Origin of the sequence: uncultured Campylobacter sp. (genome assembly GCF_937980635.1) — a bacterium.
Classification (GTDB): Bacteria; Campylobacterota; Campylobacteria; order Campylobacterales; family Campylobacteraceae; genus Campylobacter_B.
Genome location: NZ_CALJPG010000008.1, coordinates 57,672 through 115,342, shown reverse-complemented (window position 1 = coordinate 115,342; position 57,671 = coordinate 57,672). Strand labels below are relative to the sequence as shown.

Below are 57,671 nucleotides of genomic sequence, written 5' to 3'. Positions count from 1 at the left end.
AATTTTAAAATTTAAAAATTTTTAAAATAAAAGTGTGAGTTTAAAAAGAATTAATCGCGACGATATCACATCGCCGCGACTGAAGAGGGCATCATCGTGCCCGCGAAGGTGCTTATTTCATAGCGCCTTGTTGTTTCATCTGATCCATCATCTGCTTAAATATCTCTTTAGCTTGTTTGCAAGTGGCCTCTTGCTGCTCCTTAGGAAGTGCGCTGATCTGATCCATGGACTGCTTTTTTTGATCCTCGTACATCTTGACCTGCTGCTCTTGACCAGCTTGTTTGTAGGTATCAACCATCTTATCAAGATCTGCGAAATACTCTTTGCAGCTATCTGAAAGATCTGCAGCGCTAAGACTTAGCGCAAAGCCAAAACTAGCCAAAACTAAAATTGATTTTTTCATTTTTCTCTCCTTGTAAAAAATCAGCGAAAGTATATCATTTCGCTTAGTAAATTTGCCTTAAATTTTAATCAAATACGGCCGTTTTTTTAAATTTATAGCGCTTTTGAAATTTTAAAATTTTACTCTCATCGCGATGCTTACATTTTTTAAAATTTAACTCGTCTTTAAATTCTAAATTTCGGCTCGCGGTTTCGCAACTGCCGCTGGTGCTTTTTAAAATTTCGCCCTCGCCGCCTCTTGGGGCTGCAGCGTAAAAATCACTTCTCATCAAATCTAATTTGCACCGACTTTTTGTGCGCGCCGAGCCCCTCTGCGTCCGCTAGCGCCATGCACGCGCCTCCGAGCTCGTCTATGGCGCGCTTATTTAGCGCTATGATCGAGCTTCGTTTGATGAAGTTATAAACCCCCAAAGGCGAGAAAAACCGCGCGCTTCCGCCGGTCGGCAGCGTGTGGTTAGGACCTGCGAGGTAATCGCCCATCGCTTCTGGCGTGTAGTGACCCAAAAATATCGCGCCTGCATGGCGTATGCGCGGAAGCAGCTCGTAGGCGTTCTCGGTCGCGATCTCGAGGTGCTCGACTGCAAGCTCGTTCATTAGCCCCACGCATTCGTTCATATCGCGCGCGATGATGATCGCACCTTTGTTTTGCACGCTGGCGCGAGCGATCGGCTCACGCGCGAGCGTAGGAAGTTCGCGCTCTATGTGCTCTGCGACGGCAAGAGCGAATTTTTCATCGTCGCTTATCAAAAAGCTGCTCGCGATCTCGTCGTGCTCGGCTTGGCTAAGCAGATCCACAGCGATGTTGCGCGGATTTGCCGCGGCGTTTGCGATGATGCCCACTTCGCTAGGGCCCGCGATCATATCGATATTCACGTCGCCAAACACGAGCTTTTTAGCGGTTGCGACGAAGATATTCCCGGGGCCCGTGATGACATCGACCTTGCCGATCGTGCGCGTGCCGTATGCCATCGCCGCGATCGCGCTGGCGCCGCCCACCTTGTAGGCCTTTTTGATCCCCAGCACATGCATCGCTGCGAGCAGCAGCTCATTTACGACGCCGCCCACGGCAGGAGTGCAAACGCTGATATCCTCTACGCCCGCGACGATTGCTGGGATCGCATTCATCAGAAGCGAGCTCGGATACGCCGCCTTGCCGCCCGGGATATACAGCCCCGCGCGATCTACCGGCGTGATCTTTTGCCCGAGCATCGCGCCGCTTGGATCGAAGCTAAACCAGCTTCTCTCAAGCTGTTTTTCATGATAAGCGTAGATGCGCTCGTATGCAACCTGTAGCGCGTTTTTAAGCTCCGTGGTTAAGCTTTCATACGCACGGCTCATCTGCTCTTGCGTGATAGCCAGATCGCCCTGCACGCGCCATCTATCAAATTTCTCTATCTGTTCGGCTAGCGCCTCATCGCCGCGCGCTCTGATCTCCTCGATGATGCCGCTTACGACGGGCATTACAGACCTCATATCCGTCTCGCCGCGGCGCACCAGCCTCGCGAACTCCTCTTTGAAATTTGCGTCCGTGCTTTTTAAAATTTTCATTTTCGCTCCTTGTGATGCTTGGAATTTTAACGCTTTTTGCTAAATTTCGCCTTTAAGCTTGCGGCTGTGCCTAATCTAAGATAATGAAATTTGAAAGTCTTTTTTCTAAAAATCCAATATTTCTTAATAAAACATATTTAAAAAATGAATGATTTTTTAATAAATTAAGCAAAAAAGGAATAAAATGCTCAAAATTTTAGATGGAGCAACTTATGAAAAAGATATTTTTAGTGCTAGCCGCCATGACGGCTTTATTGTCGGCAGAACAGAACAATTTTGATATTAAAGAACTTCAAAATAGATGCAATAACAATGATGCCACAGGATGTGTAAGGCTGGGCATAGCATATAATTTTGGCAAAGGCATAAAACAAGACTATAAAAAAGCAAGTGAATTATATTCTAAAGCTTGTGGATTAGGAGATGGTCTTGGGTACTTTGGTCTTGGGGCTTTATACGAATTTAGCAAAGGCGTAAGGCAAGATTATAAAAAAGCAAGTGAATTATATTCTAAAGCTTGCGATTTAAGAAATAGCTCAGGATGCTATAATCTTGGAGGATTATACACAAATGGACAAGGCGTAAGGCAAGATTATAAAAAAGCAAGCGAATTGTTTTCTAAAGCTTGTGGTTTAGGACATAGCAGAGGATGCTATAATCTAGGAGTTTTATATACAAATGGACAAGGCGTAAGGCAAGATTATAAAAAAGCAAACGAATTGTTTTCTAAGAGCTGTGATTTAGAATTTAGCAGCGGATGCTATAATCTCGGGATTTTATATACAAACGGGCAAGGCGTAAAGCAAGATAAGAGTATGGCGAAGGAATACTTCGGCAAGGCTTGCGATTTGGGTGATCAAATTGGTTGCGACGAATATAAAAAGCTGAACGAGCAAGGATTTTAATCCGTTTAAATTTAAAACCGCCCGTTAAGCCTGCTTAAATTTGCGACTTAAAATTTAAAGGTCAAAATTTGAATTATATCGTCGCGGTCGCGCGCAGCAGTACTAAAGGCGCGGCAAAATGCACAGGCTTTAAATTTAAGCCCATTCCGCCGCAGCAGGCATTACATAAACGCCACGTAAGGGCTACGGTAAAATTTAGCGAGCCGCCCGTTCATAGTATTCGCGCCAAAAAAAATGGCGCGTTCTGCCGCCGTTTAAATTTCAGATGAGCCGTTAATTCCTTAAGAATTTTAAAATTTTAAGCCTTCTTTTTTGCAGGTTAAAATTTCGAGCGAGCTACTAATTCGTAGCGTTCGCGTCGAACTGCAAAAATTTCCTGATCTCCTCCATCGCCTCTTTGTTTGAGAGAGTAAATTTGATCTCGATGCGGCGGCTAGCGTCCTTGTCCTCGACGCCTCTGCGCATCACGGGCTGCGTGTAGCTGCGACCGCTGGCGATGAGGTATTTTTGCAGCCGCTCATCTTTATTCCACGAGTTGATGAAATCCATCACCGCAAACGCTCTGTTTTGCGACAGCTCGAGGTTGTATAAATACCCGCCGTCGCTGTCCGTGTGCCCCTCGATGATGATCTGATCTAAATTTTCGCGAATTTCATCGTTATTCAAAAGCGCGGCGAAATAACTCTGTAGCGTCGAGCGGAGCGTCTCTTTGGCGCTCTCTTTCAGCTCGCTTGAGCCTTTGTCGAAAAGGATCGACGAGCTTAGCGTCATCGCGCCGCTTTCGTTGTCGATGCGGATCTTGCCGCCCAGCTTCTCCTTCAGATCGGCGATGATCTTGACCTTCATTCCGGTGAGGTTGCGGATGCGGTTTTTCGTGACGTTGAGGTCTTGTAAAATTTTATTAAAATCGCTCTCCTTCTTCGTGAGCTGATTGAGCAAAAAGGCGATTTTAAGCTCATTTTGGCTGATCGTAGCGTTGGCGTCGTCGCGTGCTTTTTGCAGAAGCGAGTTGATGTCTAAATTCTCTTTTTTCAGCTTCTCAGCCATCTCAGTCAGATCTTCGATCTGTATGAAATAGATGGAATTTTGCTTGCGAAGATCGGTGTTTTCGATATTTAGCTTCTCGAGCTGATCGCTAAAAATTTTATTCAGCGCTTCAAGCTCGGCGCTTTTTTTCTCCTGGCTTTGCAGGCTTGCTAGCGCGCTTGAAATTTGGCTTTCTTTCTCCTGCAGGTTGCTTTGCGTGAGGAAGTATTTGACGATGATGCCGCCTACTAAAAGCACGAAAACAAAAAGCAGTCCCGCCATCAAGTCGGCGTACGCGATCCAAAAGGTCTCTTTTTCTTCGTTATTCGTTTTCATCTAAAAGTGCTTTTTCATCGATGCTCGCAAGCGTTTTGCGAAGCTCTTCGATGATGCTTTCGTTGCTCGTCCGCGCAGCGCCCTCTCCAGCTAAAAGTGCCTTCAAATCCGCGCTTAACCCCTTAAAGCTAGCGTCAATTTTAGCGGCGTAAGCATTCTGCGAACTTGAAATTTCGCCCGCAAACCCACCTAAGGAGGCATTTAGGCTCTTGATTTGAGCGCTTAATGCATTCGTAACGTTAGCCAGCTCGCCTTGCCCATCCGTTAAAGTCTTAGACTGGCTTAGATACTGCGCGGAAATTCCGTTTTGAATTTCGATTAGGCTTGCAGACACGGACTTAAGCGCAGATAAAATTTGAGCGAAGCTCTTATCTAACTCACCGTGAGCGAGATTTGTCCTTTGGATCATCTCTCCTGCCTTTTCAAGCTCTTCTTGTGTAATTGCCATACTTCGCTTCTCGGCTTCCATCACGCTTTCAAACGCGCCGATTTTTTCATCGATTAGGCGGTTTAGCCTTTCGGTAAAATTCGTAGAGCTCATCATCGCAAATGAGCGCGAAATTTCAGAATTAGCGTTTAAAATTTCACTCAGATAGCCCTGTGTTATTTCGTCTTTGTTCCAGAAAAAATTTTTAGTGGAATTTTTGTATTTGATGAGCAGACGCTCATATTTGCTAATGCCTTTTTTCTCAAAATATATCCACCAAAGCGCTAAGAAAATTCCATAGATCGAGACGTAAAACGCCGTGCCTACGCCGCCTAGAAGCTGCGCGATCTCGGTTTCGAGCCCATCGATATTGCTTGAGGAAAAGTGCGGCATCGAAATCGCAATCGAGATGAAAGTTCCTAAAATTCCAAGCATCGGAAAGACTGCCGATGCGACGGAAGCGTAGTTTTGATTACGCAGCGAGTAGCCGTATTCGTCCACAAAAAGATCAAAGCTAGCATCGGATTTTTTCTTACCGCCGATACTTAAAAGATTGGCGACGATGTAATTTTTCAGCTCGCGCTTGAAATCATCGATATTATTTTGAAAATTTAAGCAGCCATATTCTGCATTATGACGAGCTAAAATTAGTGCAATAATAAGCAAAACTGCAAGCATCAGGATCGAGTGCGTCTCTACTTTTAGTCCGATAAGCCCCAAATAGCCCAGCAAAAACACCACAAAAACCGCGATCGGCAGAGCTGCGATCTTAAAAAAAACGCCCGCTAACGAGCGCTCCTTCGCCTCAGGTAGCGTGATATCGAGCACTTCGTTATTTGGGCGATCCATATTAGTTCCTATTTAGGCAATTTAGATTTTCAAATGCGACCTGCAAGCGCGCCACCATACTCTGCTCGCCCGCTCTCAGCCATTTGCGAGGATCGTAGAATTTTTTATTCGGTTTATCCTCACCTTCTGGATTGCCGATTTGAGCTTGCAAATAGCCGCGATTTTTGGCCTCATAAGCGCGCACGCCGTCCCAGAACGCCCACTGCGTGTCGGTGTCGATATTCATCTTAACGACGCCGTAGCTGACGGCTGCCTTGATGTCGGAGGTCTCGCTGCCGCTGCCGCCATGAAAGACGAAATTTACGGGCTTCTCGGATTGCAGATTAAATTTTTCTCGGACGAATTTTTGCGAATTTTTCAAAATTTCAGGTCTCAGCACGACATTGCCCGGCTTATACACGCCGTGGACGTTGCCGAAGCTTGCCGCAATGCTGAATCTATCGCTGATTTTGCTTAGCCGTTCGTAAGCAAGAGCGACATCTGCGGGCTGGGTGTAAAGCCGCGCATTATCAACGCCGGTATTATCGACGCCGTCCTCTTCGCCGCCTGTGACGCCAAGCTCGATCTCAAGCGAAATTCCAAGATCGCTTAAAATTTCCAAATACTTTTCGCAGGTCGCTAAATTTAACTCCAAATCATCCTCGCTAAGATCGAGCATATGCGAGCTAAACAGCGGCACGCCGTGAGCTTTTTTATGAGCGGTATTAGCTTCGATGAGCTCGTCGATCCACGGAAGCAGCTTCCTCGCGGCATGATCAGTATGCAAAATCACCGCAACACCATAATGAGCTGCCAGAGCATGCACTTGACGTGCGCCTGCGATAGCGCCTAAAACTGCGGCATTAGGGCAAGTAGCGCCTGCATAAAATGCTGCGCCGCCGTTGCTAAACTGAATTATTACGGGCGAATTTGCGATTTTAGCGCTTTCCAAGACGGCGTTTATGGAGTTGCTCCCCACTACGTTTACCGCAGGGATCGCAAAGCCTTGCTGCTTCGCATACGCATAGACCTTACTTACGTCATCGCCGCTTAAAACGCCCGGTTTTACTATATCTAAAACGCCCATTTTTAGCTCCTATATTATTTATACTCGATTTTAGCGTTTTTGTGAAGATCTGCCGCTTTTTGCTCGACTACTTTCGCCGCTTTTTGCTGTCTAAGCACGCGCTCAATAAAAGGCTTTGCCTCGCTTTGACTTAACTGCTTTTTAGCTTGAGACTCCTCTTTTAACACGACGTGATATCCGACTCTGCTTCTAATAGCTTTAGTAGTGATTTGACCATCTTTTATCTTAGAGATCGCATCGGCAAAAGGCTTGACCTGATCACTAGGCATCCAGCCTAGCTCGCCGCCAGTTTGTTTAGCCTGCGGATCGATAGATTTAGCTTTGGCAAGCTCTGCAAATTTAGTAAATAGCGCACTGTCGCTAAGCCCTTTTAACTGCTTAATAATATCGTTTGCCTCAGCTTCGGTTTTAACGACGATCTGAGCCGCTTTGATTCTCGCAGGCTCGGTAAAGCGCGCTTTGTTTTTGTTGTAAAAATCGGCTATTTCTTTATCGTCGATATTTATTTTGCTGGCTTCTTTAGCCTGCCATACGCGAAGCGCTAAGTTATCTTTTACGATTTCAAGCTCTTTTTTATAAACGTCTTCGTCCATAACGCCCGATTTTTTGGCTTCATCCGTTAGCAGCATCAGATCGATGCCTTTATCGATAAGCTCCTTTTTTTGATCCGCGTTAAGAGCAGCGATATCTACGTTACCTATGCCTTGAAGTAGCGGAGCAAGCTCTTTTTCGGTTACGTCTTTGCCATTTACGGTAGCGTAAACGGTAGCGTTAAGGCTGATAGCAGCAGCCAAACTAAGTGCTGTAAATAAAACTTTTTTCATCATAATTCCTTAAAAAAATTTTAACGGCGATTATAACTCAAAGTTGTTAACAATCAAACTGTGCTTTAGAATTTTAGGGTAGAATTCCGCCTTGAGGAAATGCAAATGAGAAGTAAAAAAGATATTTTAGAGATAAAAAAGAGAATTCTGCAAAACTTCGCGGAAGAGCGCAGCGAGCTGAAATTTAAAGACACCTATCAGCTTTTGGTCTGCGTGATGCTTAGCGCGCAGTGTACCGACAAGCGGGTAAATTTGATCACGCCGCGCTTTTTTGCGGAATTCCCTAACGCCCGGGCACTCGCAAAGGCCAATCTGGCAAGCGTTAAACTGCTAATTAGCTCGTGCAATTTCTACAACAACAAAGCGGTAAATTTAATCAAAATGGCGCAGGCGGTGGTTCGCGACTTTGACGGCGTCGTGCCGCTTGATGAAGCGGGGCTAAAATCTCTTGCGGGCGTGGGGCAAAAGACCGCTCACGTCGTGCTTTTAGAGGGTGCGGGCGCAAACGTGATGGCGGTGGATACGCACGTCTTTCGCGTCGCGCATCGCCTAGGGCTGAGCCGTGCAAAGACGCCCGAGCTTACGGAGCGCGATCTTAGCGAGGCTTTTAAAACGGATCTTGGCAAGCTGCACCAAGGCATGGTGCTTTTCGGCCGCTACACCTGTAAGGCAATCAAGCCAAACTGCAAGGAGTGCTTTTTAAACGAGCTGTGCAGTAGCAAGGATAAGAATTTTCCGTAAAATTTCAGCCTGCAGATGCGAGCTTAAATTTACGCACTTAAATTTGACGGAATTTTAAAATTTTGACGCCTTGTCTAAACCCGCTCTACGGCAGACATTCGGCTTTATGGCGCGAAAAATTTAGATTGAAATTTTATAAACGCTTCTTTTGATTTTTATCTTTTAGCAAATTAGCGTTTTACTTTCGGAGCCTACTGCTTTTCTAGCCAAGCCCGGTATCCTTCGCTTTTAATCACGTCCGCGATGCTTTTTGCCATCTCCTGCGGCAGAAATTCGGACTTTTTATCGATGACGGACACTAATGCGTAAGCGTTATCGTAGTCTTGCAGCTCTAAGCCCGCGCGCACCAGCGTTTCGTATAAAAACGGCTCGTCTTTTTCGATGCTTACCGCATCATCGTTTAAAAACTCATAGATGAACGCAAGCTGTTTTTTATCGCCGATTTTTAAAAAATAATCGGCTAAATTCGTCGCGCTCTTAATGATGATTTTGCGTAGCTCGTCTATCTGCTGCGCAGAGTAACGCTGGGTAATCAGCTGCCAATTTTCCGCCATCCTTGCCGCAATGATAGATAGCTCGAAGGCCCTGCCGCCATAAGCATATTTTTCGCTTTCATCGTCTATTTTTTCTATGGCTCCGAATTCACCCGCCATATACTCGTATAGCTCCTCGTCGCTGCCGCTGAAATTTTCTAAATTTAATATCTCGGCGACGGTTTCGGAATTTTTGGGCAGATCGCTTGAATATCCAGGCTCCTGCTCTTCGTCCTCTTCATCTAGGGCAGCTTTTCTAGCTTCAAAAGTTTTAAAATCCACCAGCGGATTAACGCTTTTTTTTTACGAATTCAAAAAAGGCGGAAATATTGATCTGATGCTCATCTTCGCAAATTCCATCTTTAAACATCAACTCGCTATTTTCAAAAAATTCCCAACCCTCAAGCGCGCCCAGGTAGCTTCGACCGATCCGTCCGTCTAGGACATAGACGCATTCTCTAGCGCTATGATCAGGCATTGCGTGGTCGTTTGAGACGATATACGGCGCTTGCGTTTTTCCAAAAACCTGCAACATTCCGTCGTTGTATTCGCCGCTTATGCCCCAAATCGCCGTTAGATTGCCGCCGATTGCGATAACGCCGTCCTGCGAATGCAGATAATTACACGCCGTATCTTTGGCGACCTGTAAAAACAGATAATCATCATCGACGATATCGCCGCCGATAGATAAATTTCCGTTAACAAACATCGCTCGTGCGCTATTTTTACCGCCTGCCCCGCTAAATTTATCCTTAAGCCAAGCGGAATTTATCGTGCCTCCCGAAAGACTAAGATCGCCGTCAAACACCAGCACGTCAAAACTGCTATCCAAATGTAAATTTGAGCCGAATTTTTGCTCAAATTCATCATAAGGCAGTATAAAAACGGGTGGAATTTTGGTTGCGAAAGGGCTGCGGTTTTCGTATTGCTTTACTTGCGATTTAACGATCTGCTCGCAATTTTGCAGAAAATTTTTGATCTGGTTTTCCATTTTTATCTCCTTTTAAATTGCTATTTTGGCAAGTAGTTCCGCCGAGCAAATTTTAGCGTCCGCTCTGCTTCATTCTTTGCATTCGTAACTTTTCAAGAAGCAGTTGCGAGTGCAAAGAAGCAAAAATCTAGAAAAAGCACTCGCGAGACGAACCGCTAAATTTATTGCAATCTAGCGATTATATTTCTTACGACTTCCGCCATCATCTCCACCGACGCTATCTCGCAGTGCTCGTTCACGGAGTGCGGCGAGTGGATGTTCGGGCCTATGGAGCAGGCTTGCAGCTCAGGCTGTTTTGCGACCAGTACGCCGCACTCAAGACCTGCGTGCACGGCGGCAAATTTAGCCTGCGGCTTTTGTTTTTGCAGTTCTTCGAGTACCAGATGCGCGAAGTTGCTGATGCACGGCGCCCAGTTCGCCGAGCGGTCGGCTACTTTGACCTCAAAGCCCAGCGCGCTAGCTAGTGTAGCGGTTTCAAAGCCCAGATTCTCGAGCCCCTCTCGCTTCATCGCGCGTCCGAAAAAGTCAAACTCGATCACGCCCTCTTTTTGCTTAACGGTCGAGAGATTTATGCTTTCGTTTACCATGCCAAGCTGCGTGTCGTAGCTGCGCACGCCCTGGGCAAATGAGTTAATTAGCGCTAAAATTTTGCCGCTGTTTACCAGCACGTCCGCTTCGCCCTCGCCTAGGCTCTTTACCCACGCCAGTCCGCGCTGCTTTAGCTCATGCGCGCACAGCGCCTTGCACACTGCATTTGCGGGGATCGAGTTGCTCCTCTCGCCAAAATCAAGGCTGATTAGCTCACAGCCCTCCTCGGCGAGAAATTTTGCCAGTAGCTTCGTCGCGTTTGGGATATTTTTATGTATCTCGTTGCCCGAGTGCCCGCCGCTAAGCCCAGTGACGCCGATCTCGTAAATTTTACCGCTCTTTTTGACGCTCGCAGCGCCGATTTTTGCGCTCACGTTTATACCGCCGGCACATCCCAGCGTCACGCGGTCGTCCTCCTCGCTGTCTAAATTTAGCAGATTTGGCGATAAAATTTTACCTTTAAAGGCGTTTGCGCCCACGAGCCCGACCTCTTCGTCGTTGGTAAACAGGCACTCTAAATTCGCAAACTCCCTCATTGCGCCCATCATCATCGCCACGCCGATGCCGTCGTCAGCGCCCAAGCTCGAGTTTTTCGCCCTTAGGATGCCGTCCTCTTCGATAAGCTCTAAATTCGGCGCCGCACCCACGCAGACCATGTCGTAGTGGCTTTGCAGACAGATTTTAGGCTCGCCCTTTACGGCGTGGATGTTGCCCGCCTCATCGACGCTCACGCTAAAGCCCAGGCAGCGCGCAAAATCCGCCAAAAACTCCCTCATCTGCTCCGTTTCGCAGCTACAGTGCGGTATCTCGCACAGCTTTTTAAAATCGTTTATAACCTCGTTTTTTTGCATGTTTGCTCCTTTTGAATTTATTATATCCGCGCGTTATTGCGACACGCCCGTTAAATTTAAGCGCGCCCGCGCCCGCTTAAGCGCTTACGAAATTCTGCTAAATTTAAACGCGATCACGCCGACATAGCGCTTCCGCAAAATACGCGCAGAATTTCAATCGCGCTAGCTTGCGCTGCAGGCAAGCTGCGCAAAATGAAATTTTACGCAAATCGCAGGAATTTTACCGAAATTTAGCAAGAATTTTATTTAAAATTTAGTCCGAATTTTGCCGGGGATTTTTATTTTACGATTACGCCCTCATAGCCCGTTTTTGCGATCGCCTCAAGCATCGCGGTCTCGTTTGCGTCATCTTTTGCCGCGACGGTTGCTGTTTTGCTCTGCTGCGAAACCTTCGCGCTTATCACGCCTGGTGTTTGCAAAAGCGCCTTTCGCACGATCGTAGTGCAGAGCGGGCAGTGGATTTTTTCCACGTAAATTTTAACCTCTTTGTCGGCAAAAAGCGCCGTAAATCCAAGCATCAAAAACAAAATTTTACGCATAAAGCCCTCCTAAAATTTCAGGATATGTAAGCATAAAGGCAAGCAAGGCTCCTAAAAGCGCGTAGATTAAAATCCATTTTTTACGCCCGCTTTGCAGCGAGCATGCGCGCGGCTTCTTGAAAAAGAAAAATGCAGAAAGCGCGAAGCAAAAAAGTGCTAACGCAGAAAGCGGCGCGCGGTAGCTCTCCAGCGCCTCAGCGCCCGAAAAAATGGAAAAACTCGCGCCGAAAATCAAAAATAAAAGCGCGGGCAGGCAGCAAAACGTCGCCGCAACCGCGCTAAAAATCGCGGCAAATATCAGCCAAAGACTGCGCGCGCTGAAGCGATTTTTGCCAGGATTTTCCCGTTTTTGCGTCAAGGTTTCTTGCGCGGGATTTTCTAGTTCGGTTTTCAAATTTTGCCTTTCAGTATAATCTTGATAATCTTGTCGCACTCCAGCCGGTTTTTAGCACGGAATTTTATCTGCAAATTTTAAATTTAAATTTTACCTTTTTTAGCGTCGTATGCTAGTCATTTATCGCTTGATGCGGCTATAAATTGGTCGTAGCGCGCCATGCGGTATCACATAAAAAAATCTGCCAGTCCACGGTGAGCCATGAAATCAAAGGCATAAGTGCTCGCGCGCTCGTCCTTGATCTGCGCGAAATAAAGCCACCGAAGCGCCACCAAAGTTTTAGTTGCTAAAAAATCCTGCACCGTCATCTCGCAATGGAATTAAATTTAGCAAATTCTATCACGACATAAACGCGACGTTGCTGCTCGTAATCTCGTAGCGAAATTAAATTTAGCTGCAGCCTCTGACTTTATGACCTTTGGCTGCGCTTTAAATTTTACTTTCAAAGCCCGTTTTCTCCGCGTCGCGGTAGAAATTGATCTGATCTTTTTTGATGATGCGGATATAGTCGGTGCTGCCCGGATGGCCGCTTTGAAAGCCCGCCGTCATCACGTAGGTGCCGCCTTCTTCGATGAGCCCGCGCTGCAGAGCCTCGCTTATGATACGTGCGAGCAGCGAGTTGATGCTAGTTTTTTCCTTAACCATCGCTGGATTTACGCCCCACACGAGACTTAGCGCGTGCGCGGTCTGCTCGTCGTGCGCGATTGCGATGATGTCGATTTTAGCGCGGTTACGTGCGAGTTTGATCGCCGAGCGTCCCGAGCCCGTGATCGAAAGTATCGCGCCCGCGCCCAGCCTTGCGGCAAGTGCTGCGGTGCTTGAAGTGATCATATCGGTCTCGTCGTAGAAGTCGTAATCGTTAAATTTATCGTAAGGATAGATCTTTTCGGTCTCGCGGATCGTCTCGCTCATCGCGGCGACCACGGCTGCGGGGTTTTTGCCGATGGCGCTCTCCTCGCTTAGCATCACGGCGTCGGTGCCGTCGAGCACGGCGTTTGCGACGTCGCTGATCTCGGCTCTGGTGGCGCGCTCGTGCTCGGTCATGCTAAGCATCATCTGCGTGGCGGTTATGACAGGCTTTGAGCGGGCGTTGGCTAACGCTATGATGCGCTTTTGGATGCGCGGGATCTCATAAAACGGCATCTCGATGCCCAGATCTCCGCGCGCGACCATTATGCCGTCGCTTGCCTCGATGATTTGCTCTATATTTTCGACCGCGTCGAATTTCTCGATCTTGGCGTAAATTTTAGCTTTTGAGCCCAGCGAGTTTAAAATTTCGCGCACGCGCAGGATGTCGTTTTGCGACTGCACGAAGGAGATGCCTACGAAATTTACGCCGTGCGCTGCGCCCCAGCGCAGATCTTCCAGATCTTTTTGCGTGATGACGTCGATATTTAGGCGGGTGTTTGGGAAGTTCACCCCCTTATTCGAGCTTAAAAAGCCGTCGTTTTCGAGCACCGCTCGCACGCCTTGCTCGCTTACTGCGACTACCTTGGCGCGGATCGAGCCGTCGTAGAGATAGATAAACTCGCCCACTTTCATTAACGGCAAAATTTCTGGGTGGTTGATACACAGCTCGTATTCGCCCGGGGCGGTCTTTTTACCGATGATTTCGCGAGGAAGGAAGGTGATTTTATCGCCCGTTTTTAATTTAAAATTTTCCTCGAGTTTGCCGACGCGGATCTTTGGACCGCTGATGTCCTGAAAGACGCCTACGCGTACGCCCAGGCTCTTTTCTACGGCGCGGATTTTGTTTAAATTTGCCTCGTGATACTCGTGCGTGCCGTGGCTGAAGTTCATCCTAAAGGCATTGCAGCCCGCCTTTACCATCGCGCTCATCATCTCCTCGCTGTCGCTTGCGGGTCCGATGGTCGCTAGGATTTTGGTTTTTTTAAGCATCTTTTCTCCTTTAAATTTAAAATTTATCGCCGTATTAGGCGAAATTTTGCGCGAAATTTTGAAATTTCTAAATTTTAAAATTCGCTAGGCGAAGGAATTTCAAAATTTTATAGCGCGAGAGAATTTCAGAATTCTACGGCACGACGAAATTTTAAAATTTCATAGTTTGCAGTGCAGGTTAAATTCTAAAAATCTGCGTTTGAATGAAATTCCTAAAATCCCCTATATACGTAAAGCACGAGCAAAATTCTAAAATCCTCGCCGAAGTAAAATTTCAAAATTCTTGCCCGAGCGAAATTTTAAAAATTCCTCTTTATTGCATCATTTCCGCGTCAAATTTTGCATCATCAAAGCTCGCTCCCAAATATTCGCAGGCACTTTTTGCGTCGCGAAGCGCGTTGCCTAAGCAGCTCGTAGCGCCGGGGCTTGGGGTCATATTAAAGATAATCCCCGGATTTTCACCTATTCTAGCTTCGCCTAAAAGCAGCTTTTTTTGCGAGTGTGAAATTACTTGCGGGCGCACGCCGCCAAAGCCCTTGGCATAATAAATATCCTCCTCGCGGATGCTAGGTATGATCTTGCGCGCATTTTTGACGAAAAGCTTTTTGCCTAAAATCGGTATCTCAAAGCCTATATTGCGGATTAAGAAGTCCCTTACCTCGCTATCGCCAAAATTTTGCCAAATGACCTTGGCTACGTCCATGTCAAAATTTAATGACTGAAAAAATTCCGGCACCGAACGACAGCCCTTGTAGCGCTCGAGCTTCGGCATCGTAAGTGCGGTAGGACCAAATCTCGTGCAGCCGTCCGCCAAAAGATCGGGGTCGCCGTGAAGCGCGGCAAATGGAAGCTTTGGGTTTTGCATCATGTAAACCTTGCCATTTAGAAGCTTTTGCTTGGTTAGATAGAAGCTGCCCGCGATGCAAATCGTGCTAAGATCCTGCCCAAGCCCCATTTTGTGCGCCAGCCACAGCGAGTGAGCGCCCGCATCTACGACTACGAAATCGGCGCTTAGAGAGAGTCTATTTGCTGTGCGGATATAGAGCTTATCGCCTACTTTAGTGATGTTTTGCACCTCGGTGTTGAGATACAGATCGCAGGTTTTGCCCTCTACGTTTTTAGCGTTTTGTACGAAGGAATTCGCCATCGCTCCGTAATCGATCGTCGTGTAAACTCCCGATTGCACGCCCATCGCTACGATATCCTCCGCTCGCTCCTCGCCACGCCCGTCAAAAACTAGCTTGGGCTCGATTTTCTTAAGTGCTTCCTTGTCGAAAAGCTGCAGATACGGATAAAGCTCTTTAAATTTCTCAAAGCGCTCTTTAATTAGCTCTACCTCGCTTTCGCCCACGCCAAGAGCCATTTTCTGCCCCTGAAATAAAAATTTATTCTCATATCCGTGCTTTTGGCAATATTTCACGATCATATCCGCCTTGCGCTTGACTTCGGTCGCTTTTTGCAGGTCGTAGTTGGTCTCGATGTCGCCGCAATGAATCGTCTGGGAGTTTGCGCTGGCTTTAGAATTTAGCGTCGCAAGCCCTTCGTATTTTTCAAGTAGAGCGATATTTTCGATCCCGCTAAATTCCGCCAGTACGTACGCTAGCGCGCTGCCCGTGATACCGCCGCCTATGATTATTACTTCGTAATGTTTTTCTTGCATGCCCTTTCCTTATCGAATTTGGCTGCAATTGTGCGAAAATTTCGCTTAAAAGCTAGTTATAAAAGCGTGAATTTAGATGATTTTATATAAAATTCGCACCATTTCACTTTGGGAGTAGTATATGAAAAAATCGATTCTTGTCGGATTAAGTTTGATTATAGCCACGTCGCTGTGGGGCGCGGATAAGAAAATTTATCGCCTTAAGCTAGCTCAGACTTACGAGCTTAGTATGCCTATCGTAGGCGATGTCGCTAAGCGTATGGCAGATCTTGCAGATAGTATGTCTGATGGCAGGCTGAAAATCAGCATCGACGCGCCTAGCAAACATAAAGCGCCTTTTGCGATCTATGATATGGTCAAAAACGGACAATACGATTTAGGCTATACTGCAAGCTACTATTATAAAGGTAAAAATAGCGCGAATATGCTGTTTACGACTGTGCCTTTTGGTATGACGAAAGATGAGCAGCACGCTTGGTATTACTTTGGCGGGGGTAAGGAGCTAGCGGATAAATTCTATGCTAAAAGCAATTTAAAGGTCTTTAATATTCTAAATAGTGGCATGCAGATGGGTGGCTGGTTTAAAAAAGAGATTAATACGCTAGATGATCTAAAAGGGCTTAAATTTAGAATTCCAAGCTTTGGCGGGGAGGTTATGAGCCGCCTTGGCGTCGCAGTCGCTACGATACCGGTAGGTGAGCTATATATGGCGCTAGAGATGGGCACTATCGATGCGGTCGAGTGGGCAAGTCCTAGCTTTGATATACCTCTAGGCTTTCACAAGGTCGCAAATTACTATTATACGGGATGGCAAGAACCCGCTAGCGAGCAGCAGATCGTGATAAATCTACAAACTTGGCAGAAGCTTCCTAAGGATTTGCAAAATATCCTAGAGGCTTCGATCGCAAAGGCGCGCGAATACGCAGAAAACGAGACGTTTTATAAAAACGTAATAATTTGGGACGAGATCAAAAAGAAATATCCGAATGTTCAGATTCGCTCTTTTTCGCCTGAAATTATGCGTGCGCTTCGCAAAGCAACGGATGAAATTTTAGCCGAAGAAAGCGAGAAAAATCCCGATTTCAAAGAGATTTGGGAGAGCCAAAAGGCGTTTTTAGCTAAAGCTAGAACGTGGACGAAGATGGGTGATTTTACATATATCGAAAAAACGGGAGATGTTGAAGCCGAGCAAAATTTCACTGCTTCGGTGAAAAAAATCTCTGTTCCTGAGCCCGTAAATAGCGCAGCCAGTGAGATAAATGCAAGTACTGCCGCTCCAAAAAACGAGGATAATCAGACGAAATAGTGCTTCATTTTTTAGCTGCGTTTTTATGCCGCGCGGCTAAACTAAGCGCCAGATAAAGGTGAATGCGGCTTAAATTTTATCGGCAATTTAGGCGAGGCGCGGGTGATTAAAATGCAGGCGATTTGCTTATTGCAGCTGCGTAGTTTGGCAGTATCTTTAAAATTTTAATTTATGAAAGCGGCGATGAAATTTTATCGCCGCTTTAGCATTTAAGTTAAGGCGCGCAATTTGCATCACTGCGTTTAAAGCCCAATTTAAAAGCCGCTCGGTTGCCGCCGCACAAGGCTAGAATTTTATCAAGCCCTGAGCCTCCTATCTTTTTGCTTTATTCTTTTATCTTTTGCGTTATTTAAGCTTGATGTTCCGCCGTGCTCGCTTGCGAGCGACCATCGCGCTAGGCGAATTAATCTTACTTTTTCATTTCGCGTAGTTAGCGGGGGAGCTTTGGCGAAGCGTGCCAATCTGAAATTTTATTAGTAGCTTTCATAAATTCCACATTTTAAAATTTTGGTGTTTTTGTCTTGCCGATACTGCTTTTGAATGGAATTTGCTTCGGGTTTTCTTTCTATATAAAAGCGGCAAACTTCAAATAAAATGCAAAATTTAAAATTTACACGCTTAAACATCATAAGCAATGAGAATTTAAAATTTTGTCCTTCGGAGATTAAGTACAAAGCGCGTTAGGAAAAATTTTGTAGGTCAAATTTCATTTTAAGCGATTGCAGATTTAAAGCTTGTATGCAAATACTTTTAAAGCCTGCTATAGTTAGAATTTATCACTAAACTAGACGGGCTCAGCCTTGGAATTTCACCGCGCCAATTTTAAAATTTTGCGCGAGTTAGGCTTAAAATTTTAAAATTCAATTCTACCTGCGAAAACTCTTAAATTTCACGGCTTAGAATTTTGTCGCAACGCTATTTTTTGGGATGCGATAAAACTACACGGCATGCAAAGCCGCGTAGAATATTGAGCTAGGCTCGCTGCTGCAAGCCTAGCGAATGTCATAAGCTAAAAAGAGCGCTGCCACAAAGCGCAAAATTTTATTTCAAAGCCTTAAAAAGCTCTGCGCTATCAAGCTGCTCCCACGGGTACTCGTCGTTTCCGACCTGTCCGCGTGCGGCGACGTCGGCGTAGAGAAAGCTTCCTTTGCCCGGGCGATCAAGACCAAATTTATCGATGATCCAGCGCGGAGTGAGCGGGAATTTTTCAAGCACGAAAGCAGATAGCTCATCGTCGCTAGCTGCGCCTAAATTCGTCCCCATGCAATCAACGCTGACGCTGACGGGCTTTGCGACGCCGATTGCGTAGCTAAGTTGGACGATGCATTTTTTCGCGAGCCCCGCCGCGACGATGTTTTTGGCGATATAGCGCGCCGCATAAAGCCCGCTGCGATCGACCTTAGTGTAGTCTTTGCTACTTTGAGCGCCGCCGCCTATAGGGCTGTAGCCGCCGAAGCTATCTACGATTAGTTTGCGCCCCGTTAGGCCGCTGTCGTGAAGCGAGCTGTGATTTACGTAGCGGCCGGTCGGATTGATGTAGATGATAGTCTTGCTTTTGTCGTAAAGCTCCTTCGGAAGTCCCGCCGAATCGATTAAATTTCCGATTAGATCTCGGACGCGCTCTATGCTCATGCTCTCGACGCAGGGCGCGGAAACCACGATGGTATGGATGCTTTGCGGCTTGCACTCCTCAAAATTGCTTTTCGTGCCGTAATCGACGCTAACCTGCGTCTTAATATCGACGCCAAGCTCGTTGGGATGAGATTTTGCGTAGGCATAGACGTGATCGCAAAGAAGCCTCGCGTAGGTGATCGCCGCCGGCATAAAATTTTTCGTCTCGCAGCTTGCGAAGCCGAACATTATGCCCTGATCCCCCGCGCCGATCTCGCCGCCCTCTTGATCAACGCCTTGGTTGATGTCGGGGCTTTGCTGGTTTAAAAATACATCCACTTGCAGATCCTGCGGATGCAGGCACTGTGCGCGCGTAAAGTAGGGGTTGTCGTTGTAACCAATCTCGCTAAGCGCGCCCTTTACGATGTGGCGGTAATCGTCGTGGGTAAAATCGATCTTGGCGTTTACTTCGCCGCCAATTACTACGTGTTTGCCCGCGATGAAAACCTCCGCTGCGACGCGCCCGTTGGGGTCTTGTTTTAAAATTTCATCCACGATGCTGTCTGCGATGATATCGGCGCATTTATCGGGATGTCCTGGGCTTACTACTTCGCTTGTGAAAAGATACATATCTGCTCCTGATTAAAATTTCGGGGCATTTTATCCAACGAGGTTTTAAGATTAACTAAAAATTACGAAATTTCGCCCAAATTTAAATGTGCTTAAATAAAATTTCGATATATTTCAAACGATGTTTTGATTGAAAGGTAAAAAATGAGTTCCATTCAAAAATTAGTAGCTAGCTACAAAGATAAAAATCTAGTCCTGCGCATAGTTACAGGCTTGATAATAGGCGCCATTTTGGGCTTTGCTGCGCGTTCGACGGCAGGCGATATTGCGGCAGAGCACAATTCGTTTTTAATAAACGTAGTAGCTTTTGCGGAAATTTTAGGAAATTTATTCGTAGGCGCCCTTAAAGCGGTAGCTCCGATTTTAGTTTTTATCTTGATTTTAAGCTCGATCGTAAATAAACAATACGGCAGTGCAAGCGGCTTAAAACGCGTGGTCGTCCTATATATTGTAGGCACCTTTTTAGCCTCGTGCGTGGGGGTGGCGACCAGCTTTTTATTCCCTACGGAGCTTGCTCTAAGCAATGTCGGCGCGGCGGAAAATACGGTTCCTGCAAGCGTTTGGATTGTGCTAAAAGATCTGCTTTTTAAGGTCGTAGATAATCCGCTAAACGCTATCGCACACGGAAACTACGTAGGAATTTTAACCTGGGCGATAGGTCTTGGCGTCGCGCTTAAATTTTGTACTAATGAAACAAAGAAAATTTTTACCGATCTGAGCGAAGCGGTAACCAAAATCGTGCAGTTCGTAATCCAACTCGCGCCGTTTGGAATTTTCGGTCTAGTAGCTTCTACTGTGTATCAAACCGGCGTCGATGCGCTGCTTGGGTACGTGCGAATAGTAGTCGTGCTAGTAGGTGCGATGGCGTTCGTAGCCCTCGTGGTAAATCCGCTCATCGTCTTTGCGGTGATTAAGAAAAATCCATATCCGCTCGTATTTACCTGCTTGCGCGAAAGCGGCCTCACGGCGTTTTTCACCCGCAGCTCGGCGGCGAATATCCCCGTAAATTTAAATTTATGTAAAAAGCTCGGTATCAGCGACGAGCTAAGCTCGATCTCGATCCCTTTGGGAGCTACGATAAATATGGCGGGCGCTGCGGTGGTAATCGCGATCTTGGCGCTTGCTGCAGCTCATACGCTTGGCGTGCGCCCCGATTTTTGGACAGCGCTACTGCTTTGCGTGGTCTCGGCGGTCGGTGCGTGCGGCGCTAGCGGCGTGCCAGGCGGCTCATTGATGCTGATACCGCTTGCGTGTTCGCTCTTTAATATCTCAAACGATATCGCAATGCAGGTAGTCGCGATCGGCTTCATCATCGGCGTGATTCAAGACTCAGTAGAGACCGCGATCAATAGCTCCACGGACGTGATTTTTACGGCGATCGCGTCGCAAAGTATGCAAAAATAACTCACCTTAAAATTTTACCGCGAATCCCGCTGGAGCGGCGGATCTCGCGGTTTTTAAAATTTTACTTATTCTTTTTTGATAAAATTATCCAAAAATTTTAAAAGGAAATCGATGAATTGGAATTTAGGCGAGCTATTTGCAAACGAAGCTGAATTTAGCGGCGCGATAGATAGCGCGGCTACGCAGGCTAGGGATTTTGAAGCTAAATTTAAAGACAAGCTGCACGCTCTTGGCGCGGAGGAATTTTTAGGCGCGCTTGAGCTTTATGAGAGCATCAGCGAGCAGATCGGCAAGATAATGAGCTTTGCGCATCTAAGATTCGCGCGAGATACGAGCCTTGGGGCGCAGCAAGCCAAGACGGAGCAGGCTTGCAACGACATTTCGCAGAGCCTACTTTTTTTCGAGCTCGAGTTTAACGAGCTTGATGCCGCAAAACAGGACGAGTTTATCGCAGGAAGCGGGAGATTTAAATATTATTTGAGCTTGCTTAAGCAGCGCAAGGCCCACCAGCTAAGCTTGCCGCAAGAAAGCGTGCTTTTAAAAACTTCGCCCGTAAGCGGCGAGGCATTTTCGCGGCTTTTTGACGAGAGCATGGCGCGGATGAGCTTTGATTTTCGCGGGCGAAAGCTAGGCGAGGAGGAAATTTTAAGCCTGCTTCATAGCTCCGATCGCGAGGTGCGAAAGGACGCCGCAGCCTCGCTAAGTGCGGTGCTAGAGCAAAATTCCCACCTGCTTGGCTACATCTACAATATGATCAAAACCGATCTTAAAATTCGCTGCGAGCTGCGCGGCTACGATAAAGCCGAGGCGGTGATGCATGAGGAAAATCAGATAAACATCGCAAGTGTCGATGCGCTGATCGCAGAGACGGAGCGAAGCTTTGATCTAGTCGGCAAATTTTACGCTAAAAAGCGCGAAATTTTAGGCTACGACGCGCTGTATGATTACGACAGATACGCGCCGCTCGGTAGCGACGAGAGCGAGTTTAGCTTTGAGCAGGCTAAGCAGATCGTGCTTGCGGCGTTTGAAAAATTTAGCCTGAAATTTAAGCAGATCGCGCTGATCGCGTTTGAGCGAAACTGGATCGACGCGATGCCCGCGCAAAATAAGCAAAGCGGCGCATTTTCGCATTCCGGCTCGCGTGATACGCACCCTTTCGTGCTTTTAAATTTTACCCGTAAGCGCCGCGACGTATTTACCCTCGCGCACGAGCTGGGGCACGCGATACATCAGTATCTAAGCTACGGCGTGGGCTATTTTAACTCCTTTACGCCGCTAACGACGGCAGAGACCGCGTCGGTTTTCTGCGAGATGCTGGTGTTTGATTATATGCGCGAAAATTTTTCAAATTTAAACGGCTCGCTAAATTTAAAAAGTGCCGCCGCCTCCGACAGCTCGCAAAATTTAAAGCGCGGCGCTTCGCAAGAGGCCCTGGTCGGTGAAATTCCAAACGAGCGCGCCGTAAAAAACTCCGCCTCGCAAGACTCTGCGGGTTCGTGCGAGCTTGCTGCGAGCGATACGGATACGCCCTCGCAGACTGCAAACGATAAAGCCGCGCTGCGAGCGATGCTTGCGGCAAAAATCGAAGATATCTTCGCGACGCTTTACCGCCAGATCGGATTTACGACCTTTGAGCGGCGTGTGCATGCGAGCGCGGATGAGCTAAGCGTTGAGCAGGTGGGTGAGCTGTGGATGGAGGAGTCGCGCAAGATGTTTGCGGGCGAGCTAATCTTGCAGGATCATTACAAAAGCTGGTGGAGCTACATCCCGCACTTCATTCACACACCGTTTTACTGCTACTCCTACGCCTATGCGCAGCTTTTGGTGCTCGCGCTTTACGGGCTGTATAAGAGCGGCAGGCTCGAAAATTTCGTTCAAATTTACACGGAGTTTTTAAGCTCGGGCGGCAGCGACGCGCCGCAAAAGCTAGTGGCAAAATTCGGCTTTGACATCAATAAAAGCGAGTTTTGGCGCATCGGCATAGAGCAGGTCGCGGCGCTTGTAGATGAGTTTGTGAGGGGTTAGGATGATAGATAAAATTTTAAAAGACGATAAATTTATCGCTGCGAGTAGTGCAAATATAGGCGCGGTTTTGGATTACGTTTTGGCTCTTGGGTGCGGATTTGGCATCGTTGCGAGGACGGATCAGATAAAATTTGACCCGCCGCTACCGGAGGAAATTTTAAAAAGCTTCAAAATGCCCGCGATCTTTTTGCAGCTGGAGGAATACACGCTTTCTAGCGCGCACCTTAGCAAGGATGAGCTGGTTTTCGAGGCGGGATTTGGACCGCAAGATTTTGCAAGCACGCTTAGCGTGCCGTTTTACGCGGTCTTGCAGATCGTCGTGGACGGCAAGCCTATCGCGGTAAATTTTTCTCGTCCCGAGTCTGAGTGGCTTAAACGCGAAAAATCGCGTAAAATTTTCTCAAAATGAGTAATATTTTAGAAGGGCTTAATTCCGCTCAGCGCGAGGCTGCGAGCCACGTGGACGGAGCGATGTTAATCTTAGCGGGTGCTGGTAGCGGCAAAACTAAAACGATCACCGCGCGCCTTGCTTACTTGCTCTCAAACGGCGTGCCTGCGGAAAATACTCTCACGCTTACGTTTACGAACAAAGCCGCCGCTGAGATGCGCTCGCGAGCGCTTAATCTGATAAGCGGGCTAAATTTAAGCGGCGTGCCGCTTCTGTGCACCTTTCATAAATTCGGGCTTTTGTTTTTGAAATTTCATATTAGCGAGCTTGGACGCAGCGCAAACTTCCAAGTAATCGATACCGACGATAAGAAAAAGATCATCAAGGGCTTTGAAATAAATTTGCCCACGTCGCTATTGGCGGCTAAAATTTCAACCTACAAAAATTCTCTGATCGGCCCCAAAGATATCGACGAGCTTCTAAAGGGCGAAGAGGATGAGCTAAGCAGGATGTATAGCGGATTTTACGCGCATTGCGCTGATGCATATAAACGCTACGAGGCGTATTTGGCGGCGAATAATCTTGTGGATTTTGATGATCTACTGATCTTGCCTTATAAAATTTTAAGCGCCAATGAGCGGCTATGCGATGAAATTTCACGCCGTTACGCCTATATCACGGTGGATGAGTATCAGGACACCAACGACATTCAATTCAAACTACTGAAAAAGCTCTGCGCTGCGCATGAAAACCTCGTGGTGGTAGGCGATGACGATCAGAGTATCTACGGCTGGCGCGGCGCACGGATAGAAAATATTCTAAATTTTAAAGATCAGTTCTCAAACGTGAAATTTATCAAGCTCGAGCAGAACTACCGCTCCACGGATGAAATTTTAAATGCCGCCAACGAGCTCATCTCGCATAACAAAAACCGCCTCGGCAAGAGCCTTACTAGCATGAACGGCGGCGGCGAAAAGATCGAAATTTTGCGTTCAGACGAGGAGAGTATCGAGGCGGCAAAGATCGCAGAAGCTATCAAAAAGCTTCTTTCAAGCGGCGTAGCGCCCTCTCAAATCGCCGTGCTTTACCGCGTAAACGCTCTTTCGCGCGCGCTGGAAGAGGGGCTGAATCGCGCTAAAATCCCGTATAAAATGGTAGGCGGCGTGAAATTTTACGAGCGCGCCGAGATCAAGGATACGATCGCCTATCTGCGCTTAGTAAACGACGAGCACGACGACTTTTCGATGAGGCGGATCATAAACGTGCCCAAGCGCGGCATCGGCAAGGTCTCGCTGGCGAAGCTCGAGGAACTTTCGCACTTGCGGCTCATAAGTCTATTCGACGCGTTTAGCGAGCCTGATGCGGGGCTTAGCGCCAAGGCGGCGCAGGCTCTAGCCGAGCTTAAAAGCGGCATCGCTTCTATTTCCGCACTAGCGGATACTATCAAAAAAATAGACGCGCTGGAGCCCGCTTTTGGGCTAAAGGCTTACTATGCCTCGCTTCCGGACGGCGCCGACCGCGTAGCGAACATCGACGAGTTTTTGGCTATGCTAAAGGACGAAGCGAGCAATAAGCCCGATTTTGATCTGGCGGAATTTTTAAACGAGCTGAGCCTTCTTAGCGATCAGGACGCCATTATGGGCGATGCGATAAACATAATGAGCGTGCACGCAAGCAAGGGGCTTGAGTTCGAGCATCTTTTCGTAATCGGGCTGGAGGAGGGCTTTTTCCCGCTATTGGGCGACAGTAGCGACATCGAGGAGGAGCGCAGGCTCGCATACGTAGCGATCACGCGCGCCAAGCGCACGCTTACGCTTAGCTTTGCCGCTAGCCGCTTTTATCGCGGCAAGCGCGAGAGGCTCGATGCTAGCAGATTTATAGCCGAGGCGGGTTTGGTGGCTAAAGAGCCGCCGCGCGAGCAAAGTAGCGGCTTTAACAAGGGCGAGCTGATCAAACACAAACTCTTTGGCATCGGACAGATCACGGCGGTAAACGGCGACCGACTCACGATAAATTTCGGCGGAATTTCACGCGTGATAATGTCAAATTTCGTAGAAAAGATCGGCGCTTATGAATAGATTGTTTTTGGCTGATAAGCCCGCGGGCATCGGCAGCAATAAATTTTTAAGCGCTCTTAAGCGCAAATACGGCGTGAAAAAGGCGGGCTTTAGCGGCACGCTCGATCCCTTCGCAAGCGGCGCGCTGATCGTGGCGTTCGGGCAATACGCGCGCTTTTTTAGGTTTTTGAAAAAGGAGCCAAAAGTTTACGCCGCGACGCTGTGGCTGGGCGCACAAAGCCCAAGCGGCGATAACGAAAACATAGGGCGCGTGGAGCAAATCCCGCCGATTTCGCGCGAGGTTTTAGACGCTGCGATGGCGCAAATGCGCGGCGAGATAAAATTTATCCCGCCCGCTTTCAGCGCCAAGAAAATTGACGGCGTACGCGCATACAAGCTCGCTCGCGCGGGCGAAGAGGTGAGCCTAAAAGAGACCTCGATGCGGGTTTTTTATGCCGAAATTTTAAGCTACGCTCATCCATTCGTGAGCTTTCGCGTTGCGCTTAGCGAGGGCGGCTACGTGCGCTCTTTCGCGCAAATTTTAGCAGAAAAGCTAGGCGTTTGCGGTACGCTAAGTGCGCTTAGACGGCAGAGCGAGGGGGCTTTTTGTTTGAAAGATCCGCGCTTTGCGGATGAGGCGGCGCTAAATCCGCTCGAGTTTTTGGACCTCGCGCCGAACTTTTACGACGGCGACGCTCGCGACGTGATCCTGGGCAAAAAGCTTGCCGCAAAGGATCTAGCGAGCCGCGCAGACGGGCGCTATCTGCTTATATGTGGCGATTTTTACTCGATCATCGAGATAAGCTCGGGCGAGGTGAGGTATCTTTGGAACGACGTTCCGATCGCAGGCGGCGCGTTTTAATCAGCGGCTCCAGCCTGCGGCGGAATTTTGGCGGTTCGAGTTTGAAATTTTGAAGCGATCATAAATACGGCGCGTTTTAAATTTGCTCGCATAGGACGCCGCCCTGCGCGGTTAAATTTTATCGTGCGGAGCAGCGGGCGAGCGATCACGCTTTTTCGTTGCGCACAGATCGCAGATCGGCATCGGGCGGAGTAAATTTAAAATTTAAATGCGGCTAGGCAGGCGACGCTCGCTTGTGAAAAGAAATAAATCCGTGAGGGTAAATTTAAACGCGGCGGAACGGCGTTTTGATTTGCTTTTCGGTGCGCGATGACGACGCGCCGCGCGATTAAAATTTCGCGATTTAAAAAGCGCGCAGGTTGGACCTTATCGCGGCGCAGCAAGCGGCCTGTGTCGAATGAAATTCTAGCTCGCGGCGGTGCATGTACGCGCCGACGGGTTTGATTTTGCAGCGGGCGGCGTACCGTTAAGTTAAATTTACGACTTAGCGCAGCGCAGCTAGAATTTTGCTGGCTTGGAATTTTAATCGCTAAGATAGATTTGCGCCGCGGATTGAAATTCCGCCGCATGCGTCGCAGATTTAAATTTCCGCGCTTTATAAAATTTACGTATCGGGCGCCACGATCGCGGGTTAAATTCCGCGGCGCGCACTTCACGGCACGCAGTTTTAAATTTTGATTGCACTGGACGGGGCGTGCCGCAGGCTGAAATTTAACTCGCGCGCGGATTGAAATTTTAATCGCGTTAGATGGGCTTGCCGTGAGCTAAATTTAACGCAAGCGCGCCAAAGCGCAGAAGGAGTAAAATTTTGAAAGCCTATGCAAAGATCAATGTTTTTTTAAAAGTCGTCGGCACGCGCGGCGGCTACCACGAGATCGCCTCGCGCTTCGTGCTGCGCAAGGAGCTGTTTGATGAGATAAGCTTCGAGCGCGCGAGCAGCTTTGCGCTTGAATGCGGCGCCGCGCAGATCACAAATAATATAATTTTAAAGGCCAAGGCGGCGCTTGAGCGGGCGGGCTTTGCGCGCGAGCTTGCGGATTTTTTCAGCTCGCACAAGATCGTGCTTAAAAAACATATTCCGATCGGTGCGGGTCTTGGAGGCGGCAGTAGCGATGCGGCGGCGTTTTTGCGGCTTGCGAACGAAGAATTAAGCTTAAAAATTCCGCGCGAGCGGCTTATAGCGATCGCGCAAAATATCGGCGCAGACGTCGCGTTTTTTGTTAGCGGGCTGGAGGCCGCAAACGTGCGCGGCATCGGCGAGATCATCGAGCCTTTCGAGGACCTCTTGCCGGCGATCGAAATTTTAACGCCCGCGATCTTTTGCTCCACCGGCGCGGTTTATAATGAGTTTCGCGCAAGCTTTATGCAAAATATAAACGCCGCGCAGGCGCAAGAGATGTTGCGTTTAAGCAGTGAGCAGCTGCTAGCGCGATATGACGGCTTTACGTTAAATGATCTTTTCGCGCCGTGCATAAAGCTATATCCGCAGATGAGCAAGTATCGCGATATGTTTCTAAGCGGCAGCGGCAGCAGCGTGTTTTTCTTAAAATAAGAATTCCAAGGCGCGCGGTTAAAATTTAAAAGCTAAATTTAAAGATAAAATTTAAAATTTCGCTCGCCCGCTTTTAAATTTAAGCAAAAACGGGCTAAGCTTAGGGTCAAATTTAGAAGGAAAAAGATGAAAGAACTGAGTAAAAATCGCAAGGCATTTCACGATTTTACGATACTTGAAAGCTTTGAAGCGGGCATCGTGCTAAAGGGCAGCGAGGTCAAAGCTCTGCGAGCGGGCAGGGGCAATCTCAAAGATAGCTTCTGTCGCGTGATCCGCGGCGAGCTGTTTTTGCTAAACGCCCATATCAGCTATCTTGAAAGCACCAACGCCCACTTTCGTCCAGACGAAGGGGCAGTGCGAAAGCTTTTGATGCACAGAAAGCAGATCGACAAGCTGCTTGGCGCGGTTAGCAAAGAGGGCCTTACCATCGTGGTTTTGTCGCTGTATCTCAATGATAAAAACCGCGTAAAGGCGCGTATCGCTTTGGCTAGTGGCAAAAATCTGCACGATAAGCGCGAATCGCTAAAGCGCAAGGAAGCCGACCGCGAAGCGCAAAGCGCGATGAAGCGATACGACAAGCATTCATTTTAAATTCACAAAACTTTGGTTAAAATGCGGGCTTAAATTTAAACCCGAAGGAAATGCAATGAAGAAATTTTTACTATTATGTTTGGCGATTTTTGTCTTAAGCGGCTGCGGAGATGATTCGCAGAAAAAGACGGGCTCTGCTGGCGTAGATCCTACCGCGAGTGAGAATCAGATGGCAAAAAATTCCGCTCAAGATAAAAATGGCGAGCGTATTGGCGGAGAGAGCGGCGAGGAGGTAGCTTTTACGCCGTTTAAAACGGGCGAACGATTTACGCTTAAAAGCGTCGTAGGCGGCGAGGTAACGATTGAGCGGACAGAAAAGGGCTTTAAGCTCGCGGACAGCGATAAAATTTTAATGTTTGATATTTTCGGTACGTACTGCCAGCCGTGCCGCATCGAAGCGCCGCATTTGATGGACTTTCAGCTAAAAAATTCCGCGGATTTTCTGATGGTCGGCTTGATTTATTTTGAGGATATTACCGATGCGCAGGTGATCGAAAATTTTACGAAAAAGTTTAACGCATATTATTTCATCTCCAATTCAAAACAAAACGAGCGCATAGTGGGTCAAATTTTAAGCGACATCGATTATCGCCACGCGCTTTCGATCCCTTTTAAGGTGGTGCTTAAAGACGGAAAATATCAAAGGCTTACCGACATTAACGAGGGCGATGAGCGGGGCAAGCCGTATTACTTAGGCATGGTCGATACCGATGTGATAAAAAGCGATATCGCCAGGATAAAAAATGGCAACTAAAACCGGCGTGCAGATTCGCACTCGCGCCAAAACAAAATCTTTCGTGCCTCGCCCGTATAAGGTGATTTTACTAAACGACGACGTGACGACGATGGATTTCGTGGTTTATATTTTGATGGAGATTTTCGCCAAAAACTTTAACGACGCCGTAGATTTAATGATGAAAGTTCATAAGCAGGGTCGCGCGGTTTGCGGCGCGTATCCCAAAGAGATAGCCGAGTGCAAGCAACAAGCGGTTTTACAAGCGGCAAAGGCCGCAGGATTCCCTCTTAGATGTGAGATCGAAGAGGATTAAATTTAAAGGAAAGCAATGATAGGATTTTTTTTAAACAAACATTTTGAACAAGCAATCAGCGTCGCAAATGACGGCGAGGACGAATACATTACTACTTCGCACGTAGTTTATGCGATTTTTAAATACAATAAGCCCTTTCATGGGCTCATTGCTAAAGAAATTCCGGATATTAACTACCTAAATATCTTGGATAATCTGGGCGGGCTTTTGGATATGATGCCTAAATCAAGCGGCAAGGCTCCGGCGCAGACGATAGAATTTAAGCAGTTCTATACTGAATTAAATAATGCTAAAGAGCCTAAAAACGAGCTTGATTTTATGCTTAAAATTCTAAATGATAAGGAAAACGACTGCACTAAAATTTTAAATCACTACGGTATCAATGCCGCGATTTTTGAACTCATCGTGCGAAAGTACAAATCCGCTTTCGATCACCGCGACGAGGTCGTTTCTCGCGACGAAGCCGCAGCGATTAAGCTAAACTCATACGATATCGATGATATCACGCATGCGATGAATTACGACGAAAGCCGTAGGCAGTGGCAGAATACGGAATTTGAGCCTGCGTTTGAGGGCGAAAAGGACGCGATAAACGAGCGCGATATTAAAAAGGATTCGCCTAGCTCGCTTTATACAGCAAACCTCAATAAAATCGCACTTGAGGGTAAGATCGATCCACTCATCGGACGCGAAAAAGAGATCGAAAAGACGCTGCAAACCCTCTGTCGCCGCAAGAAAAACAATCCGATCTTAGTGGGCGAAGCAGGAGTTGGTAAAACCGCGATCATCGAGGGTATCGCGCTAAAAATCGTCCGCGGCGAAGTGCCAGAGAAGCTAAAAAATAAGGTAATTTACGCCCTTGATGCTGGCGCGCTGATCGCAGGAACTACGCTGCGTGGGGAGTTTGAAGAGAGACTAAAAGATCTCATAGACGAGTTTAGCGCTAATCAAAACGCGATTTTATTTATCGATGAAATTCACACGATCGTTGGTGCAGGCACGGGCAATCGCAACGAACTTGATATGTCAAACATCCTAAAACCTTCGCTTGCAAGCGGCGAGCTATCGGTCATCGGCGCTACTACATACGGCGAATATCGCTCGTTTTCGCAGGATAAAGCGCTTAGCCGCAGGTTTTGCAAAATCGACGTGAGCGAGCCTAGCATTGACGATAGCGTCGAAATTTTAAAAGGCGTAGCCAAAAAATATGAGGAATTTCACGGCGTAAAATTTAGCGACGAAATTTTGCGAGATAGCGTAACGCTTGCTAAAAAATATCAAAGCGATAAATTCCTTCCCGACAGCGCCATTGATCTCATCGACGAGGTGGGCGCTAGCTTTGCGTTTAAACCGCACGAAGCTCCGCTTGAAATCAGTAAGGACGATTTGGTAAATACGCTTTCGATTAGCGCGAATATTGCAAATTTAAGCAGTAGCGTCGATAATAAACAGGTACTAAAAAATCTGGAAGCCAATATCAAGCGTGAAATTTTCGGTCAAGATGAAGCGGTTAGCAGCCTTTGCAAGGCACTTTTGCGCTCTTACGCCGGGCTTGGAGGCGCAAGCTCCCCAATCGGCGTATTTTTATTTGCAGGTAGCAGCGGTGTGGGCAAAAGTGAGCTAGCCAAGGTCTTAGCCGCGCAGCTTGGAGTGCATTTTGAGCGCTATGATATGAGCGAATATATGGAAGCTCACAGCGTTTCTAGGCTCATCGGAGCACCTCCCGGATACGTGGGCTTTGAAAACGGTGGAATTTTAACAAACAACATCAAAAAGCACCCCTACAGCGTCATTTTATTTGATGAGGTAGAAAAAGCTCATCCTAGCATGACGAATATTTTTTTAGGAATTTTCGATAACGCAAGCCTTACCGATAATAACGGCGTTACGACCGATTTTAAAAATACGATCATAATAATGACGTCGAATTTAGGTACGAAAGAAGCGCCGCAGGTCGGATTTACAAAGGATGAGAGCTATAAAGTAGATAGCGCCATAAGAAGCTTTTTTGCGCCGGAATTTCGCAACCGCATCGATAAAATCATAAATTTTAACCGCTTAAGCGGCGAAATTTTAGAAAAGATCGTGGATAAAACTATCGGCGAGCTAGAGTCGCAGCTAAAAAACGTAAAGATTAGTCTAAACAAGGAAGCAAAAGATTTGATTATCTCGCGCGGCTATTCGGACGAGTTTGGCGCGCGAAACCTAAAGCGCGAGATCAGCTCGCAGATCAGTGATCATATAAGCGGCGAGCTGCTTTTTGGCGCGCTGCAAGAGGGCGGCTTAGTTAGCGTGAGCGTAAAAGATGGCGAGCTAAGCTTTAGCTTTGCTTCTACGCCTTTGCCACAGATAGAAAAAAAGCAACCTGCACTAGCTCAAAGCAGTGTCGTTAAATAATGGCTCGATTTTACGATTTTCCAGATCCCATGGATGCGCCCGGTTTTGCGCCGCTTGCAAGTGGCGGCGATCTGAGCGAGGATTGCTTGCTTAGCGCTTATAGCGCAGGGATATTTCCGTGGTTTAACGAGGATGAGCCGATTTTATGGTGGTCGCCCGATCCGCGCGCAGTGCTTGATCCGCGCGAAGTGCGCGTGCAAAAGTCCATCAAGCCCTATCTGAAGCGATATGAAGTAAAATTTGACGCGAATTTTAAGGGCTTCATCGAGCGCTGCAAAGACGTACGAAAAAAAGAGAGCGACGGCACGTGGATCAGCGAGCAGATCGTGCAGGCTTACTCGCGTTTAGCAGCAGACGGCTACGCTCACAGCGTCGAGACATACGAGGACGGCGAGCTTGTGGGTGGGCTATACGGGCTAATTTTTGGGCGTGTGTTTTGCGGCGAGAGTATGCTGAGTCTAAAGAGCAACGCTTCAAAAGTAGCGCTGATTAGGCTTTGTGAGGTGCTTGCAAATTTCGGCTTTTTAATCGATTGTCAGATTATGAACGAGCATCTGAAATTTATGGGTGCTAAAGAGATGCCGCGAGCGGAATTCCTTGCTCTATTTGCTGAGCTTAGCGCGCAAGATAGCGGCTTTGAGCGCTTCGCGGATCTTAAAGTTCCGCGCGGAGCGCAGCATTGAGTCAAAGCTTGAGATGCGGCAGCACGAAAAACGCGCGAAATTTAGAATTTTAAAGAAATAAGATGTGGCAAAGAGATAAAAGCTCCTCAGTCGGTATGATTATCGTGATGTTTATATTCGTGCCGGCGGCGCTTTTTGTATTTTTGGCGATTTTATATTTTTGGGGCAGCACCGAGCGCAAGTTACCGCGTCTGGACGTCAACGAAACCAACAGCGCGATCCGCGGCGCGATAATCGCAAAAGACAACTACGTCGCGGCAAATTCCGTCAAACTCTACAAAGTTAGCGTCGATGCACGCAGCATCGATAAAAACAAGCTTGATCTTTTCGTGCGGCTTTATTGCATCTATACGGGCGATAGCGAAAAGCGTGTCAAAAGCGCGATCGAGGGCTCTAGCGGTACGACCGTGCTGTCGTATAAAATCGACGCCAAAACCGCCGTGCATCTAAAAGAGCTTGCGTATAAGCTAAATTTAAAAAAGGTATTCGTTAGCTTTATGGGCTCAAACGGCAGGCTAAATCCGCCTATCCGCATGAGCGTGAGCGAAAGCGGCGAAAAGCGCAGTTACAATGTCGGCGATTCGCTCACTCCGTTAATCGGCTATATCAATAAAAAAGAGGTTGATGGTATCACCAAGGTTAGCGGAATTAAGGGGATCGAGAAGTACTATGAGTATTATCTAGCGCCGGTTAGAGATGAGTTTATCGTGGGTCCGCGCGATATCGGCGGCAATATCATTCTAGAGCGCAGTAGCAAAAAAACGGGCAGGATCGACGGCTATAACGTCCGTTTAAGCGTGCCACTAACGCTGCAAAGAAAGATAGAGCACCTAAGCGATGAGGGCTCTGATAATTACGATGCGCGAGAAATCGTGGTAGGCATTATGAACTCCAAAACGGGCAAAATTTTATCCCTCGCGACCAATGCCCGCTATGATCCCTCAAATATAACAAAAAACGATCTTAAGAATTTAAATTTTACCGCGAGCGAATACGCCTACGAAGTGGGCTCGATTATGAAGCCGATAATTTTCGCAATCGCCTATGATGCCAAAGCCGTCAAACCGGGCGAGATCATCAACACCTATAACGGCAGCTATAAGCTTGGTACTCGCACGATCCGCGACACGCACCCGGCTAAGCAGATGAGCGGCGAGGAGATCATTATCCACAGCTCAAACATAGGAATGATTAAAATTTCAGAGCGACTGGAGGGGCAGGCTATTTATGACGGGCTTATGAACTTTGGTATGTCGCAAAAAACGGGCATTGATCTGCCGTATGAGCAAAGTGGAAATATCCCAAGCATCAAAAGCCTGAATAATAAAATTTACAAAGCCACGATCAGCTACGGCTACGGTGCGCAGATGACCTTCCTTCAGATGCTCAATGCCTATACCGTCTTTAACAACGGCGGCGTCATGATTAGCCCGCGCCTAGTCGAAAATCTCGAAAATAACGGCAAAACTTACATCGTCAACGAAAGTGAAACCCGCCAGGTCATCTCTAAACCTACCGCTGATGTAATAAAAGGAATTTTAATCAAAACGGTTGAGAGTGGCACGGGGCGTAAGGGGCGAGTGGCGGGGCTGCAAATCGGTGGCAAGACGGGCACTGCGCGCATCGCCAAGGGAGGCGGCTATTCGAGCGCCTATAACAGCTCGTTTTTCGGCTTTGCCAACGACGCGGACACCAGCTACACGATCGGCGTTTTGGTGCGCGAGCCTAAAAGGGGCAGCTACTACGCCGCTCAAAATGCGCTGCCGATCTTTAAGCGGGCGGTAGGAATTTTGATTGAGGAGGGCTATCTAAAGCCCGCAGCCGACGCAAACGCCACGCAAAAGGTCGAAATCAAGGATGAGGCAGTTGAAATTAAAGATTAAATTTGCTAAATTTCGCGAGGTTTTTTGAAATTTTGCGGCTTGCGGCGACGAAAATTCGTGGAATTAGGCGCGGCTTTTTGAAATTTTACGGCGTTTAAATTTTACGGCGCGGAATTTTGGCGGCATAGAATTTATCGGCGCAAAATTTTAACGGTACGGTGATGGAATTTTATCGTAACGCGGGATTTTGGCGCGGTAGTAAAATTTTATCACGGCTTGAAATTTTGCATGGCGCCGCTTACTGCGCTAAGGCAGCGAATTTTTATCACAATACGAAATTTTGCCGCGGCGTAAAATTCTGTATCACGACAAAATTTTAAATTTGCCGCCGCGCAAGTAACGCAAGCAAAATGGCGAGCGAGCTTGCAGCGTTAAGTTTTAAGACGCGCAATGCGAGCATGAAATTTAGCGAGTTTGAGAGCGGAATTTAACGATGAAATTTAACGTAAAGAAAAGAGGAAAATATGAAAGCAAATGAGGGAAAAATGAAAATAGCGATAATCGGACTTGGCTACGTGGGGCTTCCTTTGGCGGCGGCGTTTGCGGCGAAGCACGAAGTGGTGGGCTTTGACGTAGCTAGGGACCGCATAGACGAGCTGCGCGGCGGGCATGATCGCACGCTGGAGCTTAGCGACGAGGAGCTTGCTGCGGCGATTCAAAACGGGCTAAAATTTAGCGCAAATCTAGATGATATGAGGCAGAGCAATTTTTATATCGTGTGCGTGCCGACGCCCGTAGATAGGCTAAATCGCCCCGATCTTACGCCGCTAATCAAGGCCAGCGAAAGCGTCGGAGCCGTGCTTAAAAAGGGCGACATCGTCGTGTATGAAAGCACCGTCTATCCGGGCGCTACGGAGGAGGACTGCGTACCGGTGCTGCAGCGCACGAGCGGGCTTAAATTTAACCGCGATTTTTTCTGCGGATATTCGCCCGAGCGGATAAATCCTGGCGATAAAATTCACACCGTCACTAAGATCAAAAAGATCGTCTCGGCAAGTACCGCGGAGGCTTTGGACGTCGTAGATAGCGTATATCTTAGCATACTTCAAAACGGCACCTTTCGCGCCAGCAGCATAAAGGTCGCCGAGGCCGCAAAGGTGATCGAAAACACCCAGCGCGACATCAATATCGGTTTTATTAACGAGCTTGCGATCCTGTTTGGTAAACTCGGTATCAACACCAACGACGTCATCGACGCAGCGGCTACGAAGTGGAATTTCTTAAGCTTCCGTCCGGGGCTTGTGGGCGGACACTGCATCGGCATCGATCCGTATTATCTGGCGCAGAAGGCGACCGAGGTGGGCTATCATCCTGAAATCATCCTCTCAAGCCGCCGTATCAACGACAATATGGGAAGCTACGTCGCTACGGAGGTCGTCAAGATGATGATAAAATACGACGAAAAGGTAAAAGGCGCGAAGGTCTTGATCTTGGGACTGACGTTTAAAGAAAACTGCCCCGACACCCGCAATACGCGCGTCGTGGATATGATAAACGAGCTTAAAAATTTCGGCTGCGAAGTAAGCGTCTATGATCCTTGGGCGAGCGCCACCGACGCTAAGAGGTACTACGACATCGATCTGCTGCAAAAGCCCGATTTGCGCAAATTTGACTGCGTCGTAATCGCCGTGGCGCATAAGCAATTTTTCGAGCTTGATTACGCGGGTTCGCTGGTTTACGACGTGAAAAACGTCTATAAAGACGCACAAGGAAAGCTCTGAAATTTAGCCGAGGTTTAAATTTAGACTTCTAAATCAGTAGCTTAGCGGGGATAAGGATGAATGAAGCAAGGCTTGAAAAGTTAAAGAGGCTTTTAGATGGGCGGCGTCAGAATTTAGAGCAAGGCTTGCAGGAAAATTCTGATGCTCAAAATTCCAATGCCTTAATTTTAATAAAGGAGATATAGATGAGTAGAGGAAGTGTTGATAAAAGGTGTACTTATTACAGGTGGTTTTAAATCGCTACAAGAATATTCTGATTTGCCAAAAGCTACTAAAGGAATACAATGAAAAACCCGCTTTACTACGTAGATTATTGGTATGATTTGATTAAATTCGGCTTTGATCGGAAGCATACTTTTATAACGCTAATCGTTGTTTGCGTTTCATTTATCGCACCGATACTTCTCTTGTACTCCTACTCTATCGTACCAAGTACTCAAAGCATAAGAGATCCATTCGTATTTTCCGGTACTATAAAAGAACTTAAAAGGCACAAAGGACATTATCGTACGAAAGCCAATTGTGTAGTGTCAATCCAAAATAATAATAAAATCATCACTAGACGCTTTGTAGATGTAAAAATTTCAGAAGGAACATATATTTGTGATATATTTTTTAAAGAATATGTATTTAATCGATGTATAATCATAAATATGTCTGATTTTGTATTGAATAAGCTGAGCCGCTGCGATGATGGTTTGGTTTTATTTAAAGATACGACAAACATGAGCTATCTCTACAAAGGAAGAAAAACTAGCGTTATAGCTGGTATAATTTTAGTTCTAATAGCTTTTATATTTACTTTCAAGCTTCATATAGAATATAAAAAATCCAAACTAAAAGATTAAATTTAATCTCTAAATTTACAGTGCCTGCGCGAGTATAAATTTCGCAAAATCCTCGCGAGAGTTCGGGCATTTGCACACTTCGTAGTATTCGTAATTCAGCTCGCGCGCAAGCTGTCTATAAAAAATATCTAATTCGAAATTCGTTTCTGAATTATCCACGCAAAATGCGATCGGAAATATGAGCGCTTTTTTGCTTTTTAAATTCCGCAAAACGTCTGCGATATTGGGCTGTAGCCACTTCACGGGACCTAGGCGGGATTGATATGCCAAAATTATCTCTTTAAATTTAATCCCGCGCGCAGCCAGCAGATCTTTTAAAATTTTTACGTGCGCTTCTACCTGCGCCTCGTAAGGATCGCCCGCGGCGATAATTTTTAGCGGCAGCGAATGGGCGGAAAATATGAGTGAAATTTGCGAAATTTCATCCGCGCTAAATTTTGCGACGCAGCTTGCGATTAAATTTAGTAAAATTTCGTTGTAAGCGGCGCTGTCGTAGAAGATGTCAATGGTTTTATAATTTTTTATACCGAGCCGTTTAAGCGCCGCTTCGGCAGAGCACAGGCTCGATTGCACCGTAGTTTTCGAGAAGTGCGGATACAAAGGCATCAAAATTATCTCGTCAAAATCCGCATATTTTTTAAACACATCCTCCGCAAATGGCGGCGTGTAATTCATCGCATAATCGCAAATTAGCTCGTCTATCGGTTTTTCATCCTGCGGCATCTCGTTTTGCGGCAGCTCGCCATGCGTCGGGACGTCTTGCGACGGCTTGCTCTGCGATGAAACGTCTTGCGACGGCTCATTTGCAGCGCTTACACTCGCCGCATTTTCAAATTTTAACTCCGCGCCGAATTTTGCTCGCGCTAGTTCATTTACACGCTCGCAAAGAGCGGCGGTGATGGAGCATATCGGCGAGCGTCTGCCCAGTTTTTCGTAGTTGCTACGCGCCGCCGCCGCTCTACTTCTTACGATGAGTGCGGCTAAAACGCTGCGCCAAAAATCGCTCTTAACGCCCAAAATAAAGGGGTCGTTAAACATATTTTTTAAAAAAAGCTCAACCTCGCTCAGATTGTTCGGACCGCCCATGTTGAGCAAAATTAAAGCTTTTCTCATGAGATGATTTCTCTGATTTTTATCGCATCCTCTACGCTTGCAAGACCTGCATTAGTACTGCTGTCGCACATCTCGCAAAACGCTTCGTGTTCACGCCGTAGCGAAAAGTCATCGCGATCGACGCGCAGATTCACGCGCCCGTCAGGCGTAATTTTAAAAAGAGTTATTGAGATTAGATCGCCGAAATATACGCCGCTGTCGGTGCAAATTTCGATACCGTGGCGTCTGATAGGATAGAGATTGGACTGCATTAGCGTGCAATAGCAGCCGCTTTTTGTGTGAAGCGTAGCGCATGCGGCTAGAGTGCGCTCTTTAGAGATATTTTTGCTAAGTTCTATGCAGGCGATCTCGCTGTGAGAAAGCAGTCGCACAAGATCGATATCTCTAAAAAGGGCATTGGCGACGATATCCGCTCTATCGTCGTTTGCAAAACCGCTTACAAAGCTCATCGAAAAAATTTTATCCCCCTTGGCTAGCTCGCGTAGCAAGGATACGATGACAGGATTGTAGCGGTCGGAGTAGCCTACGGCTAGGCGCGTACCGTTAGTGGTGACTGCGTAGTTTATCTCTCTAGCTTCGGCTAGGCTTTGTGCGAGCGGAGATTCTACAAAGATATTTTTGGTAAACGGCAGGCATTTTAAAATCAGCTCTTTATGCGATGGCGGGGGAGCCGTGATGACTACGGCATCGGGCTTAGCGACGTTAAAAAGATCGGTTAGATTATCAAAGATCGGATAGCGCGGGCCGAAATTTTCACTGCTGCCCTTATGATAAAGCGCTACAAGCTCGAAATAATCGCTCCTTCTTAGCTCGCTGAAGTGCTTTTGACCAAGCTCGCCCATGCCTATGATCGCTATCTTTTTTTTCATCGCCATGCCCTAAATTTAATCTTTTGCGCCATTATAACTAAGAATGGTTAAAATTTATAATTTTTAAAATCTAATTTAGCTAAAATGCGCCTTTAAAATTTAACTTGAAATAGGACAAATCATGGATATTAGAAGCGAATATTTAAATTTCTTTGCAAGCAAGGGGCATCAGATCATTCCTAGTGCGCCGTTGGTGCCAGATGATGATAGCTTGCTGTTTACAAACGCGGGGATGGTGCCCTTTAAAAGCATATTTACAGGAGCCGTTCCGCGTCCGACGCCGCCTATCCGCACGAGCTGTCAGACCTGCATCCGCGCCGGCGGCAAGCATAACGACCTAGACAACGTCGGCTACACCGCGCGCCATCATACGTTTTTTGAGATGCTTGGAAATTTCAGCTTCGGCGAGTATTTCAAAGAGCAGGCGATCGCCTATGCGTGGGAGTTCGTGACCGAAATTTTAAAGCTTCCCAAAGAAAAACTCTACGTTACCGTGCACGAGAAGGACGACGAAGCTTACGAGTTCTGGGCGCAGCACATAGCGCAGGAGCGCATATATCGCTTCGGCGATCACGATAACTTTTGGGCGATGGGCGATACCGGGCCGTGCGGACCGTGCAGCGAAATTTTTTACGATCAGGGTGAGGAGCATTTTCACTCGCCCGAGGATTATATGGGCGGCGACGGCGACCGCTTTTTAGAGATTTGGAATTTAGTTTTCATGCAGTACGAGCGCAGCAAAGACGGCAAGCTTAGCCCGCTTCCAAAGCCTAGCATCGACACGGGCATGGGGCTTGAGCGCGTCACGGCGATTAAGGAGGGCAAATTTAGCAACTATGACAGCTCGCTTTTTATGCCGCTAATTGATGAGGTCGCGAAGCTTTGCGGCAAGCCTTACGTTTATGAAAGCGGCGCGAGCTACCGCGTCATCGCCGATCATATCCGCTCGGTTACGTTTTTGCTAGCGCAGGGAACAAATTTTAATCGCGAGGGCAGGGGGTATGTTTTGCGTAGAATTCTGCGTCGTGCCGTTCGCCACGGCTATCTGCTCGGTATAAAAGAGCCGTTTATGTATCGCCTTGTGGATAAAGTATGCGAGCTGATGGGCGGGCACTACGCCTATCTGAACGAGAAAAAGCAAGCCGTAAAGGAGCAGATCAAGCTCGAAGAGGAGCGGTTTTTCGCCACTTTGGCAAATGGCATCGAGCTTTTTAACGAGGAGCTTGCGCGCACTAAAGAAATTTTTAGCGGCGAGGTCGCGTTTAAGTTATATGATACCTACGGCTTTCCGCTCGATCTGACCGCCGATATGCTGCGCGAGAAAAATTTGCGCGTGGATGAGGCTAAATTTGACGCGCTTATGAGCGAGCAAAGGCAGATAGCTAAGGCCGCATGGAGGGGCAGCGGCGATAAAAACGTCCGTGGCGATTTTAAGGCGCTGCTAGAGAAATTTGGTGAGAATAAATTTAGCGGTTACGAAGAGCTTAGCCGCACGAGCAAGGTTTTAGCGCTACTTAATGAGGATTTTGCGGAAGTGGATGAGCTCAAAGCCGGTGATATCGGCTGGGCGATGTTTGATATCACTCCGTTTTATGCACAAAGCGGCGGTCAAACGGGCGATAGCGGCGAAGTGGAGTCCATAGCCGATGTGTTTGATACGCAGAAATTTTATGGGTTAAATTTATCCCACTTGCGCCTTAATCGTAACCTGAAAATCGGCGATATCGTCGGGCTCAAGGTTTCTGAGGAGCGTGAGCAGATTGCACGTCATCACAGCGCGACGCACCTTTTGCACGCGGCACTTCGTGCGGTGCTAGGGGCTCATATTGCTCAAGCAGGAAGCTTAGTCGAAGCGGACCGCTTAAGATTTGACTTCTCGCATCCTAAGGCACTTAGCGGCGAGGAGCTAGCTAAAATCGAGGAATTTGTAAATAACGCCGTTTGCAAGGGCTGTGCGGCAAAAACTGAGATTATGGATATAGATGACGCTAAAAACAGCGGTGCAATCGCGCTTTTTGGCGAAAAATACGGCTCAAAAGTGCGCGTTGTGAGCTTTGGAGAGATTAGTAAGGAGCTTTGCGGCGGAATTCACGTGCGTAATTTAAGCGAGATAGGACCGTTTTTTATAGTCAAAGAAAGTGGCGTAAGTGCGGGCGTTAGGCGTATCGAGGCAGTTTGTTCGCGCACTGCTTTAAATTTAGCGCTTCAAAATCGCGCTAAGCTTGCTGAAATTTCTACAGAGCTAAAAGGGATTGAGCCTCTCCGCGCGATTGAGAAATTAAAAGATGAGATCAGATCGCTAAAAGATCAGATCAAGCATGCAAGCAGTTCTCATGCACTGGCTTTTCTAAATGTCGGTGATACCAAACTTTGCGTAGCCTCGGTCGAAAGCGGTGATATAAAAACTATGATAGATGAGTTTAAAAATAGCCACGAAAAGGCGGCGATAATGCTGATGCAAGTAGGCTCGGACGGTAAAATTTCAATCGCGGCAGGCGTTAAAAATGCGCCGATCAAAGCTGGCGAGTGGGTTAAGCTCGCAGCGCAAATTTTAGGCGGCGGCGGCGGCGGACGCGATGATTTTGCGACCGCAGGCGGCAAGGACGTGCTAAAAATCGAAGAGGCGATCAAAGAGGCGATCTCTTACGCAAAAGGTAAAATTTGAACGAAATCGATACCGGCTTCATCAAAGCCTCGCAAATTTTGCCGCTGATTCACATTTTAAGCGTGATTTTTTTGGTCTGCGCGCAGATCTGCGTATTTTTGATCGCGCGGATTTTTATGAATTTAAGCAGTAAAAACCAAGCAGATGCGAAGGATGTAAAATTTGCAGAAATTTTGCGATATATGAAGCGCTACGAGCAGTTCTTTGCGCTATTTTTGGTGATTGTTTGCGTAAGCGGATTTTTTCTTGCGGACGGCGGAGGTTTTAAATTTTCAGATCCTATGGTAAAAGGCGCGATTGCCACGCTGTGGGCTGGCGCCGGCTTTATACTACTAAATTTTATCTACATGCATTATAAAATTTTATCTTTGAAGCGAGCTTTGGATGAGGGCGATGAGCTTGAGGCGAATGAGCATTTAATCATCGTCGTTAAATATTTCATCCCGTTAAATATCGTAGTTACGCTGATTTGCGTTTATCTAGGCGTGACGGTGGGCGAGTTTTGATGATCTATTTAGCTTCAAGTTCGCCTACTAGAGCGCAAATTCTAAAGGATAACGGCGTAGAATTTACGCAAATTCCTTTTAATTTCGATGAAAGCGGCATTAGCAAGGACGATGCACGCACCTATGCTTACCGCGTTGCCGTAGCCAAAAAAACGCAGTTTTTTAAAATTTATAAAAATTATGATAGAGTGCTGTTTGCCGATAGCTCCGTACTTGCCGGCGGCGAAATTTTAGGCAAGGCGCGGGATGAAGCGGACGCATTAAAAATGCTACGAGCTCAAAGTGGTGCTAGCTGCGCCGTTTATACTGCGATGATTTTTTGCAGTAAGGCTCTGGAGCTTTCGGCACTTAGCGTCGCAAGCTTTGAATTTGCGGAATTTAATGAAGCGGATTTAAAAAGCTATATCGCTAGCGGCGATTGGCGTGGCAAGGCGGGTGCGATGAGTATCGAAGGCTTTAACGAAAAATATATCAAAAGCTCGCGTGGGTCAAAATTCACGGCGATGGGGCTTGATCTGGAAATTTTAAAGAGGTTTGTATGGTAAGAGTTTTATTTAGTTTTATTACGGTTTGCGCGTTTGCCGCAGGCGGAATTTTTTTGTATTTTTACTCGCAAATCCGCTTGGAATCGGACTCGATCATCGATTATCATCCCGAGCTTACGACTAAAATTTATGATCGCAACGGCAATTTGATAGCCAATGTTTTTAATGAACAAAATAGAATTTATGTAAAATTCGACGAGATCCCGGGCCGCGTGATCGAGGCGCTCGTAGCTATCGAGGATACGGCGTTTTTCGAACACGGCGGTGTGAATGTCGAGGCGATTTTTAGGGCGATTATTAAGGATGTCAAAGCGATGAAATTTGTCGAAGGGGCTTCCACGATTACGCAGCAGATCACGCGAAATTTAGTTCTTTCGAGCGAAAAGAAGCTTGATCGCAAGATCAAAGAAGCGATCCTATCGCTTAAGATAGAAAACGCTCTAAGCAAGGAACAAATTCTAGAGCGTTACTTCAACGAAGTGTATTTTGGACACGGATATTACGGCATCCGCACGGCAGCTTTGGGATATTTCAAAAAGGATTTGCAAGATCTGAGCCTTAAAGAGATCGCGATTTTAGTGGGCTTGCCGAAAGCTCCTAGTAGCTTTGATCCTACTAAGCACCTGGATTTGTCGCTTTCGCGCGCAAATAACGTGATTTATAGGATGCATGAGCTCGGCTGGATAAATAAGACCGAATATGAGCTCGCGATGAATGAGCAGCCTACGATCTACAACGAAACGCTCACGCAAAACGTAGCGCCGTATGCCGTAGATGAGATCATAAAAGAAGCCGAAAAAATTCTACCGGATGTCCGTACGGGCGGATACCGCATAGATACGAGCCTTGATCTAAAGGCGCAAGTAATGGCGCAAGAGGCATTAGTTTTCGGCTACAATGAAATTTTAAAGCGCAACAAAGACGCTAATGCAAGCAACGTAAACGGCGCTATGGTCGTCACGCATCCGCAAAACGGCGAAATTTTAGCCTTAGTAGGTGGCGTGGATTACGCGAAATCAAATTTCAATCGCGCTAGCCAATCCCAGCGCCAAACCGGCTCCAGCTTCAAGCCTTTCGTCTATCAAATCGCCCTTGATATGGGCTACTCGACGATGACTGAGGTGCCCGATATAGCTAGAGAATTCGACGACGGTAGCGATAAAACGTGGAAGCCGAAAAATTACGACAAGACTTACAGCGGCTACATCACGATCAAAGAAGCTTTAACTCGCTCGCGCAACCTTGCCTCGATCAATCTGATGCAATCTATCGGCGTTGATCGCGCGGTAAAAAAGCTTGGTGAGTTCGGCTTTAAAAACGTCCCGCCTGCCCTGTCGGTGGCTATCGGCAGCTACGGAATTTCGCCGCTTGAATACTCCACAATGTATTCTATGTTCCCAGGGCTTGGAATTACAGCAAAATCAAAATTTATCGTTTCGATTACCGATAAGGATGGCAAAACTCGCTTTATAGAGCCTGAGCGCCGCCGCGTGCTACGCCCTGAGCAGGCATATCTGATGACTACGCTACTAAAAAATATCGTGCAGCGCGGCACCGGTACTCGCGCGCGCGTGCAGGGCATCGACATAGCGGGCAAAACCGGCACCTCAAACGATAGCATAGATGCTTGGTTTTGCGGCTTTACGCCGGATTTACAGATCATAATCTGGTATGGCAACGACGATTATAAACCTATGCGAAAGGTCGAGGGTGGCGGCCGTACCGCAGCACCGGTGTTTGCAAAATTTTTAGATGCCTATTTAAAAGAATATCCGCAAACCAAGCGCAACTTCACCGTCCCGGACGGCGTTTTTAGCCGCCAATACAACGGGAAGGAGGAGTATTACACTAAAATTTCGCCGCTTCCTAAACCTCGCGAAAGTAGCAGCGACGGATCGTTTTAAATTTAGAGCAAATCCAAATTTAATCCGTTTTCGGAAGGCCCTTACATAGATTGCGTTTATTAAGCACAATATAAATATGCTAATTTATAGTTTGTTTAATGCTTAAGGCGATAAAATATACAATTCGCAGGGACTAAAATAATAGGAGGCTTATAAAGTCTTTTAATTTAGACGATAAATTCGTCTACTTTAGTAAAGTAATATCTATATTTTACGGCAAAAGGGTGGATAAAGACGAAAATAAGGGGAGAAGAATCTTTGAAGATAATTGCAAAAATGAAGAGAAATTTAGCTGCAAAGTGCTGAAAAATATCAACAATACGGGTAGCGACGGTGCGATTTCAATCGCTGAATAATTAAAATTATTAAGGAGCTAATATGTTAAATTTTGCTTTAATATGCAGATCGGCTATTTTTGTAGATCTGTTATTATGGATTTTCTATGATTTTAGATCAAATATCATAAATTTCTTTATAGTTTTAATTGCTGCTTTATGCCATCCATTTTATTTTATATTGTCTTATCTGTCTGCATTTGCGCTTTGTTCCGCGACACATATCATAAATACTACTCAGGTACACTATTTTCTTATAATAATAACGCTATTTATGATTCTATTTTTTGCTTTAAGATATAAAATTTTAAAAAGTATATCGAATAAAATTTTTAATAATAATTTTGACCTATTAAAAATTTCAAAATTTTATTTCTTTACGGCGATTCTTATTCCCATATATTTTGTAGACGATTTAGAAGGTCTTACCTATGCCGTTTATACCCTTTTACCGATTTTGGTATTTTATACGTTGATTTATAGCGTAATTAAAATTCTATTAGCGAAATTTGTTTTTAGGGAAGTACAAAACGCCGAGTAATAAAGCCAACGCTAGCTATTTATCGGCATGAAATTATTTAGTAAATTTACTATGCGCCAGGTGAATAACAAACAGTTTCATGCCTATTAGTTATAAAAACGCCAAAACGGTTGTTGGCAAATCAAAAGCGTACTAAATTTAAAATTTACGCCTCAATTTGCAATCGCCTCTACGGTGCTAGCAGTAGCATAAATCAATCCGCCTACGGTGACAAAAACTACGGTACCTACGATTAATATCGGTAGCGCTATGATAACGCCAAGAGGGTTAGGTCCGCTGCTTTCCCTACTGCCGGGTAGAATTTCGAGATTTGCTTTTATAGGCATCTTTAATCTATCGCTAGGCTTCATTATTTCGTTTAAATTTTTTATATCCACTACTTGCGCATCAAAGTTAAAAACAACCTCGATCTCGCCTTTTTTCTCATCTATTTCGATGCGATTTGCCAGAGCCTTGATTTTGGCAACATCTGCGCCTGCGGCGGAATTTAAAAATGCGCTAAATTCTCCGCGCGCCCGCCCGGTATCGGCATCCGTCACGACGATTTTAACAAGCTCACGCTTAAGCCCCTTGGCATAACCCTCGTCGTAGAAGCGCGATATGTTTTTAAGCGAAGAGCCGCGCGTTAGCACGTAGCTAAATTTTTCACCGACGATATACTCTTTGCCGTCATTTACGAAAAACGCCTTTATGCTCTCGCTCGTCTGCTGCTTGGTCGAGATGGAGCCCTGCTTACACTGGCACCCAACTAACACTACGGCTAATAAAATCGCGATAAATTTTTTCATATCTTCTCCTTGTTTTAAAAACTGCCGTCGATCAACTATTACTTGATTTTATATTTTTAATTTTACTATTTCTGGACTTAAATTTAGTATACTAAAAATCTCACCTTGAGCGATCTTTCTTTGTAAAATTATATAAATTCGAGCTTAAGCAGATAAATTTTATCTTTTTATTGACGAGCCTCAATGTTTATAAAAATTTAAATGGGTAGAATTCTCTCCTAATTTCAGTTAAAGGAGTGAGAATGAGAGAATATAAAAAGCTCTGGATGGCGCTTGTAGCGGTGCTCATCGTGGGCTTTAGTTTCTTGGGTTTTTACGGCGGCGAGGTGTATAGGCAGTCTCCGCCGGTGGTAAAATTTACCGATGCTAGCGGCAACGAGTTAATCAGCACCGAGCGCATTTACCGCGGGCAGGAGGCCTGGCAGAGCATCGGCGGTATGCAGGTGGGCTCGATCTGGGGTCACGGCGCGTATCAGGCGCCCGATTGGAGCGCAGATTGGCTGCATAAGGAGCTAGTTGCGTTTATGGATATCAAGGCGCAGGAGCGTTTCGGCGCTAAATTTGACGCTTTAAGCGATGAGCAAAAGGCGCAAATTAAGGCGCTTACCAAGGCCGAGTACCGCACCAATACCGTAAAAGACGGCACCGTTAAGCTAAGCGATGATCGCTTAAAGGCTATGGCGGTCGTAAAAGACGAGTACATGGGCGTTTTCGGAAACGATCCGCGCTTTAAAAAGCTTCGCGAGGATTACGCGATGAAGGAAAACACGCTCGCAAACGAGCAGCATCGCGCCGAGCTCATGGATTTCATCTTTTGGACTGCGTGGGCGGTTTCTACGGATCGTCCGAGCGGAGAGGCGACCTATACCAATAACTGGCCGCACGAGCCGCTGATAGACAATGTCCCTACCACGGAAAACGTCGTTTGGACGATCGCAAGTCTTGTTATTTTACTTACCGGCATCGGTCTTTTAGTGTGGTTTGGAAATTTCTACGGCAAAAAGGACGAGGATTTCGAGGCTCCTGCGAAGCTTAGCTCCGATCCGATCGCCGCTTTAGCGCTTACGCCGTCGCAAAAGGCGCTTGGTAAATATCTTTTCGTAGCGGTTGCATTGTTTGCATTTCAGGCCTTCATCGGCGGCTTTGTTGCGCACTATACGATCGAGGGTCAGTCCTTTTTCGGGCTTGATATTTCGCAGTATATCCCTTACTCGCTAGCGCGCACCTGGCACGTGCAGGCATCCATTTTCTGGATCGCTACCGGCTTTTTGGCGGCGGGATTGTTTCTAGCTCCGATAATCAACGGCGGCAAGGATCCGAAATTTCAAAAGCTCGGCGTGGACGTGCTTTTCTACGCGCTTCTTTTCTTGGTCGTCGGCAGCTTCGCGGGCGAATACATGGCGATTGCGGGCAAGATGGATCCAAGCAGCAGCTTCTGGATCGGACATCAAGGATACGAGTATTTAGACCTCGGTAGAATTTGGCAGCTGATACTGTTTGTGGGCCTTGTGATCTGGATGGTGCTCGTGCTGCGCGGCTTTATCGCAGGCTTTAGAGCCGAGGGCGATAAGAATTTATTAGCGATCTTTACCGCTTCGGTTATCGCCGTGGGGCTTTTTTACGGCGCGGGGCTATTTTACGGACAGCGCTCGCCGATCCCTGTGATGGAGTACTGGCGCTGGTGGGTCGTGCACCTTTGGGTCGAGGGATTTTTCGAGGTTTTCGCAACGGCGTCTTTGGCGTTCGTGTTCGCGTCCTTGGGTCTCGTTAGCAAGAAATTTGCCACCTACACCTCGATTGCTAGCGCGTCGATTTTCCTAATCGGCGGAATTCCAGGCACTTTCCACCACCTTTATTTTGCGGGCACCACTACGCCGATAATGGCTGTGGGTGCAAGCTTTTCGGCGCTTGAGGTCGTGCCTTTGGTGCTTTTGGGCTCAGAGGCGTTTCATTACTACAAGCTTCAATTCGCGCAGGATTGGGCTAAGCGCCTAAAATGGCCGCTTTACTGCTTTATCGCCGTGGCGTTTTGGAATATGCTGGGCGCGGGCGTTTTCGGCTTTTTAATTAATCCGCCGCTTGCGTTATTTTATATCCAGGGCTTAAACACCACCGCAGTGCACGCTCATACGGCGTTATTTGGCGTATACGGATTTTTGGCGCTCGGCTTCGTGTGGCTCGTGGCGCTGTATATTTACAAAGACAAAAACTTTGATGATACGCTGATGAAGATCGGCTTTTGGGCGCTAAATGCGGGTCTGCTTCTAATGGTGCTGATTTCGCTTCTTCCGGTTGGAATTTTGCAGGCGTTTGCGGCGATCGACGTGGGTATGTGGTACGCAAGAAGTGCGGAATTCTTGCAAAAAGACAGCCTCTACGGGCTCCGCTGGGCGCGCATCATCGGCGATACGATCTTTTTGGTTGGAAGCGTGTGCTTCTTGATTCAAATCGTGCGAATGATATTTTCACGCGCTAAATAGAGCCTTCGCGAGCTTTTACCGCTTGCTTGCCCCGCAGGGATTTTATTCCTCACGGGGCTTTTTAAATTTTACTAGGCTTTGCGCGAGCCTTTCGTGCGTGAGCTTTTTGCTGCAAAGGGTAACCGTGCGAACCTTTTGCCGCAGACGATGCCCGCGCGAGCTTTAAGCTTAGCCGCAAATTGCGCTAAATCTTTAAAATTTTAAAATTTCATCCTCTCAAATTTACCCGAGCCAAATTTTAAATTTGCTAAAATTATCGCCGAAATTTCAATCTCAAGGAGTGGAAAATGGGTGTGCGAGAGCAAATTTTAGAAGACATTAAAACGGCGATGAAGAGCGGCGATCACTTCCACAGAGACAGCCTGCGGATGCTTAACGCCGCGCTTAAGCAGGTCGAGGTGGACGAGCGCATCAGCCTTAGCGACGAGCGCGTCTTTAGCATACTTCAAAGCGAGATCAAGCGCCGAAATGACTCTGTGGAGCAGTATCGCGCAGGCGGTCGCGACGATCTGGTGCAAAAAGAGCAGGGCGAGATCGAGATCATCGCGTCTTATCTACCCGCGCAGCTAAGCGATGCCGAGCTTGCCGCCGAGGTTGGCTCACTAATCGCGCAGCTCGGTGCGAGCGGCGCAAAGGATATGGGGCGCGTGATGAAAGCCGCCAAAGAAGCGCTTGGTTCAAGTGTGGACGGCAAGCGGCTGAGCGAGGCGGTTAAAGCGGCACTGAAGTAGCCTGCGTTTGGGGTAAATTTAAGTCTGGCTACGGCTAAATTGTATCGACGTAAAATTTCGCTGCTGAAATTTTTTGAGATAGAGCTTTGGCTGCGAAATTCATATGCTAATTTAAAATTTTAAAGGATCATCGTGAAAAAATTTATCGCTGTTTTACTAGCCGTCCTGCTTGTGGGATGCCAGTGCAAACAAAACGTAGTGCCTGGGGCTAACGAAACGCCCGAAAAGATTACGGCATTTTTCATAAACGATGGCAAGGAATACATCGTAGGCGAGAAACTCAGCTATGTCCTAACGAACGGCTCGTCGCTTAAGAATATCTCGGAATTTTACGATGGCGGATACGCCAAAGGGCTTAAGCGCGAGTTTGTGCAGATCGAAGTAACCGATGCTAAAAACGGCGAGGCGCGCGGTAGTTTCAGCGCATTTTTGAATTCCGCAGCCGGTGCAGATGTCGCCAAAATCAAAGCTCTAGCGAACCGCATCGAAATCGATGAGAAAAAGGGCGAGATAGAAGCGATTTTCTACTTCGATGCGCGCGTCGTGCAGATCAAAAATCTTAACGAAATAATGAAGCCAAGCGATAGGTTGCGCTCCCCGATTCCGGCAAACATCGAGGTTAGACCTGAACGCTGCGAGAGTAGCGCTCTATCGGATGTGATAAGAGGCATCGTAGCTATACCGGTGGTAATCGTGGGCGTAGTGCTATTTCTGCCCGTCGGGGCGATGGAGGCGCTTGCGATGCAGCATAGCTCGCGATAATAAAAGCCGTAAAATTCCGTATCTTGCAGCGAAACTTACAATGTAATGATCGATGAAGCTCGGCGAAATTTGGCATAACTTAGATTGCAAGTTCGATCTATTTATGATCGCATTTTATTTGGCGGCGATGTGGTACGGATTTCTTTTTAGCTTGAATCCGAAAAGCTTAGATGATCTGAAAATTGCACACGGAATAATCATGGATGTCAGAAGCGATGATGGGCGCGAATATATGCAGATTTTTACGGACGAGCGCAAATTTATCAAAGTCTTTTTAAATGGCGATACGGATAACTTAACCTACTTTTATAAAAATAAAATTTTGCTCAATGCGGCAATTGTTGAAGCTAATTTTAAACGGTCAGGAGCGGACGAGTGGCAAGGCGTAAATATTAAGCCTTCTATCTCGCTAATCGCATACGAATGGCTGGAAGGCAAGCGAGTTAAAGCTTGGTATCAAAGCCGTCCGTTTCCGTTTCAAGATCGCGGCACGGCATATCAAGTTTTATTTTTGGATTACAATGCAAGCATCGATCCGCCGCAGCGCGAGTATCTGATGAAATTCAGATATGACAAATACGCTACGACGGATGATAAATTTACGGCTACGGTATTTGGAATTTTAACGCTCATTTTTCTTGTGATAGCGGCAAGCAAAATTTATCGAGCGCGCCAGCTATCATAAAATTCTATGACGCTAAATTTTAAGCAGTGCGCGGAATTTGTAGCGCGCCCGTTTCGCGCCTTTGCTCATTAAGCGGCGCTTCGGCTTTACGGCGCGGCGCGCGCCGTAAATTTTACTTTGTGTCCGTAAATTTAAAGCCCGTGATCGCTTGCGGCTGATTTAAGGGAGGAATTATGCTTATTTTTACATTGTGCTTTTGCGGCTTTGCGGTGCTTTGTAACCTGATTTGCCGCGCGATGAAAAGAGGCGATGCCTCGCTGCTCGCGCGATTGAAAGCTTCAAAGCTCGCCCGCGTCTTTGCTAGAGCTTTCGTTCCTTTCGGCGAAGCGCCTTTGATTAAAATAGGGTTTTTGCAAGTAGCGGGAATTTTCGCATTCGCCGCGCTTTTTTTATCGGTAATCTTATTTTTAAACGCCCCCAAAAATAACGACATCAGCGGCGCGCAAATTCTAAGCGGCGAGCTCGTATCCTATGAGCGTCATCGCCATTACAAAAGCGATTATTGCGATATCGAAATTCGCACGAGCGAGGGCGAGCTGGAGCGGCTGCGATCTGGCATTTGCAGGGATGAAATGCAATTTCGTCGCGGCGAGCGGGTAAGCATTTGGTATAAACGCGATTTGATGCATCCGGGTGAAATCAGAATTTATCAGTTAAAATTTAAAAAGGATAAGGGCTATTTGATCGAATTTAACGAGGGCAGAAGAGATACCTATCTCAAAACGGCGGCGGGCTCGCTTTTTGTGCTCGCGCTATGCCTGGCGCTGATATACGCGCTTAATACAGAAGAGGCGCGAGAGGCTTATGAGCGCAAAAAGCAAAAGGGAGAAAACACGGCGCGCAGTATCGAGACTAAGTATTTCAAAAAGCGTTAGGCTCGCGGCGCACGAAATTTTAAAATGCGACTTTGAAATTTGGCTATTTTGCGAACCGATTCATAAATCGGATTTAGGCGCGCGGAATTCATCGCAGCTTTAAGGATTGCGCGTGAGATTTAAATTCGCAGCTTCAGCGTAAATTTAAGCCGTTATTAAAATGCAGACACGGCTGATATGCCCGCGCTGACAACCGCATTTTTTGATAAATTTAAGGCGCTACTCAAATACAAACCGCAGCAGGCTTTAAATTTAATAAATTCGGCTTGATAAATTTGCCTCGCGCCAAATTTTGAAATTTTGCAGTTTTTCCCGTGCTGCTTCGCTTAAATTTTAAAATTTCGGCGATTTTGCGGCGCTTAGCAAAAAAAGGCGCGGTCGCAAGAGGTTCAGCTTCCGTAAAATCGGCTTTAAATTTAAAGCTCGAAATATACAAAAACAAGCCGTTTCATAGAGTGCTTGTTTCGCGGATTTGCGTTTTTAAAATTCTAAAAATTTCCGCTCGCAGCGCGCGTTTGAAATTTCAAATTCACGCTATGTTTGCCTCGGCTTGCTGCACGAAATTTAAATCGCCAAAATAAGAGCAAACGCGCTAAAATAGCCCTTTTATCAGCCCCTTAATCGCGTCTGACTTCTCTTTTTTTGCGTCGTTTTTGCTGCTGTTATCGTCCTTTTTCACGCCGAAAAGCTTGTCGATGCCCTTGCCGATCTGCTTGTCGAGCTTGCCCTTTAGATAGTCCGATCGCACGTCGTATTTCGGCTCTTTGATCGTGCCGGTGATGTTTATCTCAAAGTCCGTTTTCTCGACATTTGCTTTAACCGGTACCGAAATCGCGCCCGTTTTGCTATCCAGCGTGCCGCCGGTAACGTTTAGCTTGCTTTTTTGCGCGCTCATATCGGCGTTGAAATTGATTAAATTTTGCTTGATCGTGCCGTTTACTTTGGCGTCGTTATAGACCTCGCCGCCTAGATCGCGCCCTAAAATTTTACCTATTTTATCGATCAGTCCGCCGCTAGGAAGGCGGCCGTTATTGATGATCGCGTCGAATTTTCCGCTGTGCGAGCTCGTGTTATACGTAAGATTTGCGTTGCCCGTGCCGTCGTAGACATGATCGATATTTAGAAGCGTCGTAAGCTCTTTGACGATGAAATTTTGGATTTTAAAGTTCGCTTCATCGCCCGCGATCTGTCCGTTTAGCTCGCCGCCTGCGACCTTGGAATTTATGGTCGCAAACAGGCTCTTGCCGTCGTGCGAAAGCTCGCCCGTCGCGGCAATTTTACCGTTTAGTTTGCGATTTAAGAAAAATTCTAGTCGCTGCAGGCTCGGGATTAGCAGCGCGTAGTTTGCCTTAAGCGCTTTATTTTTGAGCTCGTAGGTGCCGTTTAGGCTCTGAAGCTGCGCCAGATCGGAGTTCGCGCTTACGCTAAAGGTCGCGACGGAGTTTTTGATATTTGTCTGCGCCTGCGCGTCCGCTTTTAGATCATTCGGGAAGTTCTTACCCGTCGCGCCGTCTAAAAATTTCTTAAAAATTGCGCCGTTAGCGAGCGAAATTTGCGCCGTGCCGTTGATGCCGTCTTTTAAGCTTAACTTCGCATCGCCGTTTATCGTGCCCTCTCCGATCGCGCTGCCGTAAAACAGAGCCGAAAGCACGGCCAGATTTAGATTGCTCGCCTTAAGCTTTAGATCGCTTAAATTTCCGCTCGCATTCAGGTTGCCGCCCATAGCGTTTAGATTTAAGCTTAGATTTTTAAGCTCATTTCGCGCTAAAGCCGCGCTAAGCTCGCCGTTTGCCTTGCCTTGCAGCTTCACCCCAAGGACGTTTTGCAGCGCGGCCAGATCGTTTGCATTTAGCTTCGCGGACAGCTCGCCGTTTTTGTTTTTCAGATCGTATTTGGCCTCGGCATCCGCTTTAAGCGCGTCTTTAAACGCCGAAATTTGCGAGTTTGAAAGCTCAAGCGTAGAAAAATCGGTCTTTAAATTTCCGTTTGCTTTAACGTCGCCAGAAATTTTACGTCCGATAAGGCTTTCAAGCTTCGCTAGATCGGGCAAGCTTAGATTGAAATCGGAGTTTAAAGTTTTGTTTTTTAGATCAAATTCCGACTTTTCGGCGCTGATTTTGCCTAGCGTCGAATCGATCTTGCTTGCTGCTCGCAGGATGTCATTTTGCGCCGTAATGTCCGAGTTTAGCGTGATCTGCACGCCCTTTGGGATGGAAATATTCATATCTTTAAACGCAGATTCGTTTAGGATCAAATTTGAACTCTTGATGCTCGCGTTGCCCTCCGCGCCGCCGCTGTTAGCCTTGATGTCCGAGAGCACGTCGATATTTCCTTTTGCGTAGATCGGCAGAGAGGCTACGGCAAGGGCCTTTTCGACGTTTAGGCCCTTAGCGTCGATTTGCAGATCAAGCGGTTTGAGGTCTTTTAAATTTGCTAAAAATTTTACGTTGCTATCAAAAATCCGCCCGCTGCCGTTGATGCCGAATTTGTCAAGATCGCCTAAAATTTGCCCTTTGAGGCTTAGTCCTTCGCTCGTTTTTATGCCGAGCTTGGCTAGATCGTGCGCATTTGCGTCGTAGTTAAGATCGAAAGAGCGCGCAAAAAGCGAATATTTGCCCTTTACGTTTACATTGGCGGCGTTATTTACGTTGGCGCTAATGTCCAGATCGCCGAAATTTAGATCGAATTTCTCAAGCTTCACGTCAAGGCCGCTTTTTTCTTTGATCAAATTTTCTATGTAAGGCTTAGTAAGATTGTTGCCAAAATCGCTGAAAAATAGGCAGCCCGCGCCTACGATAAGCAGGATTAAAATTCCTGCGATTATGCCGAAAATTTTCATTTCGTCCCCTTAAAATTTAAAATTTGAGGGTATTATAGCCCTTAAAATTTAACGTTTGAAATCTCAATACTTGAGTTAAAATCACTAAAGTTTTATAAAAATTTTTCATAAACTATTGACAAGATTTTAAATTTTGCATATAATCTTAGCACTCAAACACATTGAGTGCCAATTTTAGAAATCACAAATCAAAGAAAGGACTGAAATGAAATTTCAACCACTTGGCAAGCGTGTTCTAATCGAGCGCGAGGAAGAAACTAAAAAGACCGCTTCGGGTATCATTATCCCCGACAATGCTTCAAAAGAGAAGCCTTCGACCGGCAAAATCGTAGCCGTCGGCAGCGAATGTGAAGGCGTCAAAAATGGCGATACCGTAGCGTTTGCAAAATACGCAGGCAGCGAGATTAGCTTAGATGATAAGAAATACCTTATCTTAAATTTAGAAGATGTTTTAGGCATAATTAAATAAAAAGGATTGAAAATGGCAAAAGAGATTATTTTTTCAGACGACGCAAGAAACAAACTCTACGCGGGCGTTAGGAAGCTAAACGACGCTGTAAAAGTTACGATGGGACCTCGCGGTCGCAATGTCTTAATCCAAAAGAGCTTCGGTGCTCCGGCGATTACAAAAGACGGCGTAACCGTCGCTAAAGAGATTGAGCTAAAAGATACGCTAGAGAATATGGGCGCTTCTTTGGTGCGCGAAGTAGCGAGCAAAACCAACGATCAAGCAGGCGACGGCACTACTACAGCAACCGTGCTAGCTCACGCGATCTTTAAAGAAGGTCTACGCAACGTAACTGCGGGCGCAAATCCTATCGAGGTTAAACGCGGTATGGATAAATTTAGCGCTGCGGTTATCGAGGAGCTAAAAAAATCCTCTAAAAAAGTAAGTGGCAAAAAAGAGATCGCTCAGGTTGCTACGATCTCTGCCAATAACGACAGCGCGGTGGGCGATCTGATCGCAGACGCTATGGAAAGAGTAGGCAAGGACGGCGTTATAACCGTCGAAGAGGCAAAATCGATCAACGATGAGTTAAACGTAGTCGAGGGAATGCAGTTTGACCGCGGCTATCTAAGCCCATATTTCATTACAAATGCCGAGAAAATGCTAGTCGAGCTAAGCTCGCCGCTAGTGCTTCTATTTGACAAAAAAATTACAAATTTAAAAGACCTATTACCAGTTTTGGAGCAGGTTCAAAAAAGCGGCAAACCGCTTCTAATCATCGCCGAGGATATCGAGGGCGAGGCGCTTGCGACTTTGGTCGTAAATAAACTTCGTGGCGTGCTAAACATCTCGGCAGTCAAAGCTCCGGGATTTGGCGATCGCAGAAAGGCGATGCTTGAAGATATTGCGATTTTAACAGGCGGTACCGTCATCAGCGAGGAGCTTGGCAGAACGCTAGAAAGTGCTTCTATGGCTGATCTTGGACAAGCCGAGCGCATCGTGATCGACAAAGATAACACCACTATCGTAGGCGGCGCGGGCAAGAAAAAAGATATCGACGCGCGCGTTTTGCAGATCAAAGCTCAAATCGCTGAGACTACGAGCGATTACGACAAAGAGAAGCTTCAAGAGCGCATGGCTAAGCTTAGCGGCGGCGTTGCGGTTATCAAGGTGGGCGCTGCGACCGAAACCGAGATGAAAGAGAAAAAAGACCGCGTGGACGACGCTTTAAACGCAACTAAAGCAGCCGTAGACGAGGGTATCGTAATCGGCGGCGGCGCTGCGCTAATCAGAGCGGGACTTAGCGTAAAGCTAGCTCTAAGCGGCGACGAGCTTATCGGCGCAGACATCGTTAAGCGCGCGCTTTTCGCTCCGCTTCGCCAGATCGCAGAGAATGCGGGATTTGACGCGGGTGTCGTAGCTAATAAGGTTGAGCAAGGCTCAGACAAAAAATTCGGCTTCAACGCCGCAAACGGCGAGTACGTCAATATGTTTGAGGCAGGTATCATCGATCCGGTCAAGGTCGAGCGTATTGCGCTTCAAAACGCGGTCTCTGTCGCAAGCTTGCTTCTAACGACCGAAGCGACCGTAAGCGAGATCAAAGAGGAGAAACCTGCAATGCCTCCAATGCCTGATATGGGCGGAATGGGTGGCATGGGCGGAATGATGTAGCCCTCATAGGAGCGTCATTCGGCGCTCCTATACGCCTTGCTGTGGCGCTGTGAGATTTTACAGCGCCGCGAAATGCTTTATGCGCGGCGATATTTTTGCCATACGCCGCCATAATGATATGTGCCGCGTTTTGGATATGTCTAAAGCGCGGTGATTTATTATTAATTTAACGATTAAGCGGTGTAATTTTTAGTCACCGCATGATCTGATAAATTTTGTATCTCACCGCAAATTTGCGGTCTTGCCGCATTATCCTTTAAATTTAAAAACTTTATATGAGTTTGCTTTTACCTTAAATTCTGACTTGCCACTTAAAATCTAAGCGCAGAATTCTAAAGCTTTAAAATTTTATCAGCCCTTCCGCCTAAACACTTACAAGATAAAATTTTGTTGTGGCATCATATTTTTGTTGTGATAAAATTCTATTGCCAAACAGAATCCTAGCTGCGGAATTTTTCAAGCTTAGCCTTTTATTTGGCGATACAGCTTTGAATTAGAGCTGAGATTTCATAGCCTCACTCATTAAATTTAGCGCCGCTTAATCTAAGCTTTGCTAAATTTCGCCTAAAATCCATTGAAAGGAAAACGATGAAAAATTTAGCTCGTATCTTTTTAATCGCGTTCATTTTGGCGAGCTTCTCTAGCGCTTTTGCCGCTCAGCAAAGCCACAAATCACCTTCCGCGTTGCAAAACCGTAAATATAAAATTTCATCTCAAAATTTGCGAGCCAAAGATCATCCGAGTAAAAATACCTCGGCAAAATCCTCTGCCGAGCCGCATGCTAAAAAACCTGCAAATGCTAAAAGCCTTTCAAATTCCAAGTTCACAAAAAATACACGTGCATCTGGGAATTTCGCTAAAAATTCCACGCGAAAAAGTGCGAAAAATTTTACTAAAAATTCTGGGCAAAATTTCGCATCGCATTATGCGAGAAATAAAGCATCTAGGCGCCCAGCCAATCAATCAAGCAGTCAGAATGGAGCTAGCAAGAGCCTAGTCGCGACGCTGATGCGTTTGCCAAAGACCCGTATCTATGAGGATGAGGTGCCAAACGCCCGCGATACGGAGCAAACTTACAGAGGCACAGATATGCGGAGAAGCGTAAGCGCGCAAACTCACGGAGGCGCGGATGATCAGACCGGCAAAATCGTAGACGCACAAGCTCGCAAATTAACGACGACTCAAATTGCACAGCCGCAAGCTCGCTACGGCTATAGTGCAACTCGTTCTGGCGCTATGGGGCATACAGCTGCATCTCATTCGAGTGCCACGAAGTATACGGCTCGTCAAAATGCCCGCGCGCCCTATCTTCCCACATCTGCTCGCTC

The 57,671-nt window shown here is 46.8% G+C and carries 51 protein-coding genes (1 of these 51 only partly in view); 31 read left to right on the top strand and 20 right to left on the bottom strand.

Features of this window, described 5'->3' with window-relative positions; all coding sequences use genetic code 11:
• Nucleotides 1–112 precede the first annotated feature (112 nt).
• The 3 genes from Q0460_RS01300 to hisD all read right to left on the bottom strand — a co-directional run bounded on the left by Q0460_RS01300 (nt 113) and on the right by hisD (nt 1,950).
• Entirely contained in the window at nt 113–403 is a 291-nt protein-coding gene (locus Q0460_RS01300) for a DUF5339 domain-containing protein (RefSeq protein WP_299083891.1), read from the bottom strand.
• Nucleotides 404–467: 64 nt separating this feature from the next.
• Nucleotides 468–671 carry a hypothetical protein gene (locus Q0460_RS01295; protein WP_299083888.1) on the bottom strand — a complete coding sequence of 68 codons (204 nt, stop codon included), beginning with the start codon at nt 669–671 and terminating at the stop codon, nt 468–470.
• Nucleotides 661–1,950: a histidinol dehydrogenase gene (hisD, locus tag Q0460_RS01290; RefSeq protein ID WP_299083885.1), complete on the bottom strand. Its 1,290-nt coding sequence runs from the start codon at nt 1,948–1,950 to the stop codon at nt 661–663. The genes Q0460_RS01295 and hisD overlap by 11 nt, the downstream gene beginning before the upstream one ends.
• A 212-nt stretch (nt 1,951–2,162) precedes the next feature.
• On the opposite strand from hisD, the gene Q0460_RS01285 reads away from it, so the two are divergent.
• On the top strand, nt 2,163–2,855 hold the full coding sequence (locus tag Q0460_RS01285; protein WP_299083881.1) for a tetratricopeptide repeat protein: 693 nt from the start codon (nt 2,163–2,165) through the stop codon (nt 2,853–2,855).
• A gap of 339 nt (nt 2,856–3,194) precedes the next feature.
• Here the strand turns inward: Q0460_RS01285 and Q0460_RS01280 are convergent, their stop codons facing one another.
• From Q0460_RS01280 to Q0460_RS01265, 4 genes are read right to left on the bottom strand one after another with little or no spacing between them, the layout of a single operon-like run.
• The gene (locus Q0460_RS01280) at nt 3,195–4,217 is read right to left on the bottom strand and encodes an OmpA family protein (RefSeq protein WP_299083878.1); all 1,023 of its coding nucleotides are present in this window, start codon (nt 4,215–4,217) and stop codon (nt 3,195–3,197) included.
• Entirely contained in the window at nt 4,204–5,493 is a 1,290-nt protein-coding gene (locus Q0460_RS01275) for a MotA/TolQ/ExbB proton channel family protein (RefSeq protein WP_299083875.1), read from the bottom strand. Before Q0460_RS01275 ends, Q0460_RS01280 begins: the two co-directional genes overlap by 14 nt.
• A gap of 1 nt (nt 5,494) precedes the next feature.
• Nucleotides 5,495–6,559 carry a class II fructose-bisphosphate aldolase gene (gene fbaA / locus Q0460_RS01270; RefSeq protein WP_299083872.1) on the bottom strand — a complete coding sequence of 355 codons (1,065 nt, stop codon included), beginning with the start codon at nt 6,557–6,559 and terminating at the stop codon, nt 5,495–5,497.
• Between the two features lie 14 nt (nt 6,560–6,573).
• Nucleotides 6,574–7,383 (bottom strand): peptidyl-prolyl cis-trans isomerase, encoded by an 810-nt coding sequence (locus Q0460_RS01265; protein ID WP_291936539.1) that lies wholly within the window; start codon nt 7,381–7,383, stop codon nt 6,574–6,576.
• A 105-nt stretch (nt 7,384–7,488) separates the two neighbouring features.
• Between Q0460_RS01265 and nth the strand changes: the two genes are divergently transcribed.
• Nucleotides 7,489–8,124: an endonuclease III gene (nth, locus tag Q0460_RS01260; protein WP_299083869.1), complete on the top strand. Its 636-nt coding sequence runs from the start codon at nt 7,489–7,491 to the stop codon at nt 8,122–8,124.
• Between the two features lie 191 nt (nt 8,125–8,315).
• Here the strand turns inward: nth and Q0460_RS01255 are convergent, their stop codons facing one another.
• The 7 genes from Q0460_RS01255 to Q0460_RS01225 form a co-directional block, all read right to left on the bottom strand.
• The gene (locus tag Q0460_RS01255) at nt 8,316–8,939 is read right to left on the bottom strand and encodes a hypothetical protein (RefSeq protein ID WP_299083866.1); all 624 of its coding nucleotides are present in this window, start codon (nt 8,937–8,939) and stop codon (nt 8,316–8,318) included.
• Between the two features lie 7 nt (nt 8,940–8,946).
• Entirely contained in the window at nt 8,947–9,648 is a 702-nt protein-coding gene (locus Q0460_RS01250; RefSeq protein WP_299083864.1) for a hypothetical protein, read from the bottom strand.
• Between the two features lie 161 nt (nt 9,649–9,809).
• Nucleotides 9,810–11,087 carry a M20/M25/M40 family metallo-hydrolase gene (locus Q0460_RS01245; protein ID WP_299083861.1) on the bottom strand — a complete coding sequence of 426 codons (1,278 nt, stop codon included), beginning with the start codon at nt 11,085–11,087 and terminating at the stop codon, nt 9,810–9,812.
• A 278-nt stretch (nt 11,088–11,365) separates the two neighbouring features.
• Nucleotides 11,366–11,626, bottom strand: coding sequence for a heavy-metal-associated domain-containing protein (locus Q0460_RS01240; RefSeq protein ID WP_005871832.1), 261 nt, complete (start codon nt 11,624–11,626; stop codon nt 11,366–11,368).
• Nucleotides 11,619–12,020, bottom strand: a complete 402-nt coding sequence (locus tag Q0460_RS01235) for an aryl sulfotransferase (RefSeq protein ID WP_299083858.1) — start codon at nt 12,018–12,020, stop codon at nt 11,619–11,621. The genes Q0460_RS01240 and Q0460_RS01235 overlap by 8 nt, the downstream gene beginning before the upstream one ends.
• 429 nt (nt 12,021–12,449) lie before the next feature.
• Nucleotides 12,450–13,919 (bottom strand): pyruvate kinase, encoded by a 1,470-nt coding sequence (gene pyk / locus Q0460_RS01230; RefSeq protein ID WP_299083855.1) that lies wholly within the window; start codon nt 13,917–13,919, stop codon nt 12,450–12,452.
• Nucleotides 13,920–14,232: 313 nt separating this feature from the next.
• A complete protein-coding gene (locus Q0460_RS01225) occupies nt 14,233–15,579 on the bottom strand; it encodes an FAD-dependent oxidoreductase (protein WP_299083852.1) in 1,347 nt (448 codons plus the stop codon).
• A gap of 121 nt (nt 15,580–15,700) precedes the next feature.
• Here Q0460_RS01225 and Q0460_RS01220 point away from each other — a divergent pair, with 121 nt between their 5' ends.
• Complete coding sequence (locus Q0460_RS01220) at nt 15,701–16,885, top strand: TRAP transporter substrate-binding protein (protein ID WP_298104950.1); 1,185 nt, start codon at nt 15,701–15,703, stop codon at nt 16,883–16,885.
• Between the two features lie 1,041 nt (nt 16,886–17,926).
• Here the strand turns inward: Q0460_RS01220 and metK are convergent.
• Complete coding sequence (gene metK / locus Q0460_RS01215) at nt 17,927–19,126, bottom strand: methionine adenosyltransferase (protein ID WP_299083848.1); 1,200 nt, start codon at nt 19,124–19,126, stop codon at nt 17,927–17,929.
• A gap of 144 nt (nt 19,127–19,270) precedes the next feature.
• On the opposite strand from metK, the gene sstT reads away from it, so the two are divergent.
• From sstT to Q0460_RS01140, 15 genes are all read left to right on the top strand, one after another.
• Complete coding sequence (gene sstT, locus Q0460_RS01210) at nt 19,271–20,530, top strand: serine/threonine transporter SstT (RefSeq protein ID WP_299083845.1); 1,260 nt, start codon at nt 19,271–19,273, stop codon at nt 20,528–20,530.
• Nucleotides 20,531–20,641: 111 nt separating this feature from the next.
• Entirely contained in the window at nt 20,642–22,555 is a 1,914-nt protein-coding gene (locus Q0460_RS01205) for a M3 family oligoendopeptidase (RefSeq protein WP_299083842.1), read from the top strand.
• Between the two features lies 1 nt (nt 22,556).
• A complete protein-coding gene (locus Q0460_RS01200; protein ID WP_295151442.1) occupies nt 22,557–22,964 on the top strand; it encodes a hypothetical protein in 408 nt (135 codons plus the stop codon).
• Nucleotides 22,961–25,021 (top strand): ATP-dependent helicase, encoded by a 2,061-nt coding sequence (locus tag Q0460_RS01195; protein WP_299083839.1) that lies wholly within the window; start codon nt 22,961–22,963, stop codon nt 25,019–25,021. Before Q0460_RS01200 ends, Q0460_RS01195 begins: the two co-directional genes overlap by 4 nt.
• The gene (gene truB / locus Q0460_RS01190) at nt 25,014–25,862 is read left to right on the top strand and encodes a tRNA pseudouridine(55) synthase TruB (protein ID WP_299083836.1); all 849 of its coding nucleotides are present in this window, start codon (nt 25,014–25,016) and stop codon (nt 25,860–25,862) included. The genes Q0460_RS01195 and truB overlap by 8 nt, the downstream gene beginning before the upstream one ends.
• An 808-nt stretch (nt 25,863–26,670) precedes the next feature.
• Nucleotides 26,671–27,414 (top strand): 4-(cytidine 5'-diphospho)-2-C-methyl-D-erythritol kinase, encoded by a 744-nt coding sequence (locus Q0460_RS01185; RefSeq protein ID WP_299083833.1) that lies wholly within the window; start codon nt 26,671–26,673, stop codon nt 27,412–27,414.
• A 126-nt stretch (nt 27,415–27,540) separates the two neighbouring features.
• Nucleotides 27,541–28,005 (top strand): SsrA-binding protein SmpB, encoded by a 465-nt coding sequence (gene smpB, locus Q0460_RS01180; protein ID WP_298027415.1) that lies wholly within the window; start codon nt 27,541–27,543, stop codon nt 28,003–28,005.
• 55 nt (nt 28,006–28,060) lie between these two features.
• Nucleotides 28,061–28,759 carry a TlpA family protein disulfide reductase gene (locus Q0460_RS01175; RefSeq protein WP_299083830.1) on the top strand — a complete coding sequence of 233 codons (699 nt, stop codon included), beginning with the start codon at nt 28,061–28,063 and terminating at the stop codon, nt 28,757–28,759.
• Complete coding sequence (locus Q0460_RS01170; RefSeq protein ID WP_005871755.1) at nt 28,749–29,054, top strand: ATP-dependent Clp protease adaptor ClpS; 306 nt, start codon at nt 28,749–28,751, stop codon at nt 29,052–29,054. The genes Q0460_RS01175 and Q0460_RS01170 overlap by 11 nt, the downstream gene beginning before the upstream one ends.
• A 15-nt stretch (nt 29,055–29,069) precedes the next feature.
• Nucleotides 29,070–31,451, top strand: coding sequence for an AAA family ATPase (locus Q0460_RS01165; protein WP_291936643.1), 2,382 nt, complete (start codon nt 29,070–29,072; stop codon nt 31,449–31,451).
• On the top strand, nt 31,451–32,134 hold the full coding sequence (aat, locus tag Q0460_RS01160) for a leucyl/phenylalanyl-tRNA--protein transferase (protein WP_299083827.1): 684 nt from the start codon (nt 31,451–31,453) through the stop codon (nt 32,132–32,134). Before Q0460_RS01165 ends, aat begins: the two co-directional genes overlap by 1 nt.
• Nucleotides 32,135–32,196: 62 nt before the next feature.
• On the top strand, nt 32,197–34,017 hold the full coding sequence (locus tag Q0460_RS01155; protein WP_299083824.1) for a penicillin-binding protein 2: 1,821 nt from the start codon (nt 32,197–32,199) through the stop codon (nt 34,015–34,017).
• Between the two features lie 485 nt (nt 34,018–34,502).
• On the top strand, nt 34,503–35,738 hold the full coding sequence (locus tag Q0460_RS01150; protein WP_299083822.1) for a nucleotide sugar dehydrogenase: 1,236 nt from the start codon (nt 34,503–34,505) through the stop codon (nt 35,736–35,738).
• A 56-nt stretch (nt 35,739–35,794) separates the two neighbouring features.
• Nucleotides 35,795–35,923, top strand: a complete 129-nt coding sequence (locus Q0460_RS01145; RefSeq protein WP_291936652.1) for a hypothetical protein — start codon at nt 35,795–35,797, stop codon at nt 35,921–35,923.
• Between the two features lie 99 nt (nt 35,924–36,022).
• On the top strand, nt 36,023–36,586 hold the full coding sequence (locus Q0460_RS01140) for a hypothetical protein (RefSeq protein ID WP_291936655.1): 564 nt from the start codon (nt 36,023–36,025) through the stop codon (nt 36,584–36,586).
• A gap of 15 nt (nt 36,587–36,601) precedes the next feature.
• On the opposite strand, the gene hemH is transcribed toward Q0460_RS01140, so the two are convergent.
• Both hemH and Q0460_RS01130 read right to left on the bottom strand, forming a co-directional pair.
• Nucleotides 36,602–37,699 (bottom strand): ferrochelatase, encoded by a 1,098-nt coding sequence (gene hemH, locus Q0460_RS01135; RefSeq protein WP_299083819.1) that lies wholly within the window; start codon nt 37,697–37,699, stop codon nt 36,602–36,604.
• A complete protein-coding gene (locus tag Q0460_RS01130; RefSeq protein ID WP_297881396.1) occupies nt 37,696–38,568 on the bottom strand; it encodes a Gfo/Idh/MocA family oxidoreductase in 873 nt (290 codons plus the stop codon). Before Q0460_RS01130 ends, hemH begins: the two co-directional genes overlap by 4 nt.
• A gap of 121 nt (nt 38,569–38,689) precedes the next feature.
• On the opposite strand from Q0460_RS01130, the gene alaS reads away from it, so the two are divergent.
• The 5 genes from alaS (at nt 38,690) to Q0460_RS01105 (ending at nt 44,544) form a co-directional block, all read left to right on the top strand.
• On the top strand, nt 38,690–41,233 hold the full coding sequence (alaS, locus tag Q0460_RS01125) for an alanine--tRNA ligase (RefSeq protein WP_299083815.1): 2,544 nt from the start codon (nt 38,690–38,692) through the stop codon (nt 41,231–41,233).
• Entirely contained in the window at nt 41,230–41,739 is a 510-nt protein-coding gene (locus Q0460_RS01120) for a hypothetical protein (protein WP_299083812.1), read from the top strand. Before alaS ends, Q0460_RS01120 begins: the two co-directional genes overlap by 4 nt.
• Nucleotides 41,739–42,284 (top strand): septum formation inhibitor Maf, encoded by a 546-nt coding sequence (gene maf, locus Q0460_RS01115; RefSeq protein WP_299083809.1) that lies wholly within the window; start codon nt 41,739–41,741, stop codon nt 42,282–42,284. Before Q0460_RS01120 ends, maf begins: the two co-directional genes overlap by 1 nt.
• Nucleotides 42,278–44,188, top strand: a complete 1,911-nt coding sequence (locus Q0460_RS01110; RefSeq protein ID WP_299083806.1) for a transglycosylase domain-containing protein — start codon at nt 42,278–42,280, stop codon at nt 44,186–44,188. Before maf ends, Q0460_RS01110 begins: the two co-directional genes overlap by 7 nt.
• 224 nt (nt 44,189–44,412) lie before the next feature.
• Nucleotides 44,413–44,544, top strand: a complete 132-nt coding sequence (locus tag Q0460_RS01105) for a hypothetical protein (protein WP_299083803.1) — start codon at nt 44,413–44,415, stop codon at nt 44,542–44,544.
• A 672-nt stretch (nt 44,545–45,216) separates the two neighbouring features.
• On the opposite strand, the gene Q0460_RS01100 is transcribed toward Q0460_RS01105, so the two are convergent.
• The gene (locus Q0460_RS01100) at nt 45,217–45,852 is read right to left on the bottom strand and encodes a hypothetical protein (protein ID WP_299083800.1); all 636 of its coding nucleotides are present in this window, start codon (nt 45,850–45,852) and stop codon (nt 45,217–45,219) included.
• Between the two features lie 242 nt (nt 45,853–46,094).
• Between Q0460_RS01100 and Q0460_RS01095 the strand changes: the two genes are divergently transcribed.
• The 5 genes from Q0460_RS01095 to Q0460_RS01075 all read left to right on the top strand — a co-directional run bounded on the left by Q0460_RS01095 (nt 46,095) and on the right by Q0460_RS01075 (nt 51,385).
• Nucleotides 46,095–48,332, top strand: a complete 2,238-nt coding sequence (locus Q0460_RS01095) for a nitric-oxide reductase large subunit (RefSeq protein WP_299083797.1) — start codon at nt 46,095–46,097, stop codon at nt 48,330–48,332.
• A 287-nt stretch (nt 48,333–48,619) separates the two neighbouring features.
• Entirely contained in the window at nt 48,620–49,063 is a 444-nt protein-coding gene (locus tag Q0460_RS01090; RefSeq protein WP_299083794.1) for a GatB/YqeY domain-containing protein, read from the top strand.
• 132 nt (nt 49,064–49,195) lie between these two features.
• Complete coding sequence (locus tag Q0460_RS01085; protein ID WP_299083792.1) at nt 49,196–49,825, top strand: hypothetical protein; 630 nt, start codon at nt 49,196–49,198, stop codon at nt 49,823–49,825.
• A 199-nt stretch (nt 49,826–50,024) separates the two neighbouring features.
• On the top strand, nt 50,025–50,510 hold the full coding sequence (locus Q0460_RS01080) for a hypothetical protein (RefSeq protein ID WP_299083790.1): 486 nt from the start codon (nt 50,025–50,027) through the stop codon (nt 50,508–50,510).
• Between the two features lie 173 nt (nt 50,511–50,683).
• Nucleotides 50,684–51,385, top strand: coding sequence for a hypothetical protein (locus tag Q0460_RS01075; RefSeq protein ID WP_299083789.1), 702 nt, complete (start codon nt 50,684–50,686; stop codon nt 51,383–51,385).
• A gap of 223 nt (nt 51,386–51,608) precedes the next feature.
• Here Q0460_RS01075 and Q0460_RS01070 read toward each other — a convergent pair whose 3' ends face one another.
• On the bottom strand, nt 51,609–51,821 hold the full coding sequence (locus Q0460_RS01070; RefSeq protein ID WP_299083788.1) for a hypothetical protein: 213 nt from the start codon (nt 51,819–51,821) through the stop codon (nt 51,609–51,611).
• Nucleotides 51,822–51,977: 156 nt separating this feature from the next.
• Complete coding sequence (locus Q0460_RS01065; RefSeq protein ID WP_299083786.1) at nt 51,978–54,224, bottom strand: hypothetical protein; 2,247 nt, start codon at nt 54,222–54,224, stop codon at nt 51,978–51,980.
• Between the two features lie 205 nt (nt 54,225–54,429).
• On the opposite strand from Q0460_RS01065, the gene groES reads away from it, so the two are divergent.
• From groES to Q0460_RS01050, 3 genes are all read left to right on the top strand, one after another.
• Entirely contained in the window at nt 54,430–54,693 is a 264-nt protein-coding gene (groES, locus tag Q0460_RS01060) for a co-chaperone GroES (RefSeq protein ID WP_005871710.1), read from the top strand.
• Between the two features lie 12 nt (nt 54,694–54,705).
• Complete coding sequence (groL, locus tag Q0460_RS01055; RefSeq protein ID WP_005871709.1) at nt 54,706–56,343, top strand: chaperonin GroEL; 1,638 nt, start codon at nt 54,706–54,708, stop codon at nt 56,341–56,343.
• Between the two features lie 588 nt (nt 56,344–56,931).
• Nucleotides 56,932–57,671, top strand: the 5' portion of a protein-coding gene (locus tag Q0460_RS01050; protein ID WP_299083782.1) for a hypothetical protein. It continues 325 nt past the right edge of the window; only the first 740 of its 1,065 coding nucleotides appear in the window; the start codon lies at nt 56,932–56,934; its stop codon lies beyond the right edge, outside the window.

Bases quoted from the DNA above. Each gene is read 5' to 3' on its own strand.
- Q0460_RS01280 (WP_299083878.1), bottom strand. From the start codon at position 4,217: ATGAAAACGAATAACGAAGAAAAAGAGACCTTTTGGATCGCGTACGCC.
- Q0460_RS01250 (WP_299083864.1), bottom strand. From the start codon at position 9,648: ATGGAAAACCAGATCAAAAATTTTCTGCAAAATTGCGAGCAGATCGTT.
- Q0460_RS01150 (WP_299083822.1), top strand. From the start codon at position 34,503: ATGAAAATAGCGATAATCGGACTTGGCTACGTGGGGCTTCCTTTGGCG.
- sstT (WP_299083845.1), top strand. From the start codon at position 19,271: ATGAGTTCCATTCAAAAATTAGTAGCTAGCTACAAAGATAAAAATCTA.
- truB (WP_299083836.1), top strand. From the start codon at position 25,014: ATGAATAGATTGTTTTTGGCTGATAAGCCCGCGGGCATCGGCAGCAAT.
- groES (WP_005871710.1), top strand. From the start codon at position 54,430: ATGAAATTTCAACCACTTGGCAAGCGTGTTCTAATCGAGCGCGAGGAA.
- Q0460_RS01265 (WP_291936539.1), bottom strand. From the start codon at position 7,383: ATGAAAAAAGTTTTATTTACAGCACTTAGTTTGGCTGCTGCTATCAGC.
- hisD (WP_299083885.1), bottom strand. From the start codon at position 1,950: ATGAAAATTTTAAAAAGCACGGACGCAAATTTCAAAGAGGAGTTCGCG.
- Q0460_RS01205 (WP_299083842.1), top strand. From the start codon at position 20,642: ATGAATTGGAATTTAGGCGAGCTATTTGCAAACGAAGCTGAATTTAGC.
- Q0460_RS01285 (WP_299083881.1), top strand. From the start codon at position 2,163: ATGAAAAAGATATTTTTAGTGCTAGCCGCCATGACGGCTTTATTGTCG.
- Q0460_RS01090 (WP_299083794.1), top strand. From the start codon at position 48,620: ATGGGTGTGCGAGAGCAAATTTTAGAAGACATTAAAACGGCGATGAAG.
- Q0460_RS01130 (WP_297881396.1), bottom strand. From the start codon at position 38,568: ATGAAAAAAAAGATAGCGATCATAGGCATGGGCGAGCTTGGTCAAAAG.
- maf (WP_299083809.1), top strand. From the start codon at position 41,739: ATGATCTATTTAGCTTCAAGTTCGCCTACTAGAGCGCAAATTCTAAAG.
- groL (WP_005871709.1), top strand. From the start codon at position 54,706: ATGGCAAAAGAGATTATTTTTTCAGACGACGCAAGAAACAAACTCTAC.
- Q0460_RS01240 (WP_005871832.1), bottom strand. From the start codon at position 11,626: ATGCGTAAAATTTTGTTTTTGATGCTTGGATTTACGGCGCTTTTTGCC.
- Q0460_RS01100 (WP_299083800.1), bottom strand. From the start codon at position 45,852: ATGAAAAAATTTATCGCGATTTTATTAGCCGTAGTGTTAGTTGGGTGC.
- Q0460_RS01245 (WP_299083861.1), bottom strand. From the start codon at position 11,087: ATGCAAAAAAACGAGGTTATAAACGATTTTAAAAAGCTGTGCGAGATA.
- Q0460_RS01225 (WP_299083852.1), bottom strand. From the start codon at position 15,579: ATGCAAGAAAAACATTACGAAGTAATAATCATAGGCGGCGGTATCACG.
- Q0460_RS01300 (WP_299083891.1), bottom strand. From the start codon at position 403: ATGAAAAAATCAATTTTAGTTTTGGCTAGTTTTGGCTTTGCGCTAAGT.
- Q0460_RS01200 (WP_295151442.1), top strand. From the start codon at position 22,557: ATGATAGATAAAATTTTAAAAGACGATAAATTTATCGCTGCGAGTAGT.
- Q0460_RS01175 (WP_299083830.1), top strand. From the start codon at position 28,061: ATGAAGAAATTTTTACTATTATGTTTGGCGATTTTTGTCTTAAGCGGC.
- pyk (WP_299083855.1), bottom strand. From the start codon at position 13,919: ATGCTTAAAAAAACCAAAATCCTAGCGACCATCGGACCCGCAAGCGAC.
- hemH (WP_299083819.1), bottom strand. From the start codon at position 37,699: ATGAGAAAAGCTTTAATTTTGCTCAACATGGGCGGTCCGAACAATCTG.
- Q0460_RS01275 (WP_299083875.1), bottom strand. From the start codon at position 5,493: ATGGATCGCCCAAATAACGAAGTGCTCGATATCACGCTACCTGAGGCG.
- metK (WP_299083848.1), bottom strand. From the start codon at position 19,126: ATGTATCTTTTCACAAGCGAAGTAGTAAGCCCAGGACATCCCGATAAA.
- Q0460_RS01065 (WP_299083786.1), bottom strand. From the start codon at position 54,224: ATGAAAATTTTCGGCATAATCGCAGGAATTTTAATCCTGCTTATCGTA.
- Q0460_RS01170 (WP_005871755.1), top strand. From the start codon at position 28,749: ATGGCAACTAAAACCGGCGTGCAGATTCGCACTCGCGCCAAAACAAAA.
- Q0460_RS01145 (WP_291936652.1), top strand. From the start codon at position 35,795: ATGAATGAAGCAAGGCTTGAAAAGTTAAAGAGGCTTTTAGATGGGCGG.
- Q0460_RS01095 (WP_299083797.1), top strand. From the start codon at position 46,095: ATGAGAGAATATAAAAAGCTCTGGATGGCGCTTGTAGCGGTGCTCATC.
- Q0460_RS01165 (WP_291936643.1), top strand. From the start codon at position 29,070: ATGATAGGATTTTTTTTAAACAAACATTTTGAACAAGCAATCAGCGTC.
- Q0460_RS01295 (WP_299083888.1), bottom strand. From the start codon at position 671: ATGAGAAGTGATTTTTACGCTGCAGCCCCAAGAGGCGGCGAGGGCGAA.
- Q0460_RS01080 (WP_299083790.1), top strand. From the start codon at position 50,025: ATGGATGTCAGAAGCGATGATGGGCGCGAATATATGCAGATTTTTACG.
- aat (WP_299083827.1), top strand. From the start codon at position 31,451: ATGGCTCGATTTTACGATTTTCCAGATCCCATGGATGCGCCCGGTTTT.
- Q0460_RS01140 (WP_291936655.1), top strand. From the start codon at position 36,023: ATGAAAAACCCGCTTTACTACGTAGATTATTGGTATGATTTGATTAAA.
- Q0460_RS01075 (WP_299083789.1), top strand. From the start codon at position 50,684: ATGCTTATTTTTACATTGTGCTTTTGCGGCTTTGCGGTGCTTTGTAAC.
- smpB (WP_298027415.1), top strand. From the start codon at position 27,541: ATGAAAGAACTGAGTAAAAATCGCAAGGCATTTCACGATTTTACGATA.
- nth (WP_299083869.1), top strand. From the start codon at position 7,489: ATGAGAAGTAAAAAAGATATTTTAGAGATAAAAAAGAGAATTCTGCAA.
- Q0460_RS01220 (WP_298104950.1), top strand. From the start codon at position 15,701: ATGAAAAAATCGATTCTTGTCGGATTAAGTTTGATTATAGCCACGTCG.
- alaS (WP_299083815.1), top strand. From the start codon at position 38,690: ATGGATATTAGAAGCGAATATTTAAATTTCTTTGCAAGCAAGGGGCAT.
- Q0460_RS01155 (WP_299083824.1), top strand. From the start codon at position 32,197: ATGTGGCAAAGAGATAAAAGCTCCTCAGTCGGTATGATTATCGTGATG.
- fbaA (WP_299083872.1), bottom strand. From the start codon at position 6,559: ATGGGCGTTTTAGATATAGTAAAACCGGGCGTTTTAAGCGGCGATGAC.
- Q0460_RS01110 (WP_299083806.1), top strand. From the start codon at position 42,278: ATGGTAAGAGTTTTATTTAGTTTTATTACGGTTTGCGCGTTTGCCGCA.
- Q0460_RS01195 (WP_299083839.1), top strand. From the start codon at position 22,961: ATGAGTAATATTTTAGAAGGGCTTAATTCCGCTCAGCGCGAGGCTGCG.